This window comes from Nostoc sp. LEGE 12454 (assembly GCF_056620565.1).
On the sequence record NZ_JBWQXL010000018.1, the window covers coordinates 1 to 56,831 of the forward strand.

Annotated in this window: 58 protein-coding genes and 1 tRNA gene (1 of these 59 running past the window's edge); 31 read left to right on the forward strand and 28 right to left on the reverse strand. The window is 41.5% G+C overall.

Annotated features, from left to right (window positions below; genetic code table 11):
* Positions 1-53 precede the first annotated feature (53 nt).
* Positions 54-773 carry a ribonuclease III gene (gene rnc, locus AC1F2U_RS18980; protein WP_480262616.1) on the forward strand — a complete coding sequence of 240 codons (720 nt, stop codon included), beginning with the start codon at positions 54-56 and terminating at the stop codon, positions 771-773.
* A 190-nt stretch (positions 774-963) separates the two neighbouring features.
* Positions 964-2,115 (forward strand): Gfo/Idh/MocA family protein, encoded by a 1,152-nt coding sequence (locus AC1F2U_RS18985; protein WP_480262520.1) that lies wholly within the window; start codon positions 964-966, stop codon positions 2,113-2,115.
* 25 nt (positions 2,116-2,140) lie between these two features.
* On the opposite strand, the gene AC1F2U_RS18990 is transcribed toward AC1F2U_RS18985, so the two are convergent.
* Positions 2,141-4,270: an ATP-binding protein gene (locus AC1F2U_RS18990; RefSeq protein WP_480262521.1), complete on the reverse strand. Its 2,130-nt coding sequence runs from the start codon at positions 4,268-4,270 to the stop codon at positions 2,141-2,143.
* Positions 4,271-4,562: 292 nt separating this feature from the next.
* Here AC1F2U_RS18990 and AC1F2U_RS18995 point away from each other — a divergent pair, with 292 nt between their 5' ends.
* The 4 genes from AC1F2U_RS18995 to AC1F2U_RS19010 all read left to right on the forward strand — a co-directional run bounded on the left by AC1F2U_RS18995 (position 4,563) and on the right by AC1F2U_RS19010 (position 7,747).
* Positions 4,563-5,303, forward strand: coding sequence for a RibD family protein (locus AC1F2U_RS18995; RefSeq protein ID WP_480262522.1), 741 nt, complete (start codon positions 4,563-4,565; stop codon positions 5,301-5,303).
* Between the two features lie 189 nt (positions 5,304-5,492).
* The gene (locus tag AC1F2U_RS19000; RefSeq protein ID WP_480262523.1) at positions 5,493-6,674 is read left to right on the forward strand and encodes a GNAT family N-acetyltransferase; all 1,182 of its coding nucleotides are present in this window, start codon (positions 5,493-5,495) and stop codon (positions 6,672-6,674) included.
* A gap of 61 nt (positions 6,675-6,735) precedes the next feature.
* Entirely contained in the window at positions 6,736-7,224 is a 489-nt protein-coding gene (locus AC1F2U_RS19005; protein WP_480262524.1) for a pentapeptide repeat-containing protein, read from the forward strand.
* Positions 7,225-7,363: 139 nt separating this feature from the next.
* Positions 7,364-7,747 carry a DUF4346 domain-containing protein gene (locus AC1F2U_RS19010; protein ID WP_480262525.1) on the forward strand — a complete coding sequence of 128 codons (384 nt, stop codon included), beginning with the start codon at positions 7,364-7,366 and terminating at the stop codon, positions 7,745-7,747.
* A gap of 89 nt (positions 7,748-7,836) precedes the next feature.
* Here the strand turns inward: AC1F2U_RS19010 and psb32 are convergent, their stop codons facing one another.
* Complete coding sequence (psb32, locus tag AC1F2U_RS19015) at positions 7,837-8,574, reverse strand: photosystem II repair protein Psb32 (RefSeq protein ID WP_480262526.1); 738 nt, start codon at positions 8,572-8,574, stop codon at positions 7,837-7,839.
* Positions 8,575-9,069: 495 nt separating this feature from the next.
* Between psb32 and surE the strand changes: the two genes are divergently transcribed.
* The 4 genes from surE (at position 9,070) to AC1F2U_RS19035 (ending at position 12,095) form a co-directional block, all read left to right on the forward strand.
* On the forward strand, positions 9,070-9,750 hold the full coding sequence (gene surE, locus AC1F2U_RS19020; protein ID WP_480262527.1) for a 5'/3'-nucleotidase SurE: 681 nt from the start codon (positions 9,070-9,072) through the stop codon (positions 9,748-9,750).
* 180 nt (positions 9,751-9,930) lie between these two features.
* Positions 9,931-10,554, forward strand: coding sequence for a hypothetical protein (locus AC1F2U_RS19025; protein WP_480262528.1), 624 nt, complete (start codon positions 9,931-9,933; stop codon positions 10,552-10,554).
* Positions 10,555-10,640: 86 nt separating this feature from the next.
* Positions 10,641-11,288: a PAP/fibrillin family protein gene (locus tag AC1F2U_RS19030; RefSeq protein ID WP_480262529.1), complete on the forward strand. Its 648-nt coding sequence runs from the start codon at positions 10,641-10,643 to the stop codon at positions 11,286-11,288.
* Positions 11,289-11,369: 81 nt separating this feature from the next.
* The gene (locus tag AC1F2U_RS19035; RefSeq protein WP_480262530.1) at positions 11,370-12,095 is read left to right on the forward strand and encodes an MGMT family protein; all 726 of its coding nucleotides are present in this window, start codon (positions 11,370-11,372) and stop codon (positions 12,093-12,095) included.
* 54 nt (positions 12,096-12,149) lie between these two features.
* Here AC1F2U_RS19035 and AC1F2U_RS19040 read toward each other — a convergent pair whose 3' ends face one another.
* The 3 genes from AC1F2U_RS19040 to AC1F2U_RS19050 form a co-directional block, all read right to left on the reverse strand.
* Positions 12,150-12,878: a hypothetical protein gene (locus AC1F2U_RS19040; protein ID WP_480262531.1), complete on the reverse strand. Its 729-nt coding sequence runs from the start codon at positions 12,876-12,878 to the stop codon at positions 12,150-12,152.
* 394 nt (positions 12,879-13,272) lie between these two features.
* Entirely contained in the window at positions 13,273-13,659 is a 387-nt protein-coding gene (locus tag AC1F2U_RS19045; protein WP_480262532.1) for a hypothetical protein, read from the reverse strand.
* A 152-nt stretch (positions 13,660-13,811) separates the two neighbouring features.
* Positions 13,812-14,039, reverse strand: coding sequence for a hypothetical protein (locus tag AC1F2U_RS19050; protein ID WP_480262533.1), 228 nt, complete (start codon positions 14,037-14,039; stop codon positions 13,812-13,814).
* A 389-nt stretch (positions 14,040-14,428) separates the two neighbouring features.
* Here AC1F2U_RS19050 and AC1F2U_RS19055 point away from each other — a divergent pair, with 389 nt between their 5' ends.
* The gene (locus AC1F2U_RS19055) at positions 14,429-14,881 is read left to right on the forward strand and encodes an Hsp20/alpha crystallin family protein (RefSeq protein ID WP_480262534.1); all 453 of its coding nucleotides are present in this window, start codon (positions 14,429-14,431) and stop codon (positions 14,879-14,881) included.
* A gap of 136 nt (positions 14,882-15,017) precedes the next feature.
* Here the strand turns inward: AC1F2U_RS19055 and AC1F2U_RS19060 are convergent, their stop codons facing one another.
* The 11 genes from AC1F2U_RS19060 to AC1F2U_RS19110 all read right to left on the reverse strand — a co-directional run bounded on the left by AC1F2U_RS19060 (position 15,018) and on the right by AC1F2U_RS19110 (position 24,880).
* The gene (locus AC1F2U_RS19060; RefSeq protein ID WP_480262535.1) at positions 15,018-17,198 is read right to left on the reverse strand and encodes a CHASE2 domain-containing protein; all 2,181 of its coding nucleotides are present in this window, start codon (positions 17,196-17,198) and stop codon (positions 15,018-15,020) included.
* Positions 17,199-17,390: 192 nt separating this feature from the next.
* Positions 17,391-19,358, reverse strand: coding sequence for an FHA domain-containing protein (locus tag AC1F2U_RS19065; RefSeq protein ID WP_480262536.1), 1,968 nt, complete (start codon positions 19,356-19,358; stop codon positions 17,391-17,393).
* Entirely contained in the window at positions 19,355-19,558 is a 204-nt protein-coding gene (locus tag AC1F2U_RS19070) for a DUF6760 family protein (RefSeq protein ID WP_313931140.1), read from the reverse strand. Before AC1F2U_RS19070 ends, AC1F2U_RS19065 begins: the two co-directional genes overlap by 4 nt.
* Complete coding sequence (locus AC1F2U_RS19075) at positions 19,501-19,884, reverse strand: phage tail assembly protein (protein ID WP_335181091.1); 384 nt, start codon at positions 19,882-19,884, stop codon at positions 19,501-19,503. The genes AC1F2U_RS19070 and AC1F2U_RS19075 overlap by 58 nt, the downstream gene beginning before the upstream one ends.
* Entirely contained in the window at positions 19,874-20,287 is a 414-nt protein-coding gene (locus AC1F2U_RS19080) for a hypothetical protein (RefSeq protein WP_480262537.1), read from the reverse strand. The genes AC1F2U_RS19075 and AC1F2U_RS19080 overlap by 11 nt, the downstream gene beginning before the upstream one ends.
* Before the next feature lie 97 nt (positions 20,288-20,384).
* Positions 20,385-20,732: a hypothetical protein gene (locus AC1F2U_RS19085; protein WP_334727912.1), complete on the reverse strand. Its 348-nt coding sequence runs from the start codon at positions 20,730-20,732 to the stop codon at positions 20,385-20,387.
* Positions 20,733-20,743: 11 nt separating this feature from the next.
* Complete coding sequence (locus AC1F2U_RS19090; RefSeq protein ID WP_292739591.1) at positions 20,744-21,238, reverse strand: phage tail protein; 495 nt, start codon at positions 21,236-21,238, stop codon at positions 20,744-20,746.
* A 105-nt stretch (positions 21,239-21,343) separates the two neighbouring features.
* Positions 21,344-21,799: a phage tail protein gene (locus AC1F2U_RS19095; RefSeq protein WP_099100384.1), complete on the reverse strand. Its 456-nt coding sequence runs from the start codon at positions 21,797-21,799 to the stop codon at positions 21,344-21,346.
* A 97-nt stretch (positions 21,800-21,896) separates the two neighbouring features.
* Complete coding sequence (locus AC1F2U_RS19100; protein WP_480262538.1) at positions 21,897-23,558, reverse strand: phage tail sheath family protein; 1,662 nt, start codon at positions 23,556-23,558, stop codon at positions 21,897-21,899.
* A 30-nt stretch (positions 23,559-23,588) separates the two neighbouring features.
* Positions 23,589-24,428 carry a Pvc16 family protein gene (locus AC1F2U_RS19105; protein ID WP_099100382.1) on the reverse strand — a complete coding sequence of 280 codons (840 nt, stop codon included), beginning with the start codon at positions 24,426-24,428 and terminating at the stop codon, positions 23,589-23,591.
* Positions 24,429-24,637: 209 nt separating this feature from the next.
* A complete protein-coding gene (locus AC1F2U_RS19110; protein WP_480262539.1) occupies positions 24,638-24,880 on the reverse strand; it encodes a hypothetical protein in 243 nt (80 codons plus the stop codon).
* Between the two features lie 386 nt (positions 24,881-25,266).
* On the opposite strand from AC1F2U_RS19110, the gene AC1F2U_RS19115 reads away from it, so the two are divergent.
* From AC1F2U_RS19115 to AC1F2U_RS19135, 5 genes are all read left to right on the forward strand, one after another.
* Positions 25,267-26,388 (forward strand): sensor histidine kinase, encoded by a 1,122-nt coding sequence (locus AC1F2U_RS19115; protein ID WP_480262540.1) that lies wholly within the window; start codon positions 25,267-25,269, stop codon positions 26,386-26,388.
* Positions 26,389-26,409: 21 nt separating this feature from the next.
* On the forward strand, positions 26,410-27,090 hold the full coding sequence (locus AC1F2U_RS19120) for a response regulator transcription factor (RefSeq protein WP_322738198.1): 681 nt from the start codon (positions 26,410-26,412) through the stop codon (positions 27,088-27,090).
* 43 nt (positions 27,091-27,133) lie between these two features.
* Positions 27,134-29,272: a PstS family phosphate ABC transporter substrate-binding protein gene (locus tag AC1F2U_RS19125; protein WP_480262541.1), complete on the forward strand. Its 2,139-nt coding sequence runs from the start codon at positions 27,134-27,136 to the stop codon at positions 29,270-29,272.
* Positions 29,250-29,891 (forward strand): FHA domain-containing protein, encoded by a 642-nt coding sequence (locus AC1F2U_RS19130; RefSeq protein ID WP_480262542.1) that lies wholly within the window; start codon positions 29,250-29,252, stop codon positions 29,889-29,891. Before AC1F2U_RS19125 ends, AC1F2U_RS19130 begins: the two co-directional genes overlap by 23 nt.
* A 402-nt stretch (positions 29,892-30,293) precedes the next feature.
* Entirely contained in the window at positions 30,294-31,388 is a 1,095-nt protein-coding gene (locus AC1F2U_RS19135; protein ID WP_480262543.1) for an anthranilate phosphoribosyltransferase family protein, read from the forward strand.
* On the opposite strand, the gene AC1F2U_RS19140 is transcribed toward AC1F2U_RS19135, so the two are convergent.
* The gene (locus tag AC1F2U_RS19140; protein WP_480262544.1) at positions 31,360-32,784 is read right to left on the reverse strand and encodes an LCP family protein; all 1,425 of its coding nucleotides are present in this window, start codon (positions 32,782-32,784) and stop codon (positions 31,360-31,362) included. The two genes, AC1F2U_RS19135 and AC1F2U_RS19140, sit on opposite strands and share 29 nt — an antisense overlap.
* Positions 32,785-33,070: 286 nt before the next feature.
* A complete protein-coding gene (locus AC1F2U_RS19145; RefSeq protein ID WP_334839035.1) occupies positions 33,071-33,412 on the reverse strand; it encodes a hypothetical protein in 342 nt (113 codons plus the stop codon).
* A gap of 223 nt (positions 33,413-33,635) precedes the next feature.
* Here AC1F2U_RS19145 and AC1F2U_RS19150 point away from each other — a divergent pair, with 223 nt between their 5' ends.
* The gene (locus AC1F2U_RS19150) at positions 33,636-34,802 is read left to right on the forward strand and encodes an AI-2E family transporter (RefSeq protein WP_480262545.1); all 1,167 of its coding nucleotides are present in this window, start codon (positions 33,636-33,638) and stop codon (positions 34,800-34,802) included.
* A gap of 288 nt (positions 34,803-35,090) precedes the next feature.
* Here AC1F2U_RS19150 and aroQ read toward each other — a convergent pair whose 3' ends face one another.
* Positions 35,091-35,705, reverse strand: a complete 615-nt coding sequence (aroQ, locus tag AC1F2U_RS19155) for a gamma subclass chorismate mutase AroQ (RefSeq protein WP_480262546.1) — start codon at positions 35,703-35,705, stop codon at positions 35,091-35,093.
* Between the two features lie 269 nt (positions 35,706-35,974).
* Here aroQ and AC1F2U_RS19160 point away from each other — a divergent pair, with 269 nt between their 5' ends.
* The 4 genes from AC1F2U_RS19160 to AC1F2U_RS19175 all read left to right on the forward strand — a co-directional run bounded on the left by AC1F2U_RS19160 (position 35,975) and on the right by AC1F2U_RS19175 (position 38,059).
* Complete coding sequence (locus AC1F2U_RS19160; RefSeq protein WP_480262547.1) at positions 35,975-36,148, forward strand: hypothetical protein; 174 nt, start codon at positions 35,975-35,977, stop codon at positions 36,146-36,148.
* Positions 36,149-36,317: 169 nt separating this feature from the next.
* The gene (locus tag AC1F2U_RS19165; RefSeq protein WP_480262617.1) at positions 36,318-36,806 is read left to right on the forward strand and encodes a GNAT family N-acetyltransferase; all 489 of its coding nucleotides are present in this window, start codon (positions 36,318-36,320) and stop codon (positions 36,804-36,806) included.
* A gap of 33 nt (positions 36,807-36,839) precedes the next feature.
* Positions 36,840-37,517 carry a ComF family protein gene (locus tag AC1F2U_RS19170; RefSeq protein ID WP_334844247.1) on the forward strand — a complete coding sequence of 226 codons (678 nt, stop codon included), beginning with the start codon at positions 36,840-36,842 and terminating at the stop codon, positions 37,515-37,517.
* A gap of 86 nt (positions 37,518-37,603) precedes the next feature.
* Positions 37,604-38,059, forward strand: a complete 456-nt coding sequence (locus AC1F2U_RS19175) for a PPC domain-containing protein (RefSeq protein WP_289799460.1) — start codon at positions 37,604-37,606, stop codon at positions 38,057-38,059.
* A gap of 162 nt (positions 38,060-38,221) precedes the next feature.
* On the opposite strand, the gene cobS is transcribed toward AC1F2U_RS19175, so the two are convergent.
* A complete protein-coding gene (gene cobS / locus AC1F2U_RS19180; RefSeq protein WP_480262548.1) occupies positions 38,222-38,995 on the reverse strand; it encodes an adenosylcobinamide-GDP ribazoletransferase in 774 nt (257 codons plus the stop codon).
* Positions 38,996-39,371: 376 nt separating this feature from the next.
* Here cobS and AC1F2U_RS19185 point away from each other — a divergent pair, with 376 nt between their 5' ends.
* From AC1F2U_RS19185 to psbM, 5 genes are all read left to right on the forward strand, one after another.
* Positions 39,372-39,824, forward strand: a complete 453-nt coding sequence (locus tag AC1F2U_RS19185; protein WP_480262549.1) for a hypothetical protein — start codon at positions 39,372-39,374, stop codon at positions 39,822-39,824.
* Positions 39,825-40,152: 328 nt separating this feature from the next.
* On the forward strand, positions 40,153-41,301 hold the full coding sequence (gene tgt, locus AC1F2U_RS19190) for a tRNA guanosine(34) transglycosylase Tgt (RefSeq protein WP_480262550.1): 1,149 nt from the start codon (positions 40,153-40,155) through the stop codon (positions 41,299-41,301).
* A gap of 78 nt (positions 41,302-41,379) precedes the next feature.
* A complete protein-coding gene (locus tag AC1F2U_RS19195) occupies positions 41,380-41,517 on the forward strand; it encodes a photosystem II reaction center protein K (protein ID WP_006195022.1) in 138 nt (45 codons plus the stop codon).
* 186 nt (positions 41,518-41,703) lie between these two features.
* Positions 41,704-42,000 carry a 2Fe-2S iron-sulfur cluster-binding protein gene (locus AC1F2U_RS19200; RefSeq protein WP_094347996.1) on the forward strand — a complete coding sequence of 99 codons (297 nt, stop codon included), beginning with the start codon at positions 41,704-41,706 and terminating at the stop codon, positions 41,998-42,000.
* A 200-nt stretch (positions 42,001-42,200) separates the two neighbouring features.
* Positions 42,201-42,317 (forward strand): photosystem II reaction center protein PsbM, encoded by a 117-nt coding sequence (gene psbM / locus AC1F2U_RS19205; protein ID WP_084227279.1) that lies wholly within the window; start codon positions 42,201-42,203, stop codon positions 42,315-42,317.
* A gap of 176 nt (positions 42,318-42,493) precedes the next feature.
* On the opposite strand, the gene AC1F2U_RS19210 is transcribed toward psbM, so the two are convergent.
* Together AC1F2U_RS19210 and AC1F2U_RS19215 are read right to left on the reverse strand one after the other, a co-directional pair.
* Complete coding sequence (locus AC1F2U_RS19210) at positions 42,494-43,345, reverse strand: universal stress protein (RefSeq protein WP_480262551.1); 852 nt, start codon at positions 43,343-43,345, stop codon at positions 42,494-42,496.
* A 618-nt stretch (positions 43,346-43,963) separates the two neighbouring features.
* Positions 43,964-45,535 carry an alkaline phosphatase D family protein gene (locus AC1F2U_RS19215; protein WP_480262552.1) on the reverse strand — a complete coding sequence of 524 codons (1,572 nt, stop codon included), beginning with the start codon at positions 45,533-45,535 and terminating at the stop codon, positions 43,964-43,966.
* A 245-nt stretch (positions 45,536-45,780) separates the two neighbouring features.
* On the opposite strand from AC1F2U_RS19215, the gene AC1F2U_RS19220 reads away from it, so the two are divergent.
* The gene (locus AC1F2U_RS19220; RefSeq protein ID WP_480262553.1) at positions 45,781-46,905 is read left to right on the forward strand and encodes a WD40 repeat domain-containing protein; all 1,125 of its coding nucleotides are present in this window, start codon (positions 45,781-45,783) and stop codon (positions 46,903-46,905) included.
* Between the two features lie 112 nt (positions 46,906-47,017).
* Here the strand turns inward: AC1F2U_RS19220 and AC1F2U_RS19225 are convergent, their stop codons facing one another.
* The 5 genes from AC1F2U_RS19225 to psbZ all read right to left on the reverse strand — a co-directional run bounded on the left by AC1F2U_RS19225 (position 47,018) and on the right by psbZ (position 50,533).
* A complete protein-coding gene (locus AC1F2U_RS19225; protein ID WP_480262554.1) occupies positions 47,018-48,280 on the reverse strand; it encodes a glutamate-5-semialdehyde dehydrogenase in 1,263 nt (420 codons plus the stop codon).
* Between the two features lie 4 nt (positions 48,281-48,284).
* Positions 48,285-48,692, reverse strand: a complete 408-nt coding sequence (locus AC1F2U_RS19230) for a hypothetical protein (RefSeq protein ID WP_094348002.1) — start codon at positions 48,690-48,692, stop codon at positions 48,285-48,287.
* Between the two features lie 681 nt (positions 48,693-49,373).
* Positions 49,374-49,445 (reverse strand) — tRNA-Gly (locus tag AC1F2U_RS19235).
* A gap of 127 nt (positions 49,446-49,572) precedes the next feature.
* A complete protein-coding gene (gene ribH, locus AC1F2U_RS19240) occupies positions 49,573-50,151 on the reverse strand; it encodes a 6,7-dimethyl-8-ribityllumazine synthase (protein WP_099103015.1) in 579 nt (192 codons plus the stop codon).
* Between the two features lie 193 nt (positions 50,152-50,344).
* Complete coding sequence (psbZ, locus tag AC1F2U_RS19245) at positions 50,345-50,533, reverse strand: photosystem II reaction center protein PsbZ (RefSeq protein WP_099103014.1); 189 nt, start codon at positions 50,531-50,533, stop codon at positions 50,345-50,347.
* Positions 50,534-50,683: 150 nt separating this feature from the next.
* Here psbZ and AC1F2U_RS19250 point away from each other — a divergent pair, with 150 nt between their 5' ends.
* Positions 50,684-53,425 carry a CBS domain-containing protein gene (locus AC1F2U_RS19250; protein WP_480262555.1) on the forward strand — a complete coding sequence of 914 codons (2,742 nt, stop codon included), beginning with the start codon at positions 50,684-50,686 and terminating at the stop codon, positions 53,423-53,425.
* Between the two features lie 12 nt (positions 53,426-53,437).
* On the opposite strand, the gene AC1F2U_RS19255 is transcribed toward AC1F2U_RS19250, so the two are convergent.
* On the reverse strand, positions 53,438-54,202 hold the full coding sequence (locus AC1F2U_RS19255; protein WP_480262556.1) for a Uma2 family endonuclease: 765 nt from the start codon (positions 54,200-54,202) through the stop codon (positions 53,438-53,440).
* 429 nt (positions 54,203-54,631) lie between these two features.
* Here AC1F2U_RS19255 and abc-f point away from each other — a divergent pair, with 429 nt between their 5' ends.
* The 3 genes from abc-f to AC1F2U_RS19270 all read left to right on the forward strand — a co-directional run.
* Positions 54,632-56,263: a ribosomal protection-like ABC-F family protein gene (abc-f, locus tag AC1F2U_RS19260; protein ID WP_480262557.1), complete on the forward strand. Its 1,632-nt coding sequence runs from the start codon at positions 54,632-54,634 to the stop codon at positions 56,261-56,263.
* A 78-nt stretch (positions 56,264-56,341) separates the two neighbouring features.
* Positions 56,342-56,668 (forward strand): DUF6825 family protein, encoded by a 327-nt coding sequence (locus AC1F2U_RS19265; RefSeq protein WP_480262558.1) that lies wholly within the window; start codon positions 56,342-56,344, stop codon positions 56,666-56,668.
* 145 nt (positions 56,669-56,813) lie between these two features.
* Positions 56,814-56,831, forward strand: the 5' portion of a protein-coding gene (locus tag AC1F2U_RS19270; protein WP_480262559.1) for an ABC1 kinase family protein. Its footprint extends 1,668 nt past the window's final position; only the first 18 of its 1,686 coding nucleotides appear in the window; the start codon lies at positions 56,814-56,816; its stop codon lies beyond the right edge, outside the window.

Consider the following 56,831-nt stretch of genomic DNA (forward strand, 5'->3'; position numbering starts at 1 on the left):
CCCCCCTGCCCCCCTGCCCCTCTGCCCCTCTGCCCCCTTCCCCTTATCATGCAATGCCCCTTGCCTATCCACGCCGCCAACGGCAACTTGAAAGTTTAGTCCAAAAATTTGGTTTGTCGCTAGAAGCACCTATAAAGTGGGAGTTACTGGATTTAGCGCTAACTCATCCCACTGTCTCTGATTCAGCAAATTATGAACAGCTAGAGTTTGTTGGCGATGCAGTGGTGCGGCTGGTGTCGGCTATTGTGTTATGGGAAAATTATCCCGATTGTCCAGTAGGGGATTTTGCGGCAATTCGTTCGGTATTGGTGAGCGATCGCATTCTCGCCCAATTGGCCAGAGTTTATGGTTTGGAGTTATACTTACTAGTCGCTGGTAGTGCTACCGCCGATAAAGTTGGTCTAGAGTCACGGCTAGCAGATGCTTTTGAAGCAGTTTTAGGTGCGCTTTACTTAAGTACTCAAAATCTGGAATTGATTCGCTCTTGGCTAGATCCCCACTTTCACCAACTAGCAACAGAAATTCGCCTCGATCCTGCCAGACTTAATTACAAAGCTGCTCTCCAAGAATGGACTCAGGCGCAATTTAAAGTTTTACCAGAATATCGGGTTATAGAAGTAACTCAACCACATCGCAATCAAGAACGTTTCCTGGCTGAAGTGTGGCTGCACGGAAACAAACTTGGAGAAGGTAAGGGGCGATCGATCAAAACTGCCGAACAAGCCGCAGCTAAAGTGGCTTTTTTAGCAATTCCTAATCCGCAAATACCCTGAGCTTAAAAGAAGGGAAATTAGTCGATAATCAGTTGATTGTCAGTAGTCATTTGTCCCTCGTCCTTTGTATACAAATAACTAATGACAAATACTTCTCTACCAGAGGCTGCGCCAACGGCTTCTCTACGAGACGCTGCGCGAACGCGGTAGTTGAGCGCAGTCGAAACTCAGTATAAGTGACAAATGACAAATGACAAATAAAATTAATATTGCTGTCATCGGAGTTGGGCGTTGGGGAGTGCATCTGTTGCGGAATTTTTTAGCACATCCCCAAGTAAATGTAGTTGCTGTAGTAGACCCTCATCCAGAACGATTAGCGGCGGTAAAGCAGCAGTTTAACTTAGACGAGAATGTACTATTAACAACCCAATGGCAGGATTTAAAGACAGTGCTAAAGTTGACGGGAGTGGCGATCGCAACTCCTGCTACCACCCACTATGCTTTAATTAAAGACGCTCTCCAACAGGGATACCATGTTTTGGCAGAAAAACCCCTAACTCTCAATCCAGCAGAATGTCGGGAACTTTGCCATTTAGCAGAAAAGCATCATTTAATACTAACGGTTGATCACACTTATTTATTTCATCCAGCGGTTGAGCGAGGAAAAACTGTAGTACAAGCGGGTAAATTAGGTGATTTACGCTATGGCTACGCAACGCGCACCCATTTAGGGCCTGTACGGCAAGATGTTGATGCGCTGTGGGACTTAGCCATTCACGATATTGCAATCTTTAATGCTTGGCTTGGTCAAATTCCTATAAAAGTACAAGCAACGGGTACTGTGTGGCTACAGGGAGCAGGGGAGCATACTTCGACTGCGCTCAGTAACCGAGGGGGCAGGGGAGCAGGGGAGCAGGGGGGCAGGGGAGCAGAGGTGAGTCCATATACAGATTCTGTGCCTCAAGGCTTGGCCGATGTGGTATGGCTGACACTCACATATCCAGATGGCTTTCAAGCTTATATTCATTTGTGCTGGCTGAATCCTGATAAACAGAGACGGCTGGGGATTGTGGGTAGTCTTGGCAGCTTGATTTTTGATGAAATGTCAATATCATCACCCCTAACCCTGCTACATGGTGAGTTTGAACAGCAAGGCAATCAATTTATTCCTGTTAATCAAAAGCAGATAGTGCTGGAATTGGAGCCAGGAGAACCATTGGGGCGGGTTTGCTCCTCCTTTGTTGCCTCTATTCTCAACAATACTCCCTCGGAGGTTTCGTCTGGGTGGGTAGGCACTGAGTTAGTAGAAATTCTTGCTGCTCTAACATTATCTCTTAGCCAAGGCGGTAAACCTGTTTTTTTGAGCGATCGCATCGTCAAGGAGCAAAACTCTCAGGAGTAGTGATGAATATGGACTTTTGACTAAATTACGTCTTGAAAGTCCCATTTGCACAAACTTTTGCTTTTGGAAGACTTACTAAGATAGTTTGCAGGGGCGAAAGACGAATCTCGCAAGTCTCATTTCCAAAGAGCAACTGGGACTTCGGGAACTTTTCTTTGTCTACCTCTACTTTTATAGACTTGTCGATCCCCAAAGACGGACTTCCCCCAGACTCCTGTAGGTTGGGGTAGCGGCTTGCCTTTACTGGCTCATTCCCAGAGGAGAATCCCAAATCTCCGACATTTGCTTCTTTATTTGGAACAGCTAACAGCGAGATATCAATCAAAGGTAAGGTAATTTTCAGTGTCGTACCTTGATGAAGCCCTGCACTCTCAAGAGTAATACTGCCTCCCATGAGTTCGATTAAGTTTCGTGAAATCGCTAGTCCCAGTCCAGTACCTTCAAACTGACGTGTTGTAGTGCCATTCACCATTACAAAGGGGCGAAATAGTTTGTGCTGTTGAGTCGGATCGATGCCTATACCTGTATCTTTGACAGCTACTACCACCTGAGATTTACCATTAGTAGATTGAATTTCTGTAGCAATGGTGATGCTGCCGGTGTCGGTGAACTTGGTGGCGTTGCCAATAACATTAATCAGCACTTGCTTCAGTTTTCCCGCGTCTGCCTTAATGGGGATCGCTTTGGAAGTTAACTCACATTTCAATTGCAAGCCCTTTTGTTGGACATTAACTGATTGTAAATTAATTACCTCTAACAATAGTTGTCGGAGGTCAAGAGGCGTGGAAATAACTGAAAGCTTACCTGCTTCGATTTTAGAAATGTCGAGTAAATCATTAATAATACCTAGCAAGTGAATCGTTGTTTCATCGGCACGTTTAAGAAACTCCATTTCTTCTTCTCGGTCATCACATAAGCCTTCTTCAACCAGGCGAATACAGTTAATAATAATATTTAATGGGTTTCTCAATTCATGAGAAGTCGTAGCCAAAAACTGGCTTTTAATTTGGTTAGCGCTTTTTGCTTCTTTCCAAGCTATTTCTAATTCTTCCGATCCAGCTTTCAGCCGTTCTACCATTTGGTCTAATGCTTGGGCCAGTTGATTGAATTCCCGAATTTTAAAATTGTGCGGAACTGGTTGTGCGGCATGGTGAGAGTGAATATTCAGAGCGTAGTCTCGCAATTCTTCTACAGGACGGGCCAAGTAAGGAGCTAAATATAGGGATGCTAACAAACTTGCACCAATCAAACCAACTGTCAAAACGATCAGAATTAATTTGATTTCCTCCAAACCAAAAAGCGCATTATCGACACTAGTAACAGCTAAAACTATCCATTTTTGCTGCTGCTGTTGGGTGAGTGGATTTGGAATTGCTGTATAGCCAGCGACTAATTCTTTTCCTTCGGTAAAAGAAAAATTTATTGAATCGTTTTGTCCCGTAATTGCATTTTTAATTATGCTTTTGATTTGGGAAGCATGAGGGTGCCGATCGATATTAGTTCCCACCCAATCTGTGAATGGGTGTGCCAAAATTGTGCCATCTTCAGCAATCACTACCATAGCGCCCGTGAGCGATCCCGGCGGATTTCTGGTTTGTTGGTACAATGCAGATTGAATACTTAAGCTGTAAACTGAATTTTTTCGGCTATCGGAAACTGGTGCAGATAAAACTATTTGCAGTTGATTTTGTGCATCTCTTTTTCCAGTCGTTCCTGCCTTTGGCGGAAAGATTGCTTTGACATCAATTCCATCAGTAGGTAAAGGTAATCTCAATTCTCCAATTTCTCGATCCCCACAGCTACTGGCAATTATCTTCTGCTTTAGGAGATTCGTTAATTGGATGCACTCAATACTGGCTGGAAGTTGTTGCCTTAATTGCGTGAGAATTTCTTGCTCTTGTATAGGCGAACCCGACGGAATAACCGTTGTTTTGCTTACACTCTGCAAATCAGCTTTTAAGATTGCGATCGCATCACCAATTCTCTCCCCTTTACTGATGGCGCTTTCTGTTAAGTTTTGCCGTGCAGTTCTCAATATACTAGTACGTGCCTTATTCAAGGCAACAAGTTCCCCTACTAGTAAAACTGGAACAAACAGCAGCAATATTCTGGTTACTAAAATTCGACGGAAGGAAGATTGGCGGGAATTAGTCATCAAGTGTCTCACTTTGCACCTGCAATCTACAACACCAAAGATATGCAATTAAATCAGCTAGATGAGACATTTTATTAAATTATCAGAATTTTATTTTCAATGTTTAAAAATAACAAATTGCTATAATTCAAAAAGAAACGTGGTATACCAAAACTCGTATATGCTAGATGTAGAAGCGATTTTTGTTGCATATCAATACAGTAGTGAAATGATAAAACAGTAGCTTGTCGGTATGGTTTTTTGAGAATCTACACACGACTAAAGTAAATATTAAAACTATCAAATCAATTTAATGTTGCAACATCGTCCTCATACTACAGTTGTTTTAGCAATGAGTGCAGATGGCAAGATAGCAGATTTTAAGCGATCGCCTGCTAGGTTTGGTTCAAGGGTTGATAAAGCGCACTTAGAAAAACAAATTGCTGCCTCTGATGCCGTTTTGTTCGGTGCTAGGACTCTGGATGCTTATGGAACAACACTTACTGTAACCGATCCAACTCTAGTGCAACTCCGGGCGCAAGGAGGGAAGCCTCAGCAACCAGTTCATATAGTGATTACAAACTCTGCAAACCTTAATCCGGAAATTCACTTTTTTAAGCAACCAGTTAGACGCTGGCTACTCACCACAACAGCAGGAGAATTTTCGTGGAAAGAACGCTTACAGATACTTCACTCAACTCTGGGAACCGGAGTACAAGAGTACCCTCCAGAATTTGAGAAGATTCTGGTTTTTGAAACACCAACGCGAGAAATTGACATTCGCGCAGCTTTGAAGTACCTAGCCACTCTACATATAACACGCTTGGCGATCTTGGGTGGAGGTGAATTAGTCGCTTCTTTGCTGGAATTAGACTTAATTGATGAATTATGGCTAACTGTATGTCCGCTGATTTTAGGTGGTAATACTGCACCCACACCCGTCGAAGGGAAAGGATTTTTACCCCATTTGGCTCCTAAGTTACAACTTATAACAGTTCATACAGTTGAGCAAGAAGTGTTTTTGCACTATCGCCTGCAACGACCAGCAGATTAGATTACGCTAAGTTAAGTTATTTATTGGGGATGGGGCATTGGGCACAAGAGGCAGAGAGGCGGAGGGGCAGAGGGGAAAGACTTACTGCTACTTCTCCTCTGCTCCCCTGCTCCCCTGCTCCTCTGCTCCTCTGCTCCCCTGCTCCCCTGCTCCCCTGCTCCCCTGCTCCCTACTCCCTACTCCTCTAAGATGGTGGAACAACTTAAGCCTCGCTATTCTGTCGTTTGGACGAACAAAATCGCTGAAGTACCCCAAAATGCCTGGAATGCTTTGGCAATGCCACTCAAAACGCCATTTTTAGAATGGGAGTGGCTAAATAATCTCGAAACCTCTCAAAGTGTTACCGCTAAAACTGGTTGGTTGCCAAATCACTTGACACTGTGGCGAGATAAAACGCTGATTGCTGCTGCGCCACTTTATCTTAAAGGACATAGTTCTGGTGAATTTGTTTTCGATCATCAATGGGCAGAGTTAGCCGATCGCATCGGAGTCCAATATTACCCAAAATTGCTGGGAATGACACCATTTACCCCAGCAGAAGGTTATCGGTTCTTAATTGCCCCAGGAGAAGATGAGGATGAAATCACAGCGCTGATGGTGCATGAAATTGACACTTTTTGCTCCAAGAATCGGATTTCTGGGTGTCATTTTCTCTACGTCGATCCCCAATGGCGTCCGATGCTGGAACGGCATGGCTTTACAACTTGGCTACACCACAGCTATATCTGGGAAAATGCTGGTTTTAAAACTTTTGATGATTACTTGAGGGTGTTTAACGCTAATCAGCGCCGCAATATCAAGCGGGAACGCAAAGCTGTGGAAAAAGCAGGTTTACGATTGCAACCACTGAGTGGCGATCAAATTCCTCAGTCTTTGTTTCCCTTGATGCACCAATTCTATGCTGACACCTGTGATAAGTTTGGCTGGTGGGGTAGCAAGTATCTCACACGGAGATTTTTTGAGCAGCTACACACCGATTATCGCCATCGAGTCTTGTTTGTTGCCGCATATAGCGAGGAAGATAATTCTCATCCTTTAGGAATGTCTTTTTGTTTATTTAAAGATGACAAACTCTATGGGCGCTATTGGGGAAGTTTTCAAGAAATAGATTGCTTACATTTTGATGCTTGCTATTATGCGCCGATTGAGTGGGCGATCGCTAACGGAATCCAAATTTTTGATCCTGGCGCGGGTGGGCGTCACAAAAAACGGCGCGGTTTCCCCGCTATGCCCAATCACAGTTTGCACCGCTTTTACAATAATCGTTTAGGACAAATTATCCGTCCCTATATTAAGGAAGTGAATCAACTCGAACAGCAGCAGATTGAGGCAATTAATGCAGAGTTGCCATTTAGTGAGAAAAATGCTTGAGGAAAAGGAACTACTTTCGTAACATCACTGCGTAAGTCCTAATAAGTTCAGGAAAATATTTATGGCTCATGTGAATCGTGATGAGTTGATTAGAAGATATGCTGCTGGGGAAAGAAACTTTTCTGGAGTCAACTTGGACGTAGATTTGTCGGGGATTGATCTGAGTGGTGCTGACTTGACTGGGAATAATATGGAGGAGTTCTATCTTGCTAGTGCTATTTTGAAGGCAGTTAGTTTAGTTAATGCCAAATTGTTTGAAGCCTGTCTGAATAGTGCCGATTTGACCGAAGCCGATCTTAGAGGAGCAGACTTGCGACGTGCTAGCATCAATGTTGCTAACTTAACTAATACAGACTTGAGAGGAGCGAGATTTCACAACACTAGCTTCCATAAGGCTGATTTAATCGGGGCTAACTTGAGCGGAACTGATTTGGGGGGATGCGACTTCTGGGAAGCTGATTTGACTGGAGCTAATTTGGAAGGAGCTAATTTGCGTCGCACTACTTTTCGTAACACCATCATGCCAGATGGCACTATTCGGAATAATTAAGTCTAGTTCTCTGATTTTCTTTTAAGTAAAGGGAATCAAAAATATCTGAAAGATATCAAGAAGACTAAGGAAGATAGGAATTACACTTGATATAGAGTGTAAAAACCCTCAAGAAAGAAAATTTCTTTTTATAATGCTTATGGATTTAATAATTGAAGATTTAGTCGCAATTGATGATAAACTTTCCCAGCGTCATATTGACCTCGATCCCGGTGGATATTTCATTATTTACTTGGATCGAGACGCAGGGTTAATTTATGCCAAGCATTTTACAAATGTAATTGACGATCGCGGTTTAGCTGTCGATCCCGAAACGGGAAAGGTTATTCCAGCGCGAGAAAAGGTAGAACGAACTCATACAACAGTTTTTAGCGCCAGAACCGCGAAAGAACTTTGCGTGAAAATTTTTGAAGAAACTCAGCCCCCTCCTGTAACTCAATTAGATCATGCAGCTTATCTGGGTCGAGAATTTATTCGGGCTGAGGTAGCTTTAGTTACAGGGCAAGAGTATGTTCAGGATTAAGCCAATTTTAGATTTTAGATTTTAGATTTTAGATTTTTCTTTCAATCCAAAATCCAAAATTAAAAATCTAAAATTGAACAACTCTGCCATTACCCATTAGAAGAGGGCTGATTTATCTGATAGATATAGTAAGTTGCCATTGGGATAACGGTGGCAGCAATTAACAATCCTACTACCCAAGCAGTAGCGTTACCTTGGTTGGTTTCTTCTGCTTTCTTGAAGGTGCCTTCAACTTGTACATTGTCAGTTACTTGGGGTGGCCCTGGATCGGGTTTGCCGGAGAGAACGGCGACAAGGCGATCGCTTGCATCAAGAAATGCCTGATTGTATTTGTCACCATTGCGTAACGGCACACTTACTGTTTCAGTAGCTATACTCTCGGCAATAGAGTCAGCAAGAATTGGCTTGACTTGATCCCCAGTAATAATGGCCGTACCATTGGTAACTGTATCAAGAAGCAACAAGGTTTGATTAGCTTGGGCTGCTTTTGTCGGAAACCATTTTTCAAATAGTTCTTTAGTAAAGCTTTCTGGTGTTTCGCCATAGTCGAGTCGGCGAACAGTAACAATTCTGACTTCTTTATCTGTTTGCTTTGCTAAATCCTTAAAAGCGCTGCTAATCTTGCCTTCATTCAGACGGCTGATCACTTCACCTCGATCCAAAACCCAGGTGTCATTTCCTGCTGTCAGGCTGGGTATTTGATACACACCTGTGGCTAAAGCAGGTGTAGCAAACAGCGAGGCTGCGAAAATAACCGTCACCAAAGGTAGAATTAGCCGGATGAGGTATTTTTGACTGCTAAAAACTTGTTTGAGGAGCTGTTTCATCGTGTGATCCCTAAGACAGACTTGCACCAAAAATACTACAGAACCACTGCAAAAATCACCTCGTTCCCGATTTTCTTCAGTGTAAAATTTCTGATATTCCCAGCAAATATGTATATTGTACGGGATTTTTGATTACACAAACTTGTTCTGAAGGCGGTTGCAAGCATTAACTTGACCTAAACCCCTTACTAGTCACAAGAAATACCGCCCATTTTGGGAATTAACCCAAATGCTGAGGGCGGAATTTGCAAACCATCTAGAAATCATATCGCATGATTCATATTTTGGTTCAACACCGCCATATTTTTTCATATCTGCGAGTAGCTTTTCCTGCCATACTCATTAGATATATGAGTGAAAAAGAATGTCAAGACATTATCCTGTTAGCTCTCTACAAGAGTTCTAGACAATGCATATTTAGTTTCTAGAGATGTCTATGTGATGGTTGATATCTGCATTTTTCTGATATTTTAGCTAAATCAATATCATATATACATGACTATACTTTTAACTAACGACGATGGCATTGATGCCCCTGGTATCCAAGCGCTGCTCAAAGCTGTAAATGGCAAAAATTCTATTATCGCTGCTCCTGCCGATCATCAGTCTGGCTGTGGACATCAAGTTACTACTACTCGTGCTATCAACCTCCAGCGACGTTCTGAGACTGAGTATGCGATCGCAGGTACTCCCGCTGATTGTGTGAGAATTGCTATAACACAAATTACCGCAGATGTCAAATTTGTACTTTCAGGTATCAACGCTGGGGGAAACTTGGGAGTCGATGCCTATATTTCTGGCACAGTTGCTGCCGTGCGGGAAGCCGCGATGCACGGTATTCCCGGAATTGCCATTTCTCAGTATCGCAAAGCCAAGCAGAATTTTGATTGGGATCTGGCTGCCAAATTCACTGCTGAAGTTTTAGCGGATTTACTCAAGCGTCCCCTAGAACCAGGAAGCTTCTGGAATGTGAATCTGCCACATCTGCAACCAGGAGAACCAGATCCTGAAGTGGTATTTTGCCAAGCCTGTACCAAACCTTTGCCCGTGAACTATCGAATTGAAGGCGATAACTTCTATTATGTAGGGGAATATGGCAAACGCGATCGCACTCCTGGCAGCGATGTAGATGTATGTTTTTCTGGTAATATCGCCGTCACCCAGTTAAGAGTTTGACATTGGTCATCAGTTACTAGTTAACTGTTACCACCTTTTAGTGGATATTGAGGAGAGCTTGTAGGGCTATTAATTGGTCTTATGGGTATGTGGTGCGATCGCGAGCAAAATTTTCAAGGATTTGAAATCTGGTAAAGTTTCAGTGGTACTGAATACTAATTTCAAAAAAAGGAGAAATATATGCAATTTCTCAAAATTGTTCTTGTCACTCTCGTATTGATGGTGAATCTGCTAATTGCTCAACCCTCTTGGGCAGGTAAAGATTTCACTAAGGGGGCTGACTATGCTGAGGTAACTCAGGCACTCAACCAACTTCTAACTGTAAAGAATACACCTGAGCAAGCTGGCTATACACCTGAGCAATTCCAGCAGCGACTGGCACAATTGCAGTTTCAGAAAAATGTCATAGAAACAGCTAGAAAGCGGGCGCAGTGCCGTAATGAAACCGGCAAGACTTTGGCTGTCTATGCCAATAAACCAAAAAAAATTCCAACCCAACTCTACTTTCTGGGCGCAGGAACAATCACCGATGATGATTGGGATTGCGATGGCATTTACTTACCCGCAGGTTCTCAAGTGGTTTTAGGCCCGAACGCTCAACCACAACAACTGACTGAACCTATCGCCGTTAAGTTTGTCGATGGTACACAGTCTCTTGCTATAACCAATCTAGCCACTGGTGCAATTGAATTGAATGTTGAACCTGCCAAAGTATTTAAGGCGGGTGAGAGTACTTGGTTGCTCCCTACTTTTTCCCAAGCGGATATCGATACACAAATTCCCACCCCACAACTCATTGACTAATCTCATCTAAATAATTCAACTTTTATGTACTTCCCGCATAAAAGTTGAACTAAAGAAACAGGATATATCAAGGAAAATTCTTACCATTGACTAATCAACTTTTAATTAAGGAAAAACTACAAGCAACGCTTGAGAATATTCAAAACAAGAGCGATGGCTCTCCTATTACCGATTTGCAGTTAAACAAAACCTTAGCCGCAGAAATTGAACAATTGACGACGGAACTGGAGAGCGTCAATCCCAATCTCAATCCTCTTCTATACGCTACTTCTTTGCTAGAGGGAGCTTGGCAACTGCAATACTCCACAGCTAGAGAAATACGTTCTTTAGCTTCTCTTCCATTGGGATTAAAGCTGGGTAAAGTTTATCAAGTGATTGATGTTGCAAATAAATTGTTTTTCAATCTAGCGAAAGTTAAACATCCTCTGGGGCTAGTATCGGGATATGTCAAAGTTACAGCTAGCTTTGAGCCAGCCAAAGAAGATTTAGAGCCTCTACAGAACAAACGTATCAACGTCTATTTTGACAAGCGTTATCTATCAATTGAGAAGATTATTGGCATTAATACTCCCCAACTTAACCCATTTAAGGTTGTTTCAGCTAATAATCCTACTAGTAGAACTGCTACATTAGATATTACTTTCTTAGATGAAACTTTAAGAATTGGACGTGGAGGAGATGGAAGTTTATTTATTCTTAGTAAATCAGAGAATTTATCTGACTTCACCGCCTAAATTTGAGATTAATCGCGTCGCTGAATGAATATGCCTTTCTCAATCATACATCTTTTCAGCAAAGTAAAACCAGGCTCGGCGATGGTAGAGCTTAATACATTAAATTTAAAGGTAAATCATGGTATAGAAGGAGATATTAATGCCGAGCCGATAAGTCCCAGGCAAGTTTTAATTGTTAGGTACGAAGATATTTTAGACTTATCAATTCAACCAGGAGAATTGCGAGAAAATATTGTGGTTCAAGGTTTAGAAGTTGATAAATTTATCCCTGGCTCTTTGCTAACCTTTGAAAGTGGTGCGGCAATTCGGCTAACTTTTCACTGCGAACCATGTAAGCGTATAGCTCACTTGGTAGAATCATTAAAAAGCATCCAAGATAAAAGAGGGATTTTAGGTGTAGTTATTAAATCAGGTCAAATCAAGGTTGATAGTAATTTTCAGGTTGAAGCTAATCGATTTCCAGCATTATCTGAAAATCCATATAAACGATTCCTAAATTTTATTATCAAAATTCCAAGTGGAAAAGTAGTTACATATAAACAGATAATTAAAGCTATAGGAGTAGATAATAGCTATCTAAGAGCTATTCCTATATACCTGAAAAAAACTTCGGCTGCTGATTATCCGTTACATAGAATATTAGACTCTAAAGGTTATTTGATAACTTATGTGAGCCAACAAAAAAATAAGTTGGAAATGGAAGGAGTGCAGGTTTTATCTGAAGCAGATTTATTAAAAAACTTAAATAAAAATTTTGTAAAAGTTCAAGATTATTTATGGGAAGATGGTACTATACATTTAGAATAAATATTATTGTAATTATTATAATGTTGGTAATATCATCCTCTATTCATAGTTTCATCAAGATGACCCCTGATTTTTGATTTGTTTAGATGTAGCTTCCATAAAGTCGATAAAAACTTTTATGAGCTTATGAATTCCCTCACTACCTCCTGCAATTAAACCTCCTGTCAGCAATGCATCTAAACAACGGAAAATAACTATTTGTATTGGATTATCTAAATCAATAACTACAAGTGGCTCAATTGAGCGAACACCTATTGCGCTCATTAAAAGACCAAATAAAAGAGATGTCCATAGAGCAATTGTTCGTGTATCAGATTTATAGGCTGTTCTTTGGCGCTCTTTTTCATTTATATCATCCATTTGTGGCTGGAAAATTTTTAATGAATTTTGTTGATTTTGTGTAAAATTTTGGATTATTTGCTGTTCTAAACTCATTCCTTCTGGTGGGAGTCCACTGATTTGATTTGATTCCAAAGAAGGAAATTGTTGCTGTTGTCCTTCCATAAGTTTTATTTTCTCAGAGATTAGAGCCTTTTCTTGTTGAATACTAATATCTAATTGTTCGACGAATGGGCCACGCCAAGTAGTTATAAAAACTTCTAAAGAACGCTCTAACAACAAAGAAATAAATAATTGTAATGTGAGTAGCTGGACAATATCATTAACTCCAAATGGTTTTAAAACGAATGGTTTAGATGATAACCAAGTTGACAAAGTTACTACTAGAAAACTAATAATGATTAATACAATAAATAGAGGAGATTCGGGAGAAAGCTTTAGCAACGTATCTATACTCCTGTTTCGCGTCACAATGTCTAACACAGCCTAGAGGTGAAAACTACACCTGCTGAGTAACTTAACAACGTTAATTTGATAGAACAGTAAATAATTTATGACCCGTCCCTTTTTTCTAAAAGTGTGATGAGTCACGCCGTTGTGGGAGCAGAAAGCATTTCAGTGCTACTGTGCATAGGACGACGCTGGAGCAAGTAGCAACCGTAGCACCAACTAAAAACCCCTCCAAGGTGTTGGAGGGGTTAAAATAATTTTTGCGAATGAGATAGTAATTAGGGGGAGACAGCAGGTTTTCCTGCTCGGTTACGCATTTTCTTGTCAAAGCAACCTGATGATAGTACAGCATTTTATAAATCCATTACGAACCTCTGCAAGTCTGTACTTAGTAAGATAAATTATTAGTGCTGTCGTCTGATGTCAGTTGCGGCTCGACAGCGTTTAGATAACCTTTATCATTTAAAGCTTTTTGTGCTGGTAACTTTTTAGCGTTAACAGCAGCCTTAACCACATTTAATGCAGTCAGGTTTCCTGTTTCGTATTGAGATACCAAAGCGCTACCGCTAAGACTACCCTGTGCTTTCAGATTACCTTGATAAGCTAGAAATACAGTATCAAAGGGTTTGAGGTAGCTGACGTTAGATGAATTGTTAGAATTGATAGCTATAGGTTCGCCACTATTGTTAGTAGCTATTTGAGTGCCACCCATTCCAGGCAATAAAGCAATAGAAGTAACAATGAGTACAGAATCAATCAAGATAGAAAGTTTCATAGGATTATCCTTAGTTATAGTAAAGTGCAATTAGTGTTCTTGAGTAATAGAGTCTTATTTTTTATCTGTCTTAACTTCCTGCACCCAGTTCACCTGAACGGTTGATTTGCTCCTCACCCATTCGGGTGATTTAATTGAGCGCATCCTACGGTTCATTCAAAGTTGCTCAGACCCATCATCTGATAAGCAAGAACAGCAGTATCAAAGGTTTTGAGACAATTGATATCTGTGGAATCATTGCGTAAAGTATTAGATTTGATACCTGTATTGATTGATGTGTCACTCTTGCCATGAGTAGCTATTTGAGTCCTAGCGATTCTAGGTAGGACACTAAAATCAACAATGTGTGCAAAATTAAGCCAAGGAAAGAGTTTCATCATTGATGCTGTGTTGGTTAATAAATCGGGAGTAAAGTTCAAGACAAACTTGAACAGATATATATTTAACTGAGGTTATCTAAAAATTTATGCAGTGTTGTTACTCGGTTATAGATATAGCCCAACTGAAGCATCGTATTTCTACGCTATTCCTTCAACAGTAGATTTATTGATTTAGTATGATTGAATCTAATTTGTCTATTCGGGTTTACCGAACAAACAAATTAGAGTAAACCGTAAAATAATTCTCTCTAATTTAGTACGGTAATCATCAATTAATTAGTGTCAAAAACCGAATTTACAGCAGATTTAACTCTGCATAATATGAATATGTAAGCACAAGGTTAAGTGCAAAACTTATTAAACAATATTAACTAATGCGAGGAAGAGTTATGACACTAGTTCGTTGGAATCCTTGGAGAGAAATTGACACTCTACAACACCAAATCAATAATTTATTTGAAGATACCAGACTACCATCTGCATTGTTTGACAAAGGCTTAAGCAAAGTTCCGGCTGCTGAAATTCAAGAAACTGAAGATGCGATTCATTTGAAGATAGAACTGCCAGGAATAGAAGCTAAAGACCTGGATGTGCAAGTGACAGAAAATGCTGTTTACGTTAGCGGTGAGCGGAAGTCCGAAACCAAAACAGAGGAAAAAGGTGTTACCAGAAGTGAATTTCATTACGGTAAATTTCAACGTGTAATTCCTCTATCGGCTCGGATTAAAAATACTAACGTTACGGCAGATTATAAAGATGGCATCTTGAATCTGATACTGCCTAAAACTGAGCAAGAAAAGAACAAAGTTGTCAAGGTGAATTTGGAACAATCTGCTAACTAATGGTTTGCTTGCGATGTCTACGACGGGCTACGCCTACGCACTACTTTACCTGCAATAATTGATTGAAATAGTTAAGAGCTTGGTCATGCGAGTGACCGAGCTTTTTTCTAAGCAATTTAGCGTTGATCAAAAAGTACTAAAGACTTTCGAGATTTTTAAGCACCTCTGCGGCTGACTGATATCGTTGAGTGAAGTCAAAATGTACCATTTTATTTAAAATCATCACTAACTCGTCTGTAGCGTCAGTCAATTCGCGCCAATGTTGCCAAATATGCTGATTAGCATCAGCTTCACTTTGGATAATTATTTCACCAGTATTTGTGTCTCTACGAAACTCTCTAGGTTCTACCCCAGTTAAACCTTGTATTCCCATAATTCCCAACGCATAAATATCACTGTTGAGTTTTGGCAACCCGCTCATTTGTTCAGAAGGTGCATAATTAGGAGTGCCAATTGAAATTGTTTGAGCTTCTTGCTGCTGAGGTTGAATTTGCTTAACAGCGCCAAAGTCAATTAAAACAATGTGCCGATCTGATTCTCGCCTAATTAAGTTACTAGGTTTGATATCTCGATGGATTACGCCATAGCTATGAACAAAAATCAGCACATTCAAAACTTCTTTGAGTATCTCCACAACTTCAGCTTGTTTTAGTCGCTTCCCAGCCGTTAACTCTTTATCCATAGCGTGCCCTCGAACAAATTCTTGCACTAAAGAAAATTGCCGATTTTCTTCAAAAAAAGCTAACAGTTGGGGAATTTGTGGGTGCTTACCCAAAGTTTCTAAAATTTCTGCTTCCGCATCGAATAGGCGTCTGACAACATTTAAATATTCTGCATCTTGGCGGGGAGGTCGCAACTGTTTAACCACACACTGCGGATTACCAGGACGCTGGATATCGTCAGCTAAATAAGTATTGCTAAATCCGCCAGAACCCAAGGGTTGAGTAATTTTATAGCGGTTATTTAGTACCGTGCCTAATGCAATTTCTTGCCCAATGGAATCAACAATTACTGTTGGCGCTTCATTTGAGGCGTTGCCACGCTGCCGTAAAAGATTTTGTAATTCTAGAATTAATTGTTGGTGTTCTTGAACTCGTTGGGTAATTTCTTTTTGCTCTTGCTGGGTTTGATAAGCACTATAGGCAAGGACACTGCCGGCGGTAAATACTAACCCCAACGCCGGAGGTATGACTGGGAACCATCCAGCTTGGGTAAAAATGACAAAATTGGCTCCAAATAATACTGCCAAGGCTGTTGCTCCTGCCAATCCTAAACCTAGCGGATGTTGAATCCGCCATACCAGCAACCCACCAACTACAGTCCATCCCCATATCCAAAGGACTTCACCCCACTCAGGCAAAAACCAAAATAGAGGCTGTTTGTTCAGAACAGCACTGAGAATTTGACTAACGCTGTGGGCATGAATTTCAATTCCGGCCATTTTGCCAGAATTATCTGACTTCCCGCTAGCAAAGGGCGTATTAAAAATATCATTTAAACTATTAGCTGTTGAACCAATCAAAACGATGCGGTCTTTAACTAAATCTGGTTTAACTTGATTTGCAAGTACTTCTGTAATAGTTACCTGCTGGGCAACCTGATGACCAGAACGGTAGTTAAGCAGGATTTGGTAGCCATTGGTATCTGCTTTTTCATAGCCGCCAGCGTTACTTTGCAGGGGTTTAAATACAGTATTACGTAGTTGTAGTTCCTTTTTGGGGGTAAATTCTAGTTGGATGTTTCCAACTTCTAAATATTTGAGCGCTAGTTGTAAGCTAAAAGAATAAGTACTTTGACAAGAATCGGACTCCTCTGCACTTACCAATAAGAGGTTGCGACGAATTGTAGCATCAGTATCTTCTACGACATCATTAAATCCTACTCGCTCTGCTTCAACGCCTTTTGGGGGTGCTATTCCCGGATTGTTATAACCAGAATGTTTGCAGATAGGAATGATGATATCGCTCTGTTGGAGGCGTTGCAGTAGCTTGTCATGACCAGGCGGTACTGGTAAGTCACGAAAAATATCTAGACCAATGACTCGCGGTTGATATTCTTCAAGTTTGCCTAATAGTCGGTCTAGAAGTTCGCTAGACAAGGGCCAATTCCATTTTTGGATATCTTTTTCACTTAAAGCAACAATCAATAAACGAGTGTCTGGGCCTGAGTCGGCATGTAATTGCATCATTTGGTCGTAGACTTTCATTTCTAGAGGCTCGAAAACCCCCAGTTTTTGAATTCCTACTAGTAAAATTGTAGCGATCGCACTTGAAAGAATAACTGGCTGTCTAAATAAACTTTTAAAAGTTACAACCATTTTTTTAAATAAATTTTACTTTAAAATATAGGTATATTTTGAGATTAATTTTTAATATTGAAATTATTCTACGCAATTTGCAACTTTTCAAAAAATATAGTAATCATATTTTACTTGCAAACATCAACACGTCAGATACCGGACTTATTTAATAAGTCCGGTATCTTGTTGTTCGTGACTAATTTAGAATTGCTATATGTGTTTGAGATAATGCACAATCGCCTCTGCTGTTGAGAAGTTAGTAGCCAATAAAACTTGATTAATAGTGCATAATCTTAACAGTGCTTCTTCATTTGCTTGACCTGGCTGAGGTTGCAGCAAATCTCGCAGGAAAATCACTGCTACAATTTCTCCGGCTCCAACCAATGAAGCAATTGTTTGATATCCTCCAGAAGTTGGTGCGGGAGTTTGTTGACTAATCGTTATCCCTGCCTGTTGATGTAAAACTTCACTAACAGATGGCCAGGTAATTGTAAAACTCTGCGAGAAAAATTCCTGATGTTCGGAAACCAGTTCAGCAAGTTCTGATTTCTTGCTTTCATGAGCGATGAGTACTATATTTCTTTCAATGATTGCTTGAGGAGACTCACCGACATTTGTTTCTTCTGGAGTTTCATCAAAACGATCTTCTTCTACTTGCGGAAATTCTTCAATAGTTTGACTGATGCTCTCAGTAGCTCCACTTTCTGTTGTTTCCAAAGATGGAATATCAGCTGAGTCAGAAATTTCACTTATTTGTGCAGCAACACCATCAACATATAGACTAACTTCTTCAGTACTTGCATTACTCAAATCAATGTATTGATTGCTTAAAACTTCCGCAACTGCATCATCAGGTGCAGTTGATGGTTCAGAAACTTCGCTTATTGTTTCATCCACCGCAGAAGTAGGTTCTAATTCGTCAACATCTGCACTGTCTGCTGCTGTAACTGACCTATCCCAATCTATTGCTTCATCAATGATATCCCGTGTAACTTGGCTCTCCTCCTCTGCTTCTTGTGGCTGAATCTCTTCGTTTTCAACAACTTCACTGGTTTCTTCTGCTACTGGCGTATCCAAATTCACTACTTCATCGTGAGTAGTTTCGAGAATGTTACTCTCCTCCTCAGATACGTGGTGCAAAATATCGCGCGGTTGGACAGAGGTAACTTCTGCTGCTAGTGCTGCCTCCAATGCATTCTCATCGTAGGTAGCTTCGGGAGTGGCGCTTTGTACAGGAACTTCGTTGAAAATATCACGTGGCTGTACGAAGGTAACTTCTGCTTCTAATGCTGCCTCTAACTCTGCATTATCGTCGTAGATAATTTCTGGAATAGCACTTGTATCACGCTGTTGTACGAAAGTAGATTCTGTTGCCAGTGCTGCTTCAAAATCTACAGCCTCATCGTGGTTCGCTTCTGGAAGAACACTTTCCTCTTCAGGAGTTTCAATGATGTTTTCAGGTGCAGCTATAGCGTTATCAGATTCAGTCAAAGAAACTTCTGAGGCTTCGCTGACTTCTGGAACTTCGACTTTTTCACTATCGGCGCTGACTTCTGGTGTAACTAATGTCCGCAAATCCACAATTTCATCACGAACATCGTGTGGAACTTCGCTGACTACTTCTGGTGTCTCAACAACAGGGATGACATCATCAGGTTGAGTCGAAACAACTTCTGAGATTTCGCTGATTTCTGAAGAAGGGGGTGCTTCTACTTCGGAACTAATTGGCGGTGGAACTTCGTTAACTACCTCTGGGGCTGGATTAACAACATTGGCAGCGCTGACATTTTCAGGCGATCGCGATCGAGAAAACAGTGAAGGATCTATAATTCTAAAGACTGTCTCTGGTTGCTCATAAACGGGAGCAACTGCTTCCAAAATCAAAACATAATCTGCAATCCGAATAACATCTCCATCACTCAAAGAATATGGTCGATCTTTTTCAGCCTGTTTCCCGTTAAATATTGAGCCATTTCTACTGCCAAGGTCAGAGAAGTAGTAATTTCCAGCTTTAACAAAAAACTTGGCATGTACTCGACTGATATCAGGGCTGTCTAGGATTAAATCAGAATCAGGAGAACGACCTATTAGCCATTCTCCTCTCGTTGGAGTTTCTGTGGTAAGGTCAACTTCATTGACTTCACTTAGATTTGGTGAGTAGCTAACTTTAACTTTCATATTAATTTTTGGTTAATTTTATTGATTTCTGCCACCCAGCGCTGACGGGTAGTATGTTCTAAATTTAAAATATCATCTTGTGACCAGTGGAAATGATAAGCAATAAAAGCTACCTCCTCATATAAAGTATCAGAGGGGTAGCTTACGACTCCCCCGCTAGTTCTAGCTCCACTGAAAATTGAGTATTGCAGTGGGGACATTGTGTCGGAATGTGTACATTGCCTTGTTGATTGATTCGATTGTAAAATTCTCGGAGATAGGCAATGTCATGTAAGAGCAGTCCTTCGAGTAAATCAGGACTAACAGAGTTGAAACTGCCCAAGCGAGTAATGACTTGTGCAAGCATTACTAATACGCCGTAAGCCTGATTTTCCTGAACTTTGCGCTCTTGTTGCACCAAAATTTCATCTTTGGCGGTGGCTAAACGCATCACCCCATGACGATGTACTCGTTGTTCGCCATCACTCAATCCTCTAGGAAGAGTGAAAGAAAATTCTGTGCAGAGAGTATCCTTTTTACGGCGCATAGCTTATTGAATTTGGGCATTGAGTATGAGTCTCTGACTGGTTCCCAGCCTGAAGGCTGGGAACCCATTCTGGGAGGCGGAGCCTCCTCTTTGTTGACAAGAGGTAGAACCTCTGGGAATACATTCCCAGCCTGGAGGCTGGGAACTCCTTTAATGAGTCTTTGATACTCATTAATGAGGCTTTGAACTCCTTTAATGAGCCTTTGATACTCATTAATGAGGCTTTGAACTCCTTTAATGAGTCTTTGAACTCCTTTAATGAGGCTTTGAACTCCTTTAATGAGCCTTTGATACTCATTAATGAGGCTTTGAACTCCTTTAATGAGTCTTTGAACTCCTTTAATGAGCCTTTGATACTCATTAATGAGTCTTTGAACTCCTTTAATGAGGCTTTGATACTCATTAATGAGTCTTTGAACTCCTTTAAATGAGCCTTTGATACTTGCAGACGTAGCTTAGAACTTTTCCCTCTGCCCCCTGCCTCCTACTCCCTGCCCAACTCAATTATGAAGAAGTGCTTCAGGAGAACTTACTGTATCTTCTGGTATGGAAGTTTCGCCTTCCAAGCCATTGATTCGACGGTAAAAATCTTGGAGATAATTTAAATCTTGGGAAAAAAAGTTTTCCACGATTGCAGGAGTAACTTCTGATAAAGCACCCAAGTGGGTAATTACTCGCGACAAGATAATAATTGTGGCATAAACAGGATTAGCTTTAACACGTGGGTCACGCAAGGGTGCAATCTCGTCTATCGCCGTTGATAACCGCATTACACCTTTGCGATGGAGGTTGCCTTCAGAGTCTAGATACCCCTTTGGCAGTGTAAATTCAAACTCTGTGGGAAACATAATTCTCCTAATTATTTCACGCGTTTAAATTCCTCAAAAGCAACCTCCACCTCCTCAATTTCGATGTCATGGCTGCGGGCGTTGACATCGGCAATCTTGTAACTTGCAGGCCAAGCACCGGCTAATTCAAATCTAGCTACTTCTTGATTTGCCTGATTATAAATAGACAAAGCAACAAGTCTACGTTGCTCAGACCAATTACCCTTTTCGACTTTTTCAAACCACTTCCAAAAATCCATAGAGTTGGTGGTACCTCTACGCAGAATGAGATTACCACTCTTGGGATTGCTGGGAAGCTTAGTTCTCACCACCTGACCTTTTGATTGCCCTTTTGTACCCCAGGTTTGAGAAGTGACTTCAGTAATTTCAATAACCTCTTGGGTTCTTTTGAAGCCTTGACACTCCAAAAAGAAACAATTGGCATCGTTTTGACCTTCTAGTGTCAGTTCTAAATAGAACCGATGGGCTGTCAGAACTTCTGGAATTCGGCTTGCGGATTGTACCACTGTTAAATAATTCGTAATTCGTAATTCGTAATTCGTAATGAAGCTTGCGACTCGCTACTGCTACGCTCTAAGCAAAGCTATGCCACAGGCTTTACGTAATTACGATTATTTGATTCGTTTAATTCCTTCGTGAACCAATTCAATGGTTTCATTCGCCATATCACCACCAGACGCACTTAAGGTAGGGCCGGTGTATTTACAGGGATAACAATTGACAATGTTCCACCGTGCCTTTTCAGAGCCTTGTTGGTCGTAAGCAACCACCGAGCCAGTCTTACGATTCTGTGCCCACTTTCGAGGGTCTCCCATGTCTTCGTTACAATCTTGATACCATTTATAAAGGTCTATATCATCAGTGGCGATGACTTTTACTGTAATGTTGGTAAATTTAACAACAGTTGGTGTAGCTTGACGCATGAGTTTTGCGCCCTTAGATGAACCGTGGACTTCTTGCGCTGGTGTATTCTCAACGCCTAGTCCGCTAATTTCTTTGATGAACTTATCAGTAATTCCGTCAGCCTCGAAGTAAAACTTACAAGATGTTAAAAATTCGCCTGCCATTCTTTTAGACTCCTTTGTGTGTAATTAATTTTGAAATGGGGAATGGGGAAAGGAAAGACGCGATAAATCGCGTCTCTACAAGAGGAGAATTCTTGGTCTATTCGCTATCTTCAATGCCATTCCATTGGCTGATGCGGAAAACAACAAATTCAGCTGGTCTGACGGGGCAAACTCCGACTTCAATATATAAACGTCCTAAAATTCTGGTTTCTGGTGGGTTTAATTCTTCGTCGCACTTGACATAGAATGCTTGTGCTGGAGATGCCCCAAATAAAGCACCTTCACGCCAGATGCGCTCTAAGAAGTTGCTCACAGTACGGGTTACACGCGCCCATAAATCTTGGTCGTTCGGTTCAAAAACTACCCACTGAGTCCCCAGTTCTAGGGATTTTTCAATATAGCTAATTAATCTACGCACACTGATGTAACGCCACTCTGTTTTATCTGGCTCAACTAAAGTGCGTGCGCCCCAAATGCGGATACCTCGATTGGGGAAGCTGCGAATGCAATTTATTCCCAAGGGGTTTAATAGTTCTTGTTCGCGGAAGTTTGTGTCATAGCCCAAACCAATTACGCCTCTGGGAACTTCATTTGCAGGCGCTTTGTAAACTCCTCTGGTTTCATCGGTGCGGGCCCAAACACCCATCACATGACCGCAAGGAGGTACTAAAATTGGATTACCGCGATCGCGTGGATTAGGTACTTTAATCCAAGGATAATAAAGGGCCGCAAACATCGAACGACGGTTAAATCTATTCAACCACTCCACTACTTGTTGCGGTTTGACGGCTTCCGGTGGCGAATCAAGTACAACCATGCGGTTGGGCGGGTTGGGAATATCGCCACTGGCAGAACCCTCGCACATACTAATCATCAGTTCGATGATGCCGTGAACTTGATCTAAATTCAGCACCTGTTCTTGATAAGCCCGCATCACATCAGGACAAGCCAGCATTGTGATTTCATCAACTTCAAAGATACCGCGTACCCCGGTGCGATCGTCTCGAACCCCTTCTAAATTTTGCGAAAATCTATCGGGTGTGGCAGCAACAATGGGCGGTGCTAGTTCATATTGACCATTAACCGGACGACGAGCTAAAGGTTGTCCGCTTTGAGTTATGTCTTCTAAAGTGACATACATCGAATTTCTCAATGCTGTCAGCGCATAAGTGGCTACCTGATTGGCAGGCTCGCGGTTCATTGTCAAGTTCGGATATTCCTCTAGAAGTTCATCTCCCCGACGAATTTCGATGGTGAAATATTCACCCGTATTTGGAGGCGCTTCTCCTTCAGTACCTTCGGGTAAGGCGCGGGGCGAACCATCAATAATTACAATATTTACTAATCCACCTGATGCTTGCTCGGGGCGCAAAGTAAAACGCAGGGCTGGACGATTACCTCGAGCGTTAATTCGTAAGTTAGCCGGTTCTGGAGTTGCTGGTCTGGGTGCGCCTGGTAATTGAGTCCCAATGCTTGTTACCCAGCAACGACCGCCACCATTCATAAAGTAGCCGTAGACTGAAAAGGGTAAATAAGCGTTGAAGTCGGTGAAGCCGTCAGAGTTGGGACGCGCAAAGTAGTTTAAAAATTGCGTCCAAGTGGTTACTAGCATGGGCTTGTATAATTCAGCCCCACCGCGAACGTCTTCTGTAAAGCCTACAAATCCGGCAACTGCTGTGCTAACACCTTCAATTGGTCGGCTACCCCGGTCAATTTCTTCAATATAGACACCAGGAGCAAAGTAATCAAGTCTAGCCATGAAAGTCTCTCCAAGTCAGTAAAAATCTAATTATTCAGGAGTTAGAAATATTTCTTTGAAAGTATTACTTTGGTTATCTACCAATGCATTGACGTTTTGGGGTAAATAGCCAGGATGATTCAGAGTCAAAACATAATTACCTAAATGAAGGTCTTCAAAGAAGAACAGCCCTTCTTTAGTAGTTGATATGGACTTGTCAGTTCCTCTCACAGCCACTTCTGTCGCTACCAACGGCAAATTTGTCACCGCACTTTTGACAATACCCGCGATCGCAACTCGCCTGGTTAATACTAGACTGTCACTATCGCGAGACAATTGATTTCGCAAATTGAAAATTCGCTCCCAAACCAAAGGCACTGGAGTCGGTTGTGGCTCGAAGGGTATTGTAACTGTCAAATATAAGGCTGAACGCAATGGCACACTGAGAGCGCTCCATAAAGAGCCAATCTCAATTGGCGGCTCTAAGGCAACTGTCATGTTCAAATTACCATAGCCCCGTAATTCAGGAACCAAAAACTCCTCTTCCAAGGTGCGATGGCGCAACAGCACAGTCAATGCCTCACTAATAAAGTGATGCTCACCTAAAGCTGTTCTATCCCAGGCTGTTAATAGCAGCGAAACATCAAACCAAGCTGGTGCCCAATTTACAGTGGCAGGTTGTAGAGCGCGTGTTAGCTTGCGTTCTACTTGCCTGCCAGAATGTTGTACCTGCTTACTCTCACGTATATCAAAAATATATAAATTGAGAGTCGGGCCTGCTCCCTCTTCCCTACGATTACCAGGATGGCTAAAGTCAATTTGCTCTGTACTGGTAAGTGAGGTTCCTCCAGCTAGAATTTCGGCTAAAGTTTGAAGAACGAAGATAAGCATCAGGGTGTTCTGCTGGTAGCTAATCCAGATGCCTCTACAGTATATGTATCGGGCTTCTAAAGTTAATTAGACTTTTGTCGATATTTTTTAAATCGGGTATTAGGTCAAGAATCCGTAAAGCAGCAACTTCAGTTTGTAGATTAATCTAGAGCAGTTCTTAATTGGACGCACTACATTTTTTTCTTGTGGGGGGTTGAAAAGCATTGGTGTCAAGTTAAGGCAGAAGCCAAAATGTCAAAGGTATATTCATCGAATTCGGGCAGCCGTTCATCGAATTCGGGGTGTCGTTTATTGAATTCGGGGTGTCGTTTATTGAATTCGGGCAGTTGTTCATCGAATTCGGGCAGCCGTTTATTGAATTCGGGCAGCCGTTTATTGAATTCGGGCAGCCGTTTATTGAATTCGGGCAGCCGTTTATTGAATTCAGGCAGCCGATTATTATTTTTGTTCAATTTTAATTTGAGGAGGATAAAACCTAAACACAAAAAGACTTTTCATCCAGTCCCCAGTCCCTAGCTATACTAGTTGACCCCAGTGATTTCATCTTAACTTGACACTAATGGCTGAAAAGCCGACCCAAGTAGTGCATTAAGCTAACGAAAGCTTGGGTATGTAGTAAGCATTTCAGTGCTTAACATCAGGATTAAAGTCCTTACTACAAACTTGTTTACACAGCAAAGGTAGCTTGATACACATTTGAATACAAACCTTAATGATTATTTGTATGAATTATCCCAAAAGATAACTTAATAAAAAAATAAACATTACTGAGACTGCATAATTTTATACTGATCAGCAGAAGAGTAAAAACATTTGGTTGCAAAAAGCGAGTGAAGCTATGACACTAGGCTTTTCTGTACAAAAACTAGACAATGGCTCTAATTATTTGAGTTCCTCAGACATCCAAAGCTTTTGTCAGCTTGAGTCTGAGCAGTTAAGTAGTCAGTATCCAATTTTTTTCGCTCGAATTGTCTATCATGATTCATTATTGAGAGCTAATCAAGAGGTGATAAATTATGGTCAAGACCAAGTTCCTTTTTCCCCAAAAACTTTAGCTTATTTGCGTTCAGAAGCATGGCTGACAGATTTTCCGCCTGTTTTGACCTTACAGGAATTTAAGCTTAAGGACTTTTCATGTATTTCTTATATTTGCCCCATATCCTATAGAAATCAAAAAATTGAATATATTCAAATCATTACTCATGAGCCTCTCTCGTCGAGTTTACAACTATATGTAAAACGCTCTGCTATGTTGCTGAGTAAATATGTAGATATTTCCTTAGATTATGGCAGACAAAAAACTGAAATTAAACTCCTAGAAGATATCTTGCATCGAGTCGGTCATCAATTGCGTAACTCTCTAGGACTCATAGGATTGTATGCACATAATCTCTGCTTAGGTTTAGAGGATAGCCCTTGGCAAGAGCAAGCAACAATCATCGGCGAAAGTATCCAAGATTTAGATACTAATTTAAATGAACTAATTGATTGCGGTCAAAGTGCAAAATTAAGAGTAACACTTCAAGATTTAAGAAGTTTAGTGGTTGAAAGTATCACAAATTTGCAACCTTTAATTAATCAGAAACAACTTAAAATATTGATTCCCGATACATCGACAATACTGAAGATAGACAAATTACAAATGAAACAAGTTTTTGATAATATCCTCAGTAATGCCGTTCATTTCAGTCCTAATTCAGGAACTATTACCTGTAGCTGGCAAATTTTCCAAGATGAAGTTTTAATTAAAATCTCCGATCGAGGGCCAGGATTGTCTCAAGAGGACTTACAAAAAATATTTACCCCATTTTATTCCCGACGCAAAGGAGGTACAGGACTGGGTTTGACTATTGCTAAAAAAATTATTCTAGATCATCAAGGAAGTATCTGGGCGCAAATTTTATCAGAAAGTGGGGCACAATTTTCGATTATTTTACCTCGACCAAGGAGCGTGAATTAATTTATAATTCATCATAAAAATATGATTAATGATAGTAATAAACTTTCAGTTTTACTTGTAGATGACGAAGAACGGTTTCGTCAAGGATTACGTACTCTCCTAAATTTTTATAGTATTAATTCTGCGTTACCTGTAGAAGTTATTGGTGATGCAGATTCTGTTGAGCAGGTTTTAAAGTTTACAACTCAGAAGTGTCCAGATTTAATTTTGCTGGATATGCAATTGAAAGGATGTGATGGAATTACAGTTCTGGCACGTCTTAAAGAAGCTGCTTACAGTGGAAAAGTTTTAGTATTGTCGGCTCATCAAGAAGACGACTGGATTTTTAGAGCGATGCAGGGAGGAGCCGCAGGTTATGTGTTTAAAAATCGTGTGGCAACCCAATTATGTGAAGCTATTGACACTGTAACTAGGTCGGAAATTTATCTACCTTCAGAAGTTGCTAGTCGATTTTTTCGGTTTTTCCAAGCTTATTCAGATTCTTGTGTAAAAGCATGTCATGAGGTGCATTTAACGGAAAGAGAGCAAGAGGTTTTATACTGGTTAACTCAAGGTGCTTCTAATGAAGAAATCGCTAAACATTTATATGTAACAGTTGCTACTGTTAAGGCGCATCTCACCAGTATTTTTGAAAAATTGAAGGTTACTAGCCGGACTCAAGCGATTGTGACTGCCCTCAAGTTAGGATTAGTTCACGCTTGAGCGCGACTTAAGTAGCCGGCGCAATTCACGAAACTTTTTGTATATGGCTTCATTTGAATCTTTTTATCAAGAATACCCCTGCTCGTACAATTCTCCCTTAAGTTGCGATCGCCCCTTCCAAACGGCGCAGCAAATCAAGGGTGCTAAGTTTTGCTTGGAATGTGGTTTTCCAGCAACTTTACCACAGGAGGGTGAGATTAAAGGAAGTCAGGGAACTTATCAAATAACTAATTTTGTTGGTGTGCGGGGTTTAGGCCGCTTATATTCAGGTGTTCAACTTAAAGACAAACAACCTGTCATCATCAAAGAATACCTGCTCCCCAATCGTTCTTTTAATGAAAGTGAGACTCAAAAGCGGAAAGAGACTTTTAAACGAGTAGGTGGGGTAAGTTTAGCCGATAGTCGAATTCAAAATTTCCGTCTGGTGGAAACTAAAGAAGCGATCGCAGATGAAAAAGGAGAGCGCTGCTATCTTATTACTCAAGGAATCGAATCATCCCAAACTTTAGGTAAGTATCTCATAGAAAAGGGAGCAATGACATCTCTTGAGGTGCGGGAAGTACTAAATCAAGGTTTACAAACTCTCCAGTTTCTCCACACCCAAAAGTTGCGTTTTCCCTCCAATCAAACACAACTGGGTATCACTCACGGCAATATCAATTTAGACAGTACTTTAATTAAAGTAGAAAATAATCAAAAGTTTTCTATATACTTTTGTGATTTAGCTATCTGGGAAAACTTATTTATTCCCCCAATTATTCCTCAACCTGCTCCCGCCAGACCTGACCAAGATTTAGAATCATTAGGATTATTAGCCTTTTATTTATGGGTAGGGCGGACAACTAATTTTTCATCTAACCAGCCTCTCGACCCTAGAGATAATCAACAATGGCCGGATACCGATAGCAATTTAAAGCACTTTATTTATCGTTTAATTGGTCTGGAAACTCCTTTTGAGAGTGCAGAAGCGGCTCGGAAAACCCTACTAGAACTTCCTCAAGAAGATCGTGCTAAAAGTTTAAGTTCAGTGCGTTCGCCAGGTTCTCAAGAAATAAAAAAGCCTTTGCCAACGCCCTTAATTTTGCTAGTAATCCTATTTTTATTACTACTTGGTGGGGGAATTTGGTATTGGCTTTGGGGTAGGAAAACAGATAATCCTAATCAATATATCCAATGGTCTAGACTTGTGCGGAATTTCTCAGAAGTACCCAACGTTCCTTCTGGACAATTTACTTACACAGGAGAAAAAGATAGTACATGGAGTTTTGTTTTAACGCAATTAGTGGACAACAGCCGTTTAGGAGATTTATTGACCAGACCAAAGTTAGATGCAACAGCAACATTTGACTATAAGTCTGTTTTGTCATCAAATATAAATAATCAGATTAAAAGTATCGAAGAAGTTCAAACAAACAAAAAAGATTTTGCCATTACTAGTTTGGTAGACAATATTACAGATAAACTTGCAAAAAAAGCAGTAGCCTATGATGGTTTACTTGTTTTTGTCGCATTTAATAAAAGAGACTCAAATCTTGCCAATGCTCTTGGGGGGAAAATCAATCTTGAGCAATTGCGTCAAATTTACACAGGTAAAATTACTAATTGGCAGCAGATTAATCCCAAACTTCCAAATCTGCCTGTGAAACCTTTTGCCCCAACTGAACCGGAAGCAATCAGTAAATTTCAACAAATAGTTTTGCAAAATGCCCCTCAAGACGAAGCTTTATTTGCAGCGAAAGTTACTAAACTTGATACAACAAAAACCCAAAACCTGATACGCAGTGAAACTTTAGATGGGCGAACTACTGGTATTATCAGTTTTGGGATTATCAGTAAAACTTCGAGTCAGTGTACTGGCTATCCTTTAGCGATCGCAGATGCTAAAAAGTCCGCTATTCAACCTCTGTTTCAAAAGCGCGATCGCCGCTCAATTAATCCCTCAGATGATTTGTGTCAACATGATGATTATTATGTTGATGTCACAACTTTCCAAAGCTACCCCTTGGGATACCCTATTTTTGTGGTGTACCCTAAAGACAGCAACCGCCTACCTGGTGGTTCTACATTTGCCCAGATGCTAACTACTCGTCAGGGTCAATGTTTACTTAGTAAAGTAGGTCTTGTAGCTTTACAACCTATGCCTGATGATATAAAGTCTTATGCCTGCAAATCGGTGCCCTAATCCTAGTTGCGAATATTTTAACCGCGCCCTGCCTAACAATGCTAAGGTTTGTCCCTGGTGTTCTACTCCTGTAGGTAATGTAGTTTCTGCTACACCACAACCACCTAGTCAACCTCCACCTATTCAACAACAGCCTAGTCAACCACCTGTTCAGTATCAGCGGCCGCCTACAGAGCAACCTAACTACCAAGCTCCCCAACAAGCCCCCATTGATTATTCAACAGTCTATCAGCCACGAGTTTCCTATCAACCAACACCACCTGTTTATACCCCTCCGCCTCAAAGAGCGCCAGCCTTAAAGCTGATTCATAGCACTGGCAGAGAATTTCACCTGATTGGGGAAGGAGGTTATATTGGTCGCCGCAGTCAGAGTCCAGGAATAGCGCCGCCAGAAATTGACTTGACCGGCATTCCTAGTGAGGGAATAGTCTCTCGTCGTCATGCGCGAGTCGATTGGGACTGGTCGCAAAATTCTTACATGATTGTTGATATGAGTACAAATGGTATTTATTTAAACAACAATCCTTTGACTCCCGGTATGCAGTATCGCCTACTTAACGGTGATTCCCTGCGATTTGGTCAGGATAACCTAGTGAATTTCACTGTATATATTGTGTAGTATAAAGCTGATTTTATAACTTTTAATTAACAAGACTTGGGGCTTAACAACAAGCTTAAGCCCTTTGTTAAAGATAGACAAACTTCTGGGCTAAATAATTTAACGTGAGTTCGACAGACCTCTTTCTCCCAGCCTCCCTCGCCTTTTAGGAGAGGGAGGAGTAATGAGAAAATAGGGTTTTTGCTCCCCTCTCCTCTCTTCGAGACGCTGCACGAACGTAGGAGAGGGGCTGGGGGAGAGGTCAAAATAGCACTCGTTGAACTCACGTTAATTTAATAAACTCTGCTGTTGACGACTCATTTTTACCTTCTTAAATCTAAAATTCGGTCATTAGTCATTTTCGGTTATCCCGAAAGACAAAGGACAATAGACAAATGACGCTGGACGGAGGACAAAGGAAAAATGAGCAATGTATTTCGGGAATTTCTGCAAAAAGTAGGCAGCGGAAACCACACATCTAAGAATTTAACTCGTATTGAAGCAGCCACCGCTACTAAAATGATGCTGCTGGGTGAAGCGACACCAGCCCAAATTGGAGCCTTTTTGATTGCTCACCGAATCAAGCGTCCTACAGGAGAAGAGTTAGCCGGAATGTTGGATGCTTATGAGGAACTGGGGCCAAAACTGCAACCCATAGCCTCTGGGCGACCAGCGATCGCTCTTGGCATCCCTTATGATGGTAGGGCACGCACAGCACCAATTAGTCCTGTAACAGCTTTATTACTTGCCACAGTGGGACAACCAGTGGTAATGCATGGTGGCGATCGCCTACCAACGAAGTACGGCTTACCTCTGATAGATATTTGGCAGGGTTTAGGAGTCGATTGGACTACCTTACCTCTAGCACAAACTCAACAAGTGTTTGAGCAAACGGGAATCGGCTTTATTTATCTACCTCAGCATTTTCCCTTAACTACAAGTATTTGGGAGTACCGCGACCAACTTGGCAAACGTCCGCCGTTGGCGACAATGGAGCTAATTTGGTGTCCTTATGCTGGGGATGCTCACGTAATTGCTGGGTTTGTCCATCCACCAACAGAAGGGATGTTTCAGATAGCTTTAGAACTGCGAGGAGTGACAAAATTTACATTAGTCAAAGGATTGGAAGGTAGTTGCGACTTACCGCGCGATCGCACTGCAATCATCAGCTTATCTTCATCCGTAGCACCCCAAGAGGTAGAACGATTGCACCTCGTACCGCGCGATTACGGCTTTACTACCAAGAACGTACCCCTTGGAACTACTGAAGAACTGGTGGCGGATATTCAAGAGGTTTTGGCAGGTAAACCAGGTGAATTGATGCAAACAGCCTTGTGGAATGGCGGATTTTACCTATGGCGGAGTGGTATTTGTTCAGATATGGCAGAGGGTTTAGCTAAGGCAGAAGAATTATTAACCAATGGTGCAGTAGCAGCTAAACTCCAAGAACTGAGCCAGATAATACATTCAGTAACAGAAAATATACCCTTTAGGGTGTCAACGACTTCTCCAAAATAGATTTTTGTTCCAACCAATCTTTACCTACTTGGATACTGATATCTGAGCCAAGGTTGCCAGTGCTTTCCACCCGCACTTCTCCAAATCCCAAAGTGCTGCGAATTGATTCGGCACTGTCACCATCTCCCTGTTGGGCGACAATATGAGTTACATCTAGAGGTTCACCCCATGCCTTGGCCACATAGATATTACGATATCCAGATTTTTCCAAGGCTCTAATTAACGGTTGCAGATTAGAGCGATCGCCACCTGTACTATCTTGAATTGCTACACGCAAAGAGCGGAGGTTAGTTGTAGTTGCCAGCTGTTCCTGTTCTGAGTCCATACCAAAGTGTTGAGCCATCAGTTTCGCAATCCCATCTTTGTTGGGCAACCAATAGCTAGCATCAAACTCATTCTTCTCGCTAAAGCGACCTGGCAGCATTAACATTTGCATATTAGAGCGATTTGTCCGCACTCCAAAACCCATTAGCGCCACTAACTCTTCAACCGTCAAGTTAGTATCAATGTGGTCTTTCACGACATCAAGAACTTTAGGTAATTGAGCAACAGTAGCTGGGTTGAGTGTTTGATCCATCAAAGCACGCATGACCATTTGCTGGCGCTGAATCCGACCAATATCACCGAGTTCGTCATGGCGAAAACGCAGCAATTGCAATGTTTGCTCGCCATTGAGGTGTTGCTTACCAGCCTTCAAATTGATGTACAAATGCTGAGAATCATCTTGATATTTCATATCTTTAGGAACGTAGACAGTTACGCCACCCAAAGCATCAATCAGCTTGGCAACTCCCAAAACGTTAATTCGGACATAGCGATCGATTCCCACCCCACCCAAGAGATTACTGACAGTTCTGGCAGTCAAAGCTGGCCCACCTTCAACGTTTGCGGAATTAATTTTTTTCACTCCATACCCCTCTATTTCCGTGCGGGTATCTCTGGGAATGGAGAGCATATTTATTTTTTTCGTCTCTGGATCGAATTTGACCAAGAGCATCACATCGGAAAGACCATCAAAAGAGTTGACTTGGGGCAGGTATTTGAGATTTTTGGTATCTTCAGGAGGGTTTTGGATATCTGGGGGAAGTACGCTCATTCCCATCACCAAAAGATTCACTGGACGAGTTAATTCTGAAAATCGCAGCACACCTCCAGAAATGCGATCGCTATCAAAAGCCGCCTCATCCTTTGGAGTTAGCTGCGCTTGTTGCAAAGGCGTACTTGTCAAAGATACCGCCAAAAGCGCCCCCGCAGTTGCTGATACCATCGCAATACCACTCATACCTACCCAAAACCACAGCCACCGTCCTGATGTCGAGTTTTGGGGAATTTTTTTATTGGATTTTGAGGCTTTTCCCGACTGGTTTTCTTCCGCCGAACTTCTTTGAATGGTCACAGACTTCCTCACACTTACTCACTAATCAAATTCAGTAATTTTGCAGACTAAAAACACCCAAACAAATCAACCCATAATAGCTAACTCTTAATTATCGGTGCTAACTTTTTTAATGTAGTGTCAACCACAACACTTATAGCAGCATTTATTCTTTTTTTGGGACAACCTGGAGATGTTTTACTGAAGTATGGCAATAATAAACTGGATTTGACTAGATATATAGAGAAATCAGCCAGAAATTTTCCAAAATTCAGTAAAAACACCGACAATTTATCACCTTAAAAAATTAAGATAAATACTTGCCAAGTACTCGTTCAGCTAAATTACTAAACCCTGGTAAACGACTAGATTTGCCCTGCATTAGGCGCAAAATCAACCAAATACTTACTAAAAAGTAACCTGATGTGAGAAAGCTATTGAGGATAAATAGACGTAGCGGAAAAAAATCTGAAGTTGCTGCCCCGGTAGCTAATAATAGATAACTCAACAACCAAGTAAGTGCCAAAGTAATAGACAGACGACTAATAGCAAGTTGTTCCCGACTACCCTGGCCCCGATAGAGAGTCCACAAGGATGGAAAAAAGCCGACGATCGGAACTAAATGTAAAAGCAACTGTGTTTTAGGCATTGGGGATGGGGCATTATTCTCCCCCTGCTCCCCTGCTCCCCTGCTCCCCCGCTCCCCTGCTCCCCCACTCCCCATTCCCCACTCCCCATTCTCTTTTGGTTCAAAATTTTCCATTGGGGTTAGTCTAACTCCTAAACTAGAAGGATGAATAAGACTCATATAGTTAGAGATAATAAGCTGTAAAGAAAAATTTCATTTAGTTCTATTCCGCAATCAGCTCAAAATGCAGACACGTAAGCTACTCGACTGGTGGCAAAGATTCACACCAATAGCGCGAATCGGGGCGATCGCGTTATTCCTGCCGCTGCTAGTTCTCAATGGTTGGGCACTTTCGGTATTCTTTAATTATTTCCATTCTCTCATAGTCATTTTAGTCGGAGCCTCAGTGCTGGCATTTCTGCTCAACTACCCCGTGAGCTGGATGGAGCATCATGGTGCGAAGCGAGAGCAAGTTGCTATTTTAGTATTTCTCTTGGCTTTATCAATTTTATTGGCGTTGGGTGTGACACTTTTTCCCCTGGCTCTTACCCAAGCACAACAACTGGTGGCGCGTTTGCCAGATTTAATCGACTCTGGACGCTCTCAGTTAATGATCTTAAACGGAAAAGCTGAGACTTTTGGCTTACCGATTAACCTCGATGCTCTGGTGGTGCAAATCAACGATCGCGTCAAAGGACAATTACAAGCGATCGCAGGACAAGTTTTAAATCTAGCTGTACTCACAGTTACTAGTCTGCTAGATATTCTCTTGACGATGGTCTTGACTTTTTATCTTTTACAGCATGGGGGTGAACTCTGGCAAAGTTTAGTCGAATGGCTACCTAATAAATTTCGCGAGCCTTTCTCTAAAACAGTCCGCCTAAGCTTCCAAAATTTCTTCATCACTCAGTTGATTTTATCTACCTGTATGGCTTCAGCCCTTATTCCTACCTTTTTGTGGCTGAAAGTGCCGTTTGGATTGCTATTCGGACTAACTATTGGCCTGATGGCTCTCGTCCCCTTTGGCGGTTCTGTAGGCATCGCCCTGACTACACTATTGGTGGCGTTGCAAGATTTTTCAATGGGTGTGAGAGTGTTGATCGCAGCGGTAATTGTACAGCAAATTCTCGAAAACTTAATTGCCCCCCGAATTTTAGGCAGTTTTACCGGTTTAAATCCAGTTTGGATTTTAATTTCGGTCTTAACAGGGGCAAGAATTGGCGGACTGTTGGGTGTAATTGTGGCAGTACCTACAGCTGTTGTGATTAAGACTGCTTTAAGTGCCTTGCGCCCTGGTACCGGGACAAACGACAGCGCCATTGGGGAGATAACTGCATCCGTTCCAGGAAATGAGTCCTCGAAAGCTGATGCCAACAAATCTTTGAGCATTTCTGAAGCAACATTGCCTTAATACAAGAAGGCAGGAGCAGGAAGTGTATCATCAGTTATTTATCAGGAACGGTAAGGGACAAGGGAAAGGGTAAAAAGCTATTGCTCCTATGGTGGGAAACTATTATCAACCTTTTTCCCTTTACCCCTCTTATTTATTAAATTCTGTTGCAAGCGATTGTTTAATATAAAATTTTCCAAATACTGTGAAAAGTTAGCCCTTGCCGCAAGAAATGAATGCCAATTGGTGTTTCGCTTCAATATTCTAAATAGCTTTTAAACTTTTCAATAAATCTAACTTTCAAAATCATTATCTAATTAAGAATTTAGGAAAGGAAACTACTTTGTAAGAAGTGCTTTTAAATTGCAGCAGGGGTGAAATTGCTAGGTTCTGCACTTGCCGATCGATACCATCTCCCTGAATAATCACCTGGGAACGTGACTGAATTAATTCCCGAATTTGTGGACAACCTAGAACAGAATTCAGTTCTGTTAAAGCAAAGAGAAGTTCTATGTTTAATTTATCTAACGATGGTCGCAATGTCTGGTTTAAGTCTGGCACGTTAGGAAAAGATTTAATGCCTTGCTTTTGCCAGTTTTGAAAATCAGTGGTTTGGATGAGTTTTCCTGCTTCTATTTGTGCTTGAAAAAATGCTGTAACTGTATCGGGTTCTAAACTATGGGTTGTTGCTTGCTGCCGAACCTTTAATAGTAACTCTTGTTCGCGCTTTAGATCCTGAATAGGACGTTTGTGATTCCATTTCCATCGGGCTACATCATGTGCAATTAACAATCGCTGCTGGATCAATTTTAGTAATTTATCTACAGGCAGTTGTTGTTCAGCTACCCTAATAGTTTGGAGATTTACTAGTTTTACTGGCTTAGAGTTTTGAGCAACGAAATATAATTTTAACTTTGCAGCCACTACTGTAGTACTGAAAAAAATCCCAAAGAAAATTATGATGGCAAACAACAGTGGATGCTTTCTAAAAAAACTTAAATTCATAGAAAAAAGCTTATACACTCTGCGAATTAGTATAAATTATCAGTAAATCGATAAAAATACAGTATTTTAAATTTCAAACAAAATATCTCATAGTTACTGACAAAAAGCAAATTCAGGCTTATAGGGGTATTCCCGCATTTCTCACAAGCTTGAGGTGCAGAGAGGCAGCGGGGCAGAGGGGAAAGAACTTGGTATTTGAACTCTCCCCTGCTCCCCTGCACAAGGTTTTGAGAGATGTGTGTGGTGAGAAATCCGGGTATTGTCTCCGTCAGCAGGGATTACGTGCTGCTCAAAGAGATGCTAAACGCGGTCGTAAATTGTTCCAAGCAGAAATTCAGCGGATTTGGGCATTGATAATGTAGGTAGATGTAGAGCCGATTTCTTTGTTAAAGATGACTTTTCTCAGCACTGACATAATTCACGCCTTGAGATTACAGCTTGAAATGAACTCTGCAAGAATTGCTATTTGCTGAGTAAATTGGGATATAGATGCGGAAAATTTTTCTGGGTAAACTTGACCAGCAAATGGTAATGAAAAACTATTATCAAGATTTTTTAATTCGTGATTGGGTGAAAAGCGATCGCACAAGAGCCGCTGAAGTCATCAGTTATGTATTATCAGAATACGGTCTGGCTTGGGAACCCAAGGGTGCTGACCAAGATGTGCTGCGAGTCGAGGAATGTTATTTAGCTACTGGGGGAGAGTTTTGGGTAATTGAACACCAAAGTCAGTTAGTAGGTACTGGAGCATACTACCCCATACACCGAGGCGAAAAAGCTGTAGAAATCCGCAAAATGTATCTTTTACCCAGCATCAGGGGTTTAGGATTAGGGAAATATTTGTTACAACAGCTAGAAGCAGCGATCGCAAAGCGTGGTTTTCAACAAATTTGGATTGAAACCGCCAGTGTTTTGGTGGAAGCAGTCAAGCTGTATGAAAGCAATGGCTACACTCCAGCAACAGGAGTGGAAACAACAAGATGCGATCGCGTGTATGTTAAGTCATTGGTCAAAAACTAATGACTAATGACCAATGACAAAGGACAATTCTAAATGCACGCTTGGATTAAAAATCTCACAGGCTTACTCAATCTTTTTCTCCAATCCCATTGCCCTCTATGTCAACGTGCAACTTCCCAAGAATTCTGTCAGAACTGCACCAGACAACTGCAAAAATGTCAACGTAAAGACCCGATTTCTCTATGGCAAGAGCCTATACCTGTGTTTGGTTGGGGGGAATATGGTGGCCCGGTGAAACGAGCGATCGCAGCGATGAAATACGAAAATCAACCCCAAATAGCTCGTCCTTTGGGTCAATGGTTAGGGGAAGCATGGTTGTTAAATTCACCGAAGCGAGATAGCCAGCCTGTAGTAGTTCCTATCCCACTTCACGCTAGCAAACAAAAACAACGTAAATACAATCAAGCCGCACTGATAGCACAAAGTTTCTGCGAAATAACTGGATTAAAATTGAAACCAAACGGTTTAGCAAGAGTGCGAGAAACTGAAGCGCAGTTTGGTTTGTCGGCATCTAAACGAGAAAAAAACTTGAACCAAGCTTTTGCTATTGGGCAAGAATTTCGCCATCGTCCTCCAAATGTCCCAGTGCTGTTAGTGGACGACATTTATACTACTGGTGCTACTGCCAGGTCTGCTGTGCAAACACTTCGTCAGTATGGAATTGTGGTCTTAGGATTAGTAGCTGTAGCCACTGCCGTCAAAGACGGATAAATTAAGAAGTAATGGGCAAGCTTTGACAGATAAATGCATAAATTGACCGAATTACCCTATTTTTGTAGAAAAATTGCTTGAAATGTATGAATAAAGTTTTGGCGGCAGGTTTAAAACAACTCATCATCATTCCTGCCACATTGCTGGCAATAGGCATTAGTACCAGTGCAGCTTTTGCTCAAAATAAATTGTATAGTCCAATTCCTTTATCTAACAGTACTGAAATTGACGATCGCCTTTCAGACAAAGATATTCCCACAGGTCAAGGTGGGTTTGCCCGTGATTACACTGTGAAGTTACAAAAAGGCGATAATTTAGCAGTTGACCTGTCATCGGAAAACTTTGACAGCATCATCACACTGCTGGCACCTGATGGTTCGACTCTAGCAGAAAATGATGATGGTCCTGATGGTAGTAGCAATTCCTTACTCTTTACTCGCATCGTAGAGACAGGAAATTATGTTATTCGTGTCCGGTCTTTTGGGGAAACTGGGGTTGGGGCTTTTAAACTCAAAGTGACAAAGTTGCAACCGATTAAGTGAAGTAGTCATTTGTCATTTGTCATTGGTCATTTGTCATTGGTCATTTGTCATTGGGGATAGGAAGAGGCAAAGATGCAGACGGGAAAAACTTACTGCTCCTCTGTTCCTCTGCTCCTCTGCTCCCCTGCTCCTCTGCTCCCCTGCTCCCCCACTCCCCATTTCTTAAAAAATGGTTAATACGCAGAGAAATAAGGCTTCAGTCCACTCAACGACTGCGCCGTAGGTATCTCCAGTGTGTCCGCCTAATTTGTGGTTGAACCATGCACCAGTTAAAGTGGCGATCGCACTTCCAGCAATTATGATTGTCAGTGCGAGAAATAGCTGCTGTTTATCTATTAGCCAAAGTAAACCACTCAAACTAAACAACAACAACAATCCCGGTAACAAATCTTTGTAAGAACGAATGGCTTGTTTGTGAAATGCGCCTTTACCAGTTGCTTTCAGATAAGGATATCGGGCGATCGCTAGTTGCTGTCCCCAACGTCCCCAGCCACAAGCAGCCATCAGCAACAAGCAACGGTTTTCTGGCATATCCGTCAAAGCTGTTATTTTCAGTAGCACCAAGGCGATCGCAGCCATTGCTCCAAAGGCTCCTGTAGCACTATCTGCCATCACCTCCAGTCGCCGATCTGGGTCGCCCACTGCTAAACCATCGGCAGTATCCATTGCCCCATCTAAGTGCAATCCTCCAGTTATGGCAATCCAAACACTTACTACCAATGCACTACGAGTTAACACGGGCATACCAATATAATCCATACCCGTATCTAGCAACCCTAAAATTCCCCCAATCATAACCCCGACAAGGGAAGCAAGAAGTGCCACTCCCCGAAAGTCCAATCCGTTTAAATACGGCAGTGGAATTATTGTGTAAAATATGATACTAGCTGCCAGCTTTAACAGCAGCTTTTTCCACCACTGTTGCTGTTTCGTCATCTGAATTACATTAATTTTTGGTAAATTGCTGGATAATAGTCATAATTTCGGTATGACCGACATCAGTAGACTTTAAAACTTTAAATAAGATTTACTTCCATTAAACATTGTCGTTGAAAATTTTGTTATGCTGGTCTAAGTGGTAAATAAATAATTTTGAGTATTTTTTTATACAAAAACGATTAACTTAGGAAGTTAAAATTCCATTAAGGAGCAAAATTTGTGTTTTGTATTCGTTAACTAAAAACTTACTCCAAATTATTAGACGATTGCCCCATAAAATTGATATTTTTTTAAATGTAGGGAGTAAACAAGCTATTCAATTATGACAGTTTAGCTATGTTGTTGCTCTCCTTAGCTCAATCGCAATTTTCCTATGAGTCACCATCTACCCGACACCAGGATACCAGCTCCGTGCATTATTAACACGGGCATCATTGTGAATAAGCTCGACATCCGGCGATTGCTGGCAGATTTAGGTCGAGTCCACTACATCTACACCCAAGAAGATAAGGTACTGAGCGAGGGTGAAGGGGATGTGATGGAAGTTTTTTCCAATCCGCAAAGGTCTACCTTAGTGGCTAACCGCGCGCTATATCTGAATGTTTGTAGTTTTGATTACTTGGAACTAAAACAGTCGTCGCAACAAGAAACCTACTTCGATTTGATGCAAGAAGGAGTGTGTCTGCGGTTAATTCCCCGATCGACACCTTTACAAGAGCGACGAGAGCGAAGCTTCAATGTCAGCGCCATAGAAGCGATGATGGAACAAGTACTCTCAGCCAGGTGGGATGCAGAAATTGACGATGACTGTTCTGATTCTTTCTAAATAACAATTATTTAGAGTATATACTCGTAAAGTTGGTAACTAGGTTAGTAATGAATGCTTAAGTGTTCGCTAAAACTCAACTACCAATCTTGATGTTTGTCCATAATTTAGCCAAATAATATTAATTTTGCCTTAATACCATTTGGTTTTATGACTGCTAGTACCGCAAGTCAAAAGTCAAAAGTCAAAAAGCTTTCCTTTTGGGCTTTCTAGCTGTAATGAAATGGTAGGTTTAGTTCTGCTGCGTTGTACTAGTTATGGATTTTTGAAACTCTTTACCGATTAATGTTTCACAATCCAAAATCTAAAATCTAAAATTCCAAATGGCATGAGTGCGAATTTTTCTTTTCAATGTCTTGCTTGCTGTAGTCAGACAAAAGCTAGAGCAGGAGTGTTTTTCACTCCTCACGGTCTTGTAGAAACCCCCAGATTTATGCCAGTAGGAACGCTGGCGAATGTCAAAACTATTACTCCATCTCAGCTACGAGATACTGGGGCACAAATGATCTTATCCAATACTTATCATCTTCACCTACAACCAGGAGAAGCGATCGTGGCTGGGGGTGGTGGGTTACACAAATTTATGGGTTGGAACGGCCCAATGCTCACAGATTCGGGTGGCTTTCAGGTCTTCAGCTTAAGCGAGATGCGAAAAATTACTGAAGAAGGCGTAACTTTTCGCTCACCTCATGATGGACAAATTATTAACTTAACACCAGAGCGCTCCATTGAGATTCAAAATACTTTGGGGGCTGATGTGATTATGGCCTTTGATGAGTGTCCGCCCTACCCAGCGACTCGCCAAGAGGTTGAAACTGCAACTGAGCGCACTTACCGCTGGTTAGAACGCTGTATAACAACTCATCAACGCAGCGATCAGGCGTTGTTTGGGATTGTGCAAGGGGGCGTGTATTTGGATTTGCGTTGCCGTGCGGCGGAAGCTTTGGCTAAGTTGGATTTGCCGGGATATGCCATTGGTGGCGTGAGTGTGGGAGAACCGCCAGAATTGATGGCTGAGATTGTCAAAGTGACAGCACCGCTTCTACCCCCTGAAAAGCCGCGTTACTTGATGGGTGTGGGTACTTATCGGGAAATGGCGATCGCGATCGCATCTGGTATAGATTTATTTGATTGCGTCATTCCCACCCGTTGGGCAAGACATGGTACAGCGATAGTCCAAGGCGGACGCTGGAATTTAAAAAATGCTAAGTTTCGTGAAGATTTTACGCCATTAGATGAAACTTGTCCCTGTTATACTTGTCAAAATTTTAGCCGTGCTTACATATCTCATTTAGTGCGATCGCAAGAAATTTTGGCTTATACCTTGTTGAGCATTCACAACATTACCGAACTAATTCGCTTTACGCAAAAAATTAGAGAAGCAATATTGAGCGATCGCTTTGTTGCAGAATTTGGTCATTGGCTCAACTCATCTGAATCGGCATCAGATGAGGGTGAAATTACAAATGACTATTGACCAATGATTGAGACTCAAACCATGTTAAGATACTTCTCAATTATGAAAGCTGTGTTGGATAGGTGGATTTAAACAAACATGGAAGCAGCACTTTTATTAGCAAAACTGCCAGAAGCTTACCAAATCTTCGATCCTTTGGTAGACGTTCTCCCAGTCATCCCGGTATTCTTCTTGTTGCTTGCTTTTGTTTGGCAAGCAGCTGTGGGATTTAGATAAGTTAATCTATTTTTCAATTTATAGGACAGGTAGACTACCTGTCCTATTTTTTTGTAGCATCGTATTTGATAAAGTTAATATTTATTAATATTTTGCAATGAATTCTTATAATAAATAAGATGTTAATACAAGCTATGTCAATATGAAGCCTTGAAAGCCAAGCTTACAGTCAAGGAGCAATCAGTTATGGGTAATATCAAATTCGTTAAAGAAAATAAAGAAGTAGTGGCAGCAGATGGTGCTAATCTCCGGCTCAAGGCGATACAAAATGGCATTGATATATATACATTTATTGGTAAAATGACCAATTGCGGTGGTAATGGTCAATGTGGTACTTGTATTGTGGAGATAGTCGAAGGACTAGAAAATCTTTCCCCTCGCACAGAAGTAGAAAACCGGAAATTCAAGAAAAAGCCAGAAAATTACCGCCTTGCCTGTCAAACTTTAGTGAATGGCTCAGTCAGCGTAGTCACGAAGCCTTAAGTTCTCAAATCTGTCATGTATCCAGTCAGTAGTCAAAATACTTACCAAAATTAAGTTTCCTTTCTACGAGACGCTACGCGGACATTTTGAATACTTCGACAAGCTCAGTACAAGTTTTGAATTTTGAATTGGTATAACTCTGTCATCGATAATGCTATCCTAATGTTGTTGACTGGAAATTAAAGAGAGGTTTTCTTGCCATGCAAGTTAATGACCTGGGGTTCATAGCGAGCATTTTGTTCGTACTAGTCCCCGCCGTGTTTTTACTAATTCTTTACATCCAAACTGCTAGCCGCGAAGGTGGAAAAGATAGTTAAGAGTTCGTGTATAAAATAAATAACCCCTGCACCAATAGTGTAGGGGTTTTTATTTATCAACTATCAATTTAGTGCTGTTAGCGTAGCCTGTGCTGGGTGCTGAATAGTAAAGACGAGACAAATCTTACTTCTTTACTATTTTATTACAACAATTATTATACTCAGCACTGTTTACTTTAAGCGATTGTCCGCGCCAACAATACCGGACAAGTGGCATTGACTCGAACATAGTCAGACAAGGAAGATCCGATGAGCCGATCTATATCAACAAAACTCTTAGCGATCGATGGACGACGATCTGGAGAACCGAGCAATAATAAGTCTATATTCAACTCTTCTGCCAATCGACAAATTTCTTCACCAGGTTTTCCACTGCTGATATAAGAACGAGATTGAATGCCTTGTTTCTGAGCTTCTGCAACAGCAGCCGCTAAAACTGGATATTTGTCGGAATTAACCTGGGTGATTTCTGATTTTTTACCGCCGAAATCTGTACTAATATTTGCCAAAATTAATTCGCCACCTGGAATATCTCGCAGTAAAAACAATGCCAATTTCAAGCAATTTTTTGCTGAATCAGAATTGTCTATTGCCACCATAATTCGCTTAATTCTTTTAACATAAATATCATCTTTTACCAGCAACATGGGGCGAGAAGATAGCTGGAAAACATACTGACTGACTGAGTTCGATAAAATCGATTGCAGTCGCTTCAGTCCGCGTGAACCCATAATAATCAAGTCAGCGTCCATTTCATCAGCAACTTGGCAAACCACATCTTTGGGATCGCCTTCACGCAAAATTGAAGAAACTTGGCTAGGATCTAAGTTCAAAGTTTGAATAGCATTCGCCAGAATTTTACCCCCATTTTCCCATTTAGTTGTCATGGTAGTAGCAGCATTTTGTGCTTGAACAACATGCAAAATCGTAACTTTTGCAGATTGAATTGAAGGGATTTCTTTCAGGGTTTTGAGCATTTCTTCTGCGTGTCCCAATCCCGATACAGCCAGCAAAATTCTTCTGATCATCTTACGTAATTTTTGTGAAGTTTACTTTTGTTTTCGCTGTTGGTACTTGGCTCTGGTCGGATTTTCACCACCTTGCTTGACAACCTAATTAGTAAGTTGGCACAAATAAACTTTATTTTTTAGTATTTAACACTCAAACAAATGGCAAAAGATAAAAAACTAAACAAATGTTTAAGTTTGTTTGCACTTAGTCACTTAAACTTTCAACTAGACTTCAACTATTCAGCATACTCTCAATTTAGTCTGATGAACTTAATAAATTATGATGTTAGTTATTATTTTTAATCTATGTTTACTTTTGTTAATTAGAAGTTAGTTAAGTATTGCAAATAAATGCCAAAATAACTCTATAGTAAAATTGATTCAGTATAAGCTTTAACAGGCGATCGCTTCCCACTTGAATAGTCTACACTCCACCTGAATTTCTCATATCTGCCGCCTTTTTTAAGTCTGTTTGCAGTTTTGGTAACTCAGATAGCATTGCTATATCCGAACATTCGCAAAATGTGGGATAAAAATATCTGAATTAAGATATTGTTATGGTCGAAATCATATTTAATATATTGAAACCCTCCAAATAGAATCTGGAGGGTTTGTTTGATTGGTTATGAGATTTGCTTAACTTAGATGTGCCCCTGGTTGTCCGTTTTGGACTACAAAGGAAGCTAGGGTTTTGACTGAGGCATTCATATCAACGATGCTTGATACAACGCGATAGTCACTTTGCCAGCGTTTTTGAGTCAGGTTGCAGCGGACGTATCCTCGGTAAGCACCATCAAAGAACTTAGTATGGGGATTATTAATTAGGGCTGCTTGAGATGGAGCGATGAATGAGGTGGGAAAGTCAGAGGTAATTGAAGTTCCTACGAACTCAGTACCTACCGTCGGTGAGTTTGGATTATTAAAGTCAAGCTTTAGGTCGTGTACCCAACTAGAATGGATGTCTCCAGTAATTACCACTGGATTAGAGGGTTGGCGCTGGTTGAGAAAACTCAAAAGCCGATTACGTGCAGCTACGTAACCGTCCCACTGATCCACATTGAAGACACCGACACCTGGACTACTATTGAAATTGTACTCGGCTAACATAGTCTGTTGAGCAATCACATTCCAGCGCGATCGCGATTGATCTAACCCTTTTCGTAGCCACTGTTCTTGCTCTGAGCCTGTCATGGTAGCATTTGTATCAAAAGCTTGGGAACAGCGAGGCTTAAGTCCATCATCACAAGGTTGGTTAGTGCGATACTGCCTCGTGTCTAGCACATTGAACTCAGCTAAATTACCGAAAGTCAATCGCCGATAAAGCAGCGCATCTACTCCCTTGGGCAATGAAGACTGACGTAGAGGCATGTGTTCGTAGTAAGCTTGGTAAGCATTGGCTCGCCGTTTTCTAAAAGCCTCTTGGGTTTGATTGTCTTCGGGAATTAAGTTGGCGTAGTTGTTGTCAACTTCATGATCGTCCCAAGTGACAATCCAGGGAAAAGCCGCATGAACAGCTTGAAGATTTGGGTCAGTTTTGTAGAGGGCGTGGCGATCGCGGTAGTCTTTAAGAGTGATAATTTCTGGACTATTATGCTGGCGGGGCCCACCAGACTGTGGCCCGTATTCGTAGATGTAATCACCCAGATGAACCACAAGGTCGAGATTTTCCTCAGCCAAATGCCTATATGCCGTATAGTAGCCATTTTGCCAGTCTTGACAGGAGACAAAAGCAAAGTTCAGCTGTTGGGTATAACTATAAGATGCTGGTGCTGTACGAGTCCGTCCAATGGGGCTAACTTCCTTACCTGCTTGAAATTGATACCAATACCAACGCTCAGGGTTTAGCCCACGGACATCAACATGGACTGAGTGCGCTAACTCTGGTGTTGCTAGTACTGTTCCTCGCCGCACAACTTGTTTCATGTTTTCATCAAGGGCGACTTGCCACCGCACTGGGACATTTACGAGTGGCATTCCACCTCCAGAGAGTGGATTTGGAGCCAGTCGTGTCCAGATAACAACACCATCCGGCAAAGGATCGCCAGAGGCAACACCAAGACTGAACGGATAGCCAGAAAACCTTGAGTTAGCCAATACCGGATGCCATTGGCTAGCGATTGTTAACCCTGTTAAGAATCCTGCACCCAACAAAAAATTCCGCCGTTTGCACTGATTTGCTAGCAGGCGCGTACCATCCATAAGTTCCATATTCACCCCTTCTTAGATGTAAATACAGTTGGCATTTAGGAGGGTCAATTGCCAAAAGCACAAATAATGGCTTGATTTGACTTGTTTCCTAATTGCTGCTCAACCAAACACAAGCAACCTATCAACCCAGGATCAAGTAGAAATTAAGATTTTGTTAAGTTTAAATTTGAATTAGGGGATTGGGTATTGAAACTAGGAGAAGTTTGTGGCAGATTTAGACCCAGCACCAAAATAGTAAAGAATTTATGACAGTTAATGATGCAGTTTTGGGAGGGATTCAAAGAGTTAAGCAATTGCTGGCGTATGGAAGGGTTGAACAAAAAATTGATGCCCTTCTAGATGCTTTTGAGTATGGGGAAGCTGGCTTAGACTTGATTATTGAAGCTTTACAGAACTCAGAGGTTGATGTTCAAGAAGCAGCTTATTGGCTACTTCAGGAAAGTACAGAGCCAAGAGCTAAACTGGCATTACAGGCATACAACCCCTATTTATTTTTTGAGTATCTTTTTACTATTGAGAGGTATACAGATCAAGTTCCTGGGATTGGTCATATTTTTATTAATGTAGATAAAGAAGTCTCAGTAACTCTTGATGATAATGATGGAATAGTGAAAATATGGAATATTCAGACACAACAAGTAACTAACACATGGAAGCAGGAAAACCCAACGAAATTTACTCAAGTTATCTTCGCTCCAGATGACCAAATATTAGGACTTTCGCATTCTAATGATTGTGCTGAAGTGTGGGATCTCAAAATAGGGGAGAAAATCTTTACCACCGGTCATCATGCGGAAAACTTTTGGGCTGTTTCTTTTAGTCCAGATGGTCAAAAACTTGTCAGTACTGGTGATGCTAATATTTTTGTATTATGGAATATTCATCAAATAGAGGAAAATTCCTCTATTGAGATACCTGAATATCTTCCTCGCCGTTTTTCCATATACTCAAACTCACAAACCTTGGTCACTTATGCCAGTGACAAAAACTATAATACTACTCTGGAATTGTGGGATTGGCAGACAGAACAGGTATTTTGCACAATTAATACCCAATCAAGGTTTATTCCTGATGTTGATATCAGCCCAGATAGACGTTTATTAATTAGTAGTAGCGGAGAAAATGGAACTATTAAAGTGTGGAACATTCAGACAGGACATGAACTTTGTCGCCTCATAACTAATTTATCATTCATTGATTGTCATACAATTAGCTCGGACGGACAGAGACTATTTGTTTGGATTGGAGGCAGTACATTTACAGCTCAGGTATGGGGATACCCCAGCAGTTCTGGTAGGGCGGACACGGACGAGCTACGTGAAAAATGGGACAAAGCGCAAAACTTTGTTAAGATGCTTGCAATAATTTAGATTTTATAATCTTCTACAAGCAAGTATCCGCGTCACCACTCTCGGAATCCACAGTGATTTGAGATAGTTTTACTTCAAAATTCCGAATTATACTTTACAAATTACGAATTATTTAAAATCTGCCATTTCCCTGAACAATGTGCTTAACGGTGGTCAAAGTTTCCAGGCTGATAAATCCCCGGCGATGACCTTTTTGATTAGACATACCGAGAAATACTGAATCTCCCCGCGAAGGGTTGCGGGAAAAACGCGGGGAAGTGTTGATGTAGGTAGAGGCGCTGTTAACTCCCAACGCAAACTGCCGACTTTCCTGGTAGGATTCAGTCACGATGGAGTCAGCATGACCACTGCTATATTCATTAATCCAAGCGATCGCACCCTCTAAGCTATCCACCAGTTTAAAAGCTACTGTCCTCGTTAAATAAGGGTTTCCCCATTCGCCTTCTTTTACCAGCTGCAACTGGGGAAAGGCTTGTACTAGTTCTGCATCTCCTTTAATTTCAAAGCCTTTTTCCATCAAGCTGTTCCACAGAACTGCTAAAGATGATGGCAAGGCTTGACGATGAATTAGTACTTTTTCAATGGCGTTGACTTGATCGGGTTCACTTTGATGGCTATTAAGAATCATCAAGCGCACCATTTCTAAGCTACTATTCAGCGACCAGTAGAGGTAACAGTTACCCATCGCCGACTTTAGAACTGGGCAAGTTGACTGTCGGACTACCTGCTGCACTAAGCTAGAACGCCCGTAGGGAATAACTAAATTCACGTACTGGTCTTGGGTGACTAGATCCCGAATCGAAGCCCCATGTTCTGCTGTAATCAGTTCTAGACAGCCCGGAGCTAGTCCAACTTCTGCGATCGCATTTTGCAGTGCCTCAGCGATAGCGGCGTTGGAATGGCTGGCTTCGGTACTGCCTTTGAGAATTATACAATTACCAGTTTTGATACAAAAACCCGCTGCGATCGCCCCTAAATCGGGAAATGCCTCATAAATAAATCCAATCACTCCCAAGGGCATTAACTGGGTATAACTCTGGGAATCTTCCAGTTGATAATCAGCGGTTCTGACGCGTCGCAGCGGATCTGATAATTCCCCCAACCGTTGCAAAATGTCCACTGTCATCTCTAGCCTTGTGGGAGTCAGCTTCAGCCAGTCCAATATCAATTCAGGCACTGCCATTTCCCGACTGGCTTCTAAATCCAAGGTATTGGCTTCTAGAATGTCGTCAAATGAGCGCTCAATCGCCTTTGCCATTGCCAATACTGCACGACTTCGGTCTGCTCCCTTTGTGAGCGCCAGCTTTAGGGAAGCTTGATAGGCTCGTTGGGCACTAGTAATCGGTTCGGGGTGGTCATCCAATTCAACAGTCATTGAGTTAACGTCTGTAGGTAAGCCAGACCATTAGTGCTGGTAAAATAGCCAATAGCACCGCCACCATTGCCCAAGCAATAATGCTGGAACCATTTGCCAATCGCAGTGCTAATGGCAGCCATATAATCACTAGCACGAAAATAATCCCCAGCGCTATAGGCAAATAGCTTTCTCCCAAGCGGGGATGGACAACATGCCAACTATTTCCCATCCAACGCCAAGCCCGTTTGTAGGGATAGGTGGTGGAAAGCTGTTCTAGGACATGACCATTATCTTCTACAACAAAGATTTGCTGACAGCGATCGCAACCAAATGCTTCTGTCAGCGTAATCGGAATTAACTGACCCCGGCGACGACAGGGACAGGGGTATTCGGTATTGAAATCGATTTTTTCGGGTTTTTGAGATTGCACAAGCGTTCTAATAACTTGAGCGTGTTTTACACGAACTACAAGAATATAATGCCTTGGTAAACACCTTAGAGGCTTCTGTCTTTATATACATAAAAAGGTGATGCAAACATTGCCCTGATTACCAACAGTAGATGCAGCTAACTTTAAGTATCCTACTAATTGCCAAATCAGTACGGAGTTATCTATTTTTAATCTTTCCCCGTAGCTGGCAATCTTGTTTAAAAATTTCCTTCTCTTCATCTGTCGCTTTCAAGGTAATGTGGTTGCGTTTTTGGGGATTTATTCTGCTGACACACCTGATACAATTTTAAGCATAGGTGGCGATCGCTTCTAAAGCAAATCCTTTGGGAAGGCCGCACTCGTAAACAACACGCATCAACAAACCCGCTAATTTCCCTTTGGGTCACTATATATTACAATCAGTTATCAAGGTTAGATCGGCATCATGTCCAATCTATATTCCTTGAAGTTCAAAAGCGTTTCCAAATCGGGAATTGCTAAAACATCTATTTTAGTGTCTAACTCTTTGTCCAAATATTATATAGATTGTGGCTAATTTTAACTGACCTGTCCACATTCGGAGTAGTTTACAAGAGTGCAGAGCTAATCTACGAACACTTCAACGCACCTTAAAAACACTAAACCTCTTGGAATTGTTAAATTCAAGAGGTTTTAGTTGGAAGCGGGTAACGCGATTCGAACGCGCGACATTCACCTTGGCAAGGTGACGCTCTACCACTGAGCTATACCCGCGATCATCACCCAAATATCAATATCTCAGATTTATCTGTAATTGTCAACCCCCTAATTTAGTCATTGGTCATTAGTCATTTGTCCTTTGTCATTAGTGAATAACAAAGGACAAATGACTAATGACAGACTAGCCGAGTTCTTCTGACTCCAAAGTTAAATTGCCAACGCTGGCACTTGGAAAAGAAGGTGGCAGAGACTGGCTATTACGAGAATATGGCTCTGCTAGGTTAGAACGCAGTTGTCGCATCAGGCTAGCCATTTCTAAGGCATTCAGGGCGTAATCCCAGCCATGATTACCTTTTATGCCTGCCCGTTCTAGAGCTTGCTGCATAGTATCTACTGTCAAAATGCCAAAAATGACTGGCACCCCAGTTTGAAAGCTAGCGGCGGCAATGCCTTTAGAAACCTCTGAGGATACGTAATCAAAATGGGGTGTTTGTCCTCGAATGACTGCGCCAAGACAAATTACAGCATCATAACGATGGGAAAGTGCTAATTGGCGAGCTACTAAAGGTACCTCAAAACTTCCCGGAACCCAAACATAGTCCACCTGATTACCTTGGGGATTAGGGTCTACACCGTGGCGTTTTAAACAATCTTGACATCCCTCTAGCAGCTTTCCGGTAACTAGGTCATTGAATCGACCAATCACCACTGCAAACCGCAAAGGCTCCGTTTGGGTAAAAGTTCCCTCGAAAACTGCCATGACTGCCTCTTTATCAACTATACTTCTGGCCAAATATACATTTCTTATTTAAATGTAGAGGAGCAGGAAAGCGCGGTCAAAATAAAGTTAGTAGGAAAAAGAAAAAATCCTTTGTTTCCCTTAACCTTTGACCTTGGCTTTTCTGCCCCTCTAGTTCTTATATTATGTGCCTGCGCCAGAGCGAAGCCGTCGCCTAAACGACAAAAAAGTTTAACAAACCAACTAAAAACACCAAACCAATCCAGACCCCAGAACCAACCCAGAGGAGTTTTTTAGATTCATTCCAATTTTGGGGAGTGGCATAAGCAACCGGAACGCCTACAACGAGGACAAAAGACAACACTACTAGACCTATCAAGGCAAATTGGAATATTATGGTCATTTTTGCTTCTCCCAATACAGCGAAATACTAAGGATAGAATATCCTAAAGGGCGACACTGACACTTTCTTATTATTTTTAAGCTAGCAGAAATTGCAACATTTTTGTCATTTGTCCTTTGTCTAAGTACAAGTGATTAATGACTCTTAACTATGGATTTAATTCTTTGCCACACCACAGCAGATTTTGACGCATTAGGAGCAGCAGTAGGGTTAACGCGCCTACTATCGGGAAGCAAGATTGTGCTCCCCGGCGGCTCTCATCCTACTGTACGGGATTTTTTAGCATTGCATCGGGATGAATATCCTCTGATTGAACGCCGTTCGGTGAATTCAGAAAAAATTCGCTCTCTGACTGTGGTGGATACACAACAGCGCGATCGCTTGGGTAAAGCTGCCCAGTGGTTAGATTTACCTAGTCTAAAAGAGATTATAGTTTATGACCATCACTTAGGACAAGAATCAGATATTCCCGCCACGCGATCGCATATTGACTCAGTAGGAGCAACCACAACTTTAATCGTCGAGCAATTGCAACAACAGCAAATTTCCTTGACTCCTGCTGAAGCAACTGTGATGGCTTTGGGTATCCACGTTGACACTGGCTCTTTGACATATGACCAGTCCACACCACGGGATGCTTTAGCTTTGGCTTGGTTGATGCAACAAGGGGCTAGTTTATCAGTAATTTCCACCTACCGTGACCCCGGATTATCACCGCAATTGCAGCAGCTATTAACTGAGGCACTGGAAAGTTTAGAAGATATCTGTCTACATGGATATACGGTTGCTTGGGTAACTTTGAAAACTGAGGCTTTTGTGCCGGGGCTATCGAGCCTAGCTTCGGAACTTGTGGAATTAACCGAAATTGATGCCCTATTATTGGCTAATGAGTATCCTTTAGATGAAGGGAATTCACGCTTAACTGTAATTGGGCGATCGCAAATTCCCAAAACGAATCTTAACCAATTATTCCAACTTCTAGGTGGCGGGGGTCATTCACAAGCCGCATCGCTAAACCTAAGAGGAGTTGATTCAGAGGCAATATTAAAACAACTCCTAGACGGGGTAAAAGCACAAATTCCCCATCCCCTCACTGCTAGGGACTTGATGTCCTCTCCTGTTCGCACGATTCTGCCTGAAACCACAATTGCCGAAGCCCAGCGCATTTTATTACGCTATGGACACTCTGGTTTATTCGTAGTTGATACTCAAGGGCAACTAGTAGGTATTATTTCGCGACGGGATATTGATATCGCCTTACACCACGGATTTAGTCATGCGCCAGTTAAGGGATACATGACCAAGAATCTCAAAACGATTACACCAGATACGACATTGCCACAAATTGAGTCGGTGATGGTCACTTATGATATCGGACGCTTACCAGTATTGGAAAACGAGCAGTTAATCGGTATTGTTACCCGTACTGATGTCTTGCGGGAATTACATCAAGAATGGGATGAAGACCAAGAGGGAGAGCAAAAATTCAAAATTCAAAATGACGCTCACGGACTCGCTAACGCTGCGCTAACAAAATTTAAAATTCCTCTCAGAACTGAATTGCAAAATCGCCTTGCTCCGCAACTGTGGCAATTACTCACTACAGCATCGCAAGAGGCAGAAAAACGGGGTTGGCATCTTTATTTAGTGGGCGGTGCGGTGCGGGATTTGCTATTAACAGAAGCAGTAGCGGGCACTTTGATGATTAAAGATATCGATCTTGTGGTTGATGGCTTTCATAAATCAGCAGATGTCGGTGCTGGTGTGGAATTAGCCAAAGCACTCCAACAACTTTACCCTATGGCTCGCTTAGAAATCCACGGGGCTTTTCAAACTGCGGCTTTGTTGTGGCACAAAGACCCAGAATTAGATTCTCTATGGGTCGATATTGCTACGGCTAGAACAGAATTCTATCCTTATCCAGCGGCAAATCCAGAAGTTGAGGCGAGTTCCATTCGTCAAGATTTGTATCGCCGAGATTTTACCATCAACGCCCTCGCCTTGCGCCTGACTTCCCCTCGTACTGGTGAGTTACTCGATTTTTTTGGTGGATTACTAGATTTACAAGCTAAACAAATTCGGGTCTTACACGCCAATAGCTTTATCGAAGACCCCACCCGCATTTTTCGTGGCGTGCGCTTTGCCGTGCGCCTCGGATTTCAGATAGAACCGCAAACTGAAGAGTTTATCCGCTATGCCATCAACAGTGGTGTTTACGATCGCACTGCTCAAGAGAATAGCAGAACTCCAGCCCTGCAAACTCGACTGAAAACAGAATTAAAGCACATCCTAGAAGCCCCCTACTGGAAATCGGCTTTGCAGTTACTCGATAACTTAGGGGCATTGCAATGCATCCATCCTACCCTGAAGCTAGACGCAGAACTCCTGCGACAATTACGTTTGCTAGAACGCTGCTTGCGGCGATTTGACCCGCAACCAACCCTCATTCATTGGGAAATGCGTTTAGAAGCGTTAATCGCCCATCTAGCAGCACAATATCGGGCGAAAGTAGCAAAAAATCTACAATTGCAAGAAGATGGCATTAAACGCTTGCAAAACTTGGCTTCTGCTCAAACTGAAGTAATGGAATCTTTGCCTAACTGTCAAAGTCCTAGTCAAGTAGTACAGTTGTTGCGACAGTATGATTTACCAATGCTGATTTTAATTGCTTTGCAAAGTCCGCGATCGCTTAGACATCAGATTTGGGAATATTTAACTGTTTGGGTTAATGTGCAGCCACTACTGAATGGCAATGATTTAAAGAAACTTGGTTATAAAGCAGGGCCTCAATATCGGCAGATATTAGATGATATGCTTGCTGCTACCTTGGATGGAGTAATTAAAGATAAGACTGAAGCTGACAAGTTTTTAGCGCAACATTATCCTCAATGAAATAGCTCTGGTCTAAATTGTATCTGGATTGATATTTAACTCCCGCAGTTTTGCTGCTAAACGTTCTGCCTTTTGTTCGGCTTGTTCAGCTTTTTGTTCGGCTTGTTCAGCCTTTTGCTGGGCTTGTTCAGCTTTTTGTTCGGCTTGTTCAGCTTTTTCCTGTACCTGTTCTGCCGTTTCTTCCGGTGTTGGTATTAGTTGCCCATCTCGTGTAAAAAACCGCAATAAACCTTCATCAACTCCCAAATATAACCCTAGCTGATGACTCCACAAATATCCTTGTTCAATTGCTTGTAGAGGTTGATATTCGCCATCTACTAAATGAAATCCCGCAAATTCTTGTGTGTAAGGGTCAAACCAAAAATAATCGGGCGTGCGGAAGGTATCTTGATAAATTGTTTTCTTTAAGCCTTTATCAGTATTAGCTGTTGAGTTAGACAAAATTTCTAAAATTACATTTGGATATTTGCCATCTTCTTCCCAGACTACCCAACTTTTACGGGTTTTACGTTCAGTTCCCAGCACAACAAAAAAGTCTGGACCTCGGAAGTATTCTGATTTGCGTTGGCGGGGACTGTAGTAGATAGTCAGATTTCCCGCCGCATAGAAATCATTTCTATCTCGCCACAACCATTCCAGACAGGTTAAAAGTAGGATTATTTGCCGTAAATGCAGTTCGCTTTCCAAGGGAGGTTCGTCACTATATAAATCACCCGGGGGAAATATAACATCTTGGCAGATGCCTTCTTGAGAATCTAATTCTTGAGCAATGGTCATAGAATGAATAGGGCATCAAGTAGTTATTAATTATTTTACCACTGTGGTAGTTAGCGACCGCTCTGACGGCATAGCTATCGCTTACTGCGCTACATTAACGCTTGGCAAAAACAGCTGATCGCATTCTCACTTTCCGAAATTCCTTCGTGCTAAACTGTAGTCAATATCAAACCTCATCACAACTCCAACGAGATAGCAGAAATGAAGTAGTATCGAACACCTGTTGCGCCAAAGCAACAAATGTCAACGAAGAATAAACGCAACTAGTTTGACAAGGTTACTTCACATAGTCATGCAATAAAAATATTGTCATCACTCCTATCTATATAGAACCGTTTGACAAGTGTCTGCGGCTGAGTTTTTTTGTCTAATCTACCTGTAATTTTATGAAACACGCGGGTGGAGTTTGGGAATTGAGGTTTGAGAATAATGCCGAAAAAATCAATATTGTTAGCTGAGAACTTAGCCTATGGCCTCAGCGTAGATAGAACTTTGTTTCAACAAGTTCATGTGAATATCGACGCGGGCGATCGCATTGCTTTGGTTGGTCGCAACGGGGTAGGAAAATCAACCCTTTTCAAGATACTTGCAAGTCAACTCAGCCCCAACACAGGCTCAGTTTTGCATCATGGTATGGTCTATTATTTGCCACAAATCAGCACTATCAAACAAGAAATTACAGCAGATACAGTACTTAAATTTTTGATTTCTATCTCTGATGATTGGTGGAAGATTAACGATATTTTGCAAACACAATTCCACACCAAAATTGACTTATCTTTATCAATCTCTAACTTGAGTGGTGGAGAACTTACTAAACTGTTTTTGGCAATTGGTTTAGCTCAAGAGCCAAACTTATTATTGCTCGATGAGCCAACTAATCACATGGATTTGCAAGCATTAGAAAGCTTAAGACACTTTCTTTTAAATTTCACAGGTGCGTATGTAATTGTCTCTCATAAGCCTTTTTTCTTAGACCAAGTAACAGAAGTTACCTGGGAACTTACACCTATTGGCTTGAAAATATACGGCGGTAATTTCTCGTACTATCGAGAACAGAAAGAAATAGAGTTAGAGGTAGCATTGCGATCGCACGAATCCGCCAGAAAGGAACTCAAACGTACCCAAGCCACAGCGATGCAAGAACAGCAACGCGCAGCCCAATCTAGTCGCAACGGTCGCGCCAAGTTTCTGAATGGTAGTATTGATAGAATGGCAGCAGGACTGATTAAAACCAAAGCTGAGGTGTCTACCGGAACTGCGAAAAAGAAACATGAAGCAGCAGTAGCAAAGGCTAATCAAAAGGTTGCAGAGACAAAGGTCAAAACTACCAAAGTCACGAGTATTCAGCTAGAAGAAAAAAATCAAAAGCGCCGAAATCTAATTAATATCCAGGGTGCAAATCTTAGGATATCAGAGCGTCTATTGATTCAAAATATTCAACTGCATATATCATCTGGCGATCGCATAGCAATTATCGGCGCAAACGGTTCTGGTAAATCGAGTTTGGTCAAAGCAATTTTGGGCGTGGAAAACCAAACAGCGGTTTTAGAATCAGGTGAGGTTTTGCTCACACCAGCCATGAAAGCTGTATATCTCGATCAAACCTACGAATTGGTAAATCGCCAATACACAATTCTAGAAAATATGCAAGCTGCCAATCCTCATCTCAGCTATCAGCTTTTACGTCAACAGTTGGGACACTTTCTCTTTAAATATGATGACGTTTACAAAAGCGCCTCTGTACTGAGTGGAGGTGAATTGGCAAGATTAGCGATTGCTATAATCAGTATCTCAGAAATCGATCTACTGATTCTCGATGAGCCAACTAATAACCTGGATATTGAAACTGTTGAACAAATAGTAGTAGGTATCAATGATTACCAAGGAGCGCTTTGGGTAATCTCCCACGATCTCGATTTCCTCAGCCGGATTAACATTACCCAAGGTTTCAAGTTGAGGGAACAAACTTTGCAAATGACAAATTATTTACCAAGTACACCAGAGCAATATTATCGAGAGTTGCTGGAATGCGATCGCTTTATCGATCGCCTCATGTAAATTTCTACCTCAACAACAGAAGCGGCAAAGCATACAGGCAAGTTATAATTCTCTTGCGGTGCAACGTAACAAAAATTTATGAGTAATCCCCTTGTGCAAGCCTTTTTCGTAGGCAGAGCGGTAGCAGAAGTAGTTAATGAGCGTTTAGAGGTCGCCTTGACCGATGCTTTGAGCGATCTGGGCAAATTTGATGCAGAAGCTAGAGAGCAGTTACGCCAGTTTACAGAAGAAGTCCTAGAGCGGGCAAATCGGGCAGCAGAATCAGCTAATGCTGGTCAAGCTACCCCAAGTACTGGGCAAGCTAGTTCTGATTCCGGTGACTTGCAAGCAGATATTGACGAATTACGAGCAGAAATTGCCCTGTTACGAACAGAATTGCAACATTATCGCCGAACTTCTGCATAAATTTTAGTCATTAGTCATTGGTCATTAGTCAAAAATTATGCACGAATGACAAATGACAAAGGACATTTAAGAAAAAAATAGTTTAGGAATCAGAGTGTCTTTTCTTCCAAGTGATTCGGTCGCAAACCAACGGTAAACAAAGTATATGGAACAAGGTTATTCA

What these genes read in the sequence shown, in the direction of transcription:
- rnc (WP_480262616.1), top strand. Translation starts at nt 54, where the DNA reads ATGCCCCTTGCCTATCCACGCCGCCAACGGCAACTTGAAAGTTTAGTC.
- AC1F2U_RS18985 (WP_480262520.1), top strand. Translation starts at nt 964, where the DNA reads ATGACAAATAAAATTAATATTGCTGTCATCGGAGTTGGGCGTTGGGGA.
- AC1F2U_RS18990 (WP_480262521.1), bottom strand. Translation starts at nt 4,270, where the DNA reads ATGACTAATTCCCGCCAATCTTCCTTCCGTCGAATTTTAGTAACCAGA.
- AC1F2U_RS18995 (WP_480262522.1), top strand. Translation starts at nt 4,563, where the DNA reads ATGTTGCAACATCGTCCTCATACTACAGTTGTTTTAGCAATGAGTGCA.
- AC1F2U_RS19000 (WP_480262523.1), top strand. Translation starts at nt 5,493, where the DNA reads ATGGTGGAACAACTTAAGCCTCGCTATTCTGTCGTTTGGACGAACAAA.
- AC1F2U_RS19005 (WP_480262524.1), top strand. Translation starts at nt 6,736, where the DNA reads ATGGCTCATGTGAATCGTGATGAGTTGATTAGAAGATATGCTGCTGGG.
- AC1F2U_RS19010 (WP_480262525.1), top strand. Translation starts at nt 7,364, where the DNA reads ATGGATTTAATAATTGAAGATTTAGTCGCAATTGATGATAAACTTTCC.
- psb32 (WP_480262526.1), bottom strand. Translation starts at nt 8,574, where the DNA reads ATGAAACAGCTCCTCAAACAAGTTTTTAGCAGTCAAAAATACCTCATC.
- surE (WP_480262527.1), top strand. Translation starts at nt 9,070, where the DNA reads ATGACTATACTTTTAACTAACGACGATGGCATTGATGCCCCTGGTATC.
- AC1F2U_RS19025 (WP_480262528.1), top strand. Translation starts at nt 9,931, where the DNA reads ATGCAATTTCTCAAAATTGTTCTTGTCACTCTCGTATTGATGGTGAAT.
- AC1F2U_RS19035 (WP_480262530.1), top strand. Translation starts at nt 11,370, where the DNA reads ATGGTAGAGCTTAATACATTAAATTTAAAGGTAAATCATGGTATAGAA.
- AC1F2U_RS19045 (WP_480262532.1), bottom strand. Translation starts at nt 13,659, where the DNA reads ATGAAACTTTCTATCTTGATTGATTCTGTACTCATTGTTACTTCTATT.
- AC1F2U_RS19050 (WP_480262533.1), bottom strand. Translation starts at nt 14,039, where the DNA reads ATGATGAAACTCTTTCCTTGGCTTAATTTTGCACACATTGTTGATTTT.
- AC1F2U_RS19055 (WP_480262534.1), top strand. Translation starts at nt 14,429, where the DNA reads ATGACACTAGTTCGTTGGAATCCTTGGAGAGAAATTGACACTCTACAA.
- AC1F2U_RS19060 (WP_480262535.1), bottom strand. Translation starts at nt 17,198, where the DNA reads ATGGTTGTAACTTTTAAAAGTTTATTTAGACAGCCAGTTATTCTTTCA.
- AC1F2U_RS19065 (WP_480262536.1), bottom strand. Translation starts at nt 19,358, where the DNA reads ATGAAAGTTAAAGTTAGCTACTCACCAAATCTAAGTGAAGTCAATGAA.
- AC1F2U_RS19070 (WP_313931140.1), bottom strand. Translation starts at nt 19,558, where the DNA reads ATGTCCCCACTGCAATACTCAATTTTCAGTGGAGCTAGAACTAGCGGG.
- AC1F2U_RS19075 (WP_335181091.1), bottom strand. Translation starts at nt 19,884, where the DNA reads ATGCGCCGTAAAAAGGATACTCTCTGCACAGAATTTTCTTTCACTCTT.
- AC1F2U_RS19080 (WP_480262537.1), bottom strand. Translation starts at nt 20,287, where the DNA reads ATGAGTATCAAAGCCTCATTAAAGGAGTTCAAAGACTCATTAATGAGT.
- AC1F2U_RS19085 (WP_334727912.1), bottom strand. Translation starts at nt 20,732, where the DNA reads ATGTTTCCCACAGAGTTTGAATTTACACTGCCAAAGGGGTATCTAGAC.
- AC1F2U_RS19095 (WP_099100384.1), bottom strand. Translation starts at nt 21,799, where the DNA reads ATGGCAGGCGAATTTTTAACATCTTGTAAGTTTTACTTCGAGGCTGAC.
- AC1F2U_RS19100 (WP_480262538.1), bottom strand. Translation starts at nt 23,558, where the DNA reads ATGGCTAGACTTGATTACTTTGCTCCTGGTGTCTATATTGAAGAAATT.
- AC1F2U_RS19105 (WP_099100382.1), bottom strand. Translation starts at nt 24,428, where the DNA reads ATGCTTATCTTCGTTCTTCAAACTTTAGCCGAAATTCTAGCTGGAGGA.
- AC1F2U_RS19115 (WP_480262540.1), top strand. Translation starts at nt 25,267, where the DNA reads ATGACACTAGGCTTTTCTGTACAAAAACTAGACAATGGCTCTAATTAT.
- AC1F2U_RS19120 (WP_322738198.1), top strand. Translation starts at nt 26,410, where the DNA reads ATGATTAATGATAGTAATAAACTTTCAGTTTTACTTGTAGATGACGAA.
- AC1F2U_RS19125 (WP_480262541.1), top strand. Translation starts at nt 27,134, where the DNA reads ATGGCTTCATTTGAATCTTTTTATCAAGAATACCCCTGCTCGTACAAT.
- AC1F2U_RS19130 (WP_480262542.1), top strand. Translation starts at nt 29,250, where the DNA reads ATGCCTGCAAATCGGTGCCCTAATCCTAGTTGCGAATATTTTAACCGC.
- AC1F2U_RS19135 (WP_480262543.1), top strand. Translation starts at nt 30,294, where the DNA reads ATGAGCAATGTATTTCGGGAATTTCTGCAAAAAGTAGGCAGCGGAAAC.
- AC1F2U_RS19145 (WP_334839035.1), bottom strand. Translation starts at nt 33,412, where the DNA reads ATGCCTAAAACACAGTTGCTTTTACATTTAGTTCCGATCGTCGGCTTT.
- AC1F2U_RS19150 (WP_480262545.1), top strand. Translation starts at nt 33,636, where the DNA reads ATGCAGACACGTAAGCTACTCGACTGGTGGCAAAGATTCACACCAATA.
- AC1F2U_RS19165 (WP_480262617.1), top strand. Translation starts at nt 36,318, where the DNA reads ATGAAAAACTATTATCAAGATTTTTTAATTCGTGATTGGGTGAAAAGC.
- AC1F2U_RS19170 (WP_334844247.1), top strand. Translation starts at nt 36,840, where the DNA reads ATGCACGCTTGGATTAAAAATCTCACAGGCTTACTCAATCTTTTTCTC.
- AC1F2U_RS19175 (WP_289799460.1), top strand. Translation starts at nt 37,604, where the DNA reads ATGAATAAAGTTTTGGCGGCAGGTTTAAAACAACTCATCATCATTCCT.
- cobS (WP_480262548.1), bottom strand. Translation starts at nt 38,995, where the DNA reads ATGACGAAACAGCAACAGTGGTGGAAAAAGCTGCTGTTAAAGCTGGCA.
- AC1F2U_RS19185 (WP_480262549.1), top strand. Translation starts at nt 39,372, where the DNA reads ATGAGTCACCATCTACCCGACACCAGGATACCAGCTCCGTGCATTATT.
- tgt (WP_480262550.1), top strand. Translation starts at nt 40,153, where the DNA reads ATGAGTGCGAATTTTTCTTTTCAATGTCTTGCTTGCTGTAGTCAGACA.
- AC1F2U_RS19195 (WP_006195022.1), top strand. Translation starts at nt 41,380, where the DNA reads ATGGAAGCAGCACTTTTATTAGCAAAACTGCCAGAAGCTTACCAAATC.
- AC1F2U_RS19200 (WP_094347996.1), top strand. Translation starts at nt 41,704, where the DNA reads ATGGGTAATATCAAATTCGTTAAAGAAAATAAAGAAGTAGTGGCAGCA.
- psbM (WP_084227279.1), top strand. Translation starts at nt 42,201, where the DNA reads ATGCAAGTTAATGACCTGGGGTTCATAGCGAGCATTTTGTTCGTACTA.
- AC1F2U_RS19210 (WP_480262551.1), bottom strand. Translation starts at nt 43,345, where the DNA reads ATGATCAGAAGAATTTTGCTGGCTGTATCGGGATTGGGACACGCAGAA.
- AC1F2U_RS19215 (WP_480262552.1), bottom strand. Translation starts at nt 45,535, where the DNA reads ATGGAACTTATGGATGGTACGCGCCTGCTAGCAAATCAGTGCAAACGG.
- AC1F2U_RS19220 (WP_480262553.1), top strand. Translation starts at nt 45,781, where the DNA reads ATGACAGTTAATGATGCAGTTTTGGGAGGGATTCAAAGAGTTAAGCAA.
- AC1F2U_RS19225 (WP_480262554.1), bottom strand. Translation starts at nt 48,280, where the DNA reads ATGACTGTTGAATTGGATGACCACCCCGAACCGATTACTAGTGCCCAA.
- ribH (WP_099103015.1), bottom strand. Translation starts at nt 50,151, where the DNA reads ATGGCAGTTTTCGAGGGAACTTTTACCCAAACGGAGCCTTTGCGGTTT.
- psbZ (WP_099103014.1), bottom strand. Translation starts at nt 50,533, where the DNA reads ATGACCATAATATTCCAATTTGCCTTGATAGGTCTAGTAGTGTTGTCT.
- AC1F2U_RS19250 (WP_480262555.1), top strand. Translation starts at nt 50,684, where the DNA reads ATGGATTTAATTCTTTGCCACACCACAGCAGATTTTGACGCATTAGGA.
- AC1F2U_RS19255 (WP_480262556.1), bottom strand. Translation starts at nt 54,202, where the DNA reads ATGACCATTGCTCAAGAATTAGATTCTCAAGAAGGCATCTGCCAAGAT.
- abc-f (WP_480262557.1), top strand. Translation starts at nt 54,632, where the DNA reads ATGCCGAAAAAATCAATATTGTTAGCTGAGAACTTAGCCTATGGCCTC.
- AC1F2U_RS19265 (WP_480262558.1), top strand. Translation starts at nt 56,342, where the DNA reads ATGAGTAATCCCCTTGTGCAAGCCTTTTTCGTAGGCAGAGCGGTAGCA.